The organism is Acinetobacter sp. YH12098 (genome assembly GCF_013419235.1).
In the GTDB taxonomy this organism is placed as follows: domain Bacteria; phylum Pseudomonadota; class Gammaproteobacteria; order Pseudomonadales; family Moraxellaceae; genus Acinetobacter; species Acinetobacter amyesii.
The window spans coordinates 1-49042 of sequence record NZ_VPAO01000035.1 but is presented as its reverse complement, the minus strand read 5'-3'; the positions used below and the strand labels follow the sequence as shown (position 1 = coordinate 49042).

The 49042-nt window shown below is 41.2% G+C and carries 49 protein-coding genes; 29 read left to right on the top strand and 20 right to left on the bottom strand.

Annotated elements, in window-relative coordinates; genetic code table 11:
- Positions 1 to 272 precede the first annotated feature (272 nt).
- Entirely contained in the window at positions 273 to 947 is a 675-nt protein-coding gene (locus FTU38_RS12215) for a phosphatase PAP2 family protein (protein WP_180010212.1), read from the top strand.
- Between the two features lie 151 nt (positions 948 to 1098).
- On the opposite strand, the gene FTU38_RS12210 is transcribed toward FTU38_RS12215, so the two are convergent.
- The 3 genes from FTU38_RS12210 to FTU38_RS12200 all read right to left on the bottom strand — a co-directional run bounded on the left by FTU38_RS12210 (position 1099) and on the right by FTU38_RS12200 (position 4706).
- Positions 1099 to 2721: an alkaline phosphatase gene (locus FTU38_RS12210; protein WP_180111324.1), complete on the bottom strand. Its 1623-nt coding sequence runs from the start codon at positions 2719 to 2721 to the stop codon at positions 1099 to 1101.
- Between the two features lie 49 nt (positions 2722 to 2770).
- Positions 2771 to 3991, bottom strand: a complete 1221-nt coding sequence (locus tag FTU38_RS12205; RefSeq protein WP_180010211.1) for an OprD family outer membrane porin — start codon at positions 3989 to 3991, stop codon at positions 2771 to 2773.
- Positions 3992 to 4334: 343 nt separating this feature from the next.
- Positions 4335 to 4706 (bottom strand): GNAT family N-acetyltransferase, encoded by a 372-nt coding sequence (locus FTU38_RS12200; protein ID WP_180010210.1) that lies wholly within the window; start codon positions 4704 to 4706, stop codon positions 4335 to 4337.
- A 741-nt stretch (positions 4707 to 5447) separates the two neighbouring features.
- Between FTU38_RS12200 and FTU38_RS12195 the strand changes: the two genes are divergently transcribed.
- Complete coding sequence (locus tag FTU38_RS12195) at positions 5448 to 6974, top strand: fumarate hydratase (RefSeq protein ID WP_078189659.1); 1527 nt, start codon at positions 5448 to 5450, stop codon at positions 6972 to 6974.
- A gap of 128 nt (positions 6975 to 7102) precedes the next feature.
- On the opposite strand, the gene FTU38_RS12190 is transcribed toward FTU38_RS12195, so the two are convergent.
- From FTU38_RS12190 to tig, 4 genes are all read right to left on the bottom strand, one after another.
- Positions 7103 to 7816: a DUF2846 domain-containing protein gene (locus FTU38_RS12190; RefSeq protein ID WP_180111322.1), complete on the bottom strand. Its 714-nt coding sequence runs from the start codon at positions 7814 to 7816 to the stop codon at positions 7103 to 7105.
- Positions 7817 to 7979: 163 nt separating this feature from the next.
- A complete protein-coding gene (clpX, locus tag FTU38_RS12185; protein ID WP_078189661.1) occupies positions 7980 to 9290 on the bottom strand; it encodes an ATP-dependent protease ATP-binding subunit ClpX in 1311 nt (436 codons plus the stop codon).
- Positions 9291 to 9319: 29 nt separating this feature from the next.
- Entirely contained in the window at positions 9320 to 9925 is a 606-nt protein-coding gene (gene clpP / locus FTU38_RS12180) for an ATP-dependent Clp endopeptidase proteolytic subunit ClpP (RefSeq protein WP_078192707.1), read from the bottom strand.
- A 194-nt stretch (positions 9926 to 10119) separates the two neighbouring features.
- Positions 10120 to 11451, bottom strand: coding sequence for a trigger factor (gene tig, locus FTU38_RS12175; protein ID WP_078192708.1), 1332 nt, complete (start codon positions 11449 to 11451; stop codon positions 10120 to 10122).
- A 273-nt stretch (positions 11452 to 11724) separates the two neighbouring features.
- Between tig and FTU38_RS12170 the strand changes: the two genes are divergently transcribed.
- From FTU38_RS12170 to rdgB, 9 genes are all read left to right on the top strand, one after another.
- A complete protein-coding gene (locus tag FTU38_RS12170) occupies positions 11725 to 13932 on the top strand; it encodes a TonB-dependent receptor domain-containing protein (RefSeq protein WP_180010207.1) in 2208 nt (735 codons plus the stop codon).
- Between the two features lie 301 nt (positions 13933 to 14233).
- Positions 14234 to 16552, top strand: a complete 2319-nt coding sequence (locus FTU38_RS12165; protein ID WP_180010206.1) for a TonB-dependent siderophore receptor — start codon at positions 14234 to 14236, stop codon at positions 16550 to 16552.
- A gap of 111 nt (positions 16553 to 16663) precedes the next feature.
- On the top strand, positions 16664 to 17347 hold the full coding sequence (locus FTU38_RS12160) for a Fe2+-dependent dioxygenase (RefSeq protein ID WP_078192711.1): 684 nt from the start codon (positions 16664 to 16666) through the stop codon (positions 17345 to 17347).
- A 33-nt stretch (positions 17348 to 17380) separates the two neighbouring features.
- Positions 17381 to 18487, top strand: coding sequence for an alpha-hydroxy acid oxidase (locus tag FTU38_RS12155; RefSeq protein ID WP_180111326.1), 1107 nt, complete (start codon positions 17381 to 17383; stop codon positions 18485 to 18487).
- A gap of 250 nt (positions 18488 to 18737) precedes the next feature.
- On the top strand, positions 18738 to 20435 hold the full coding sequence (gene leuA, locus FTU38_RS12150; RefSeq protein WP_180111320.1) for a 2-isopropylmalate synthase: 1698 nt from the start codon (positions 18738 to 18740) through the stop codon (positions 20433 to 20435).
- A 104-nt stretch (positions 20436 to 20539) separates the two neighbouring features.
- Positions 20540 to 21700 carry a homoserine O-acetyltransferase gene (locus FTU38_RS12145; protein ID WP_168377871.1) on the top strand — a complete coding sequence of 387 codons (1161 nt, stop codon included), beginning with the start codon at positions 20540 to 20542 and terminating at the stop codon, positions 21698 to 21700.
- Entirely contained in the window at positions 21700 to 22293 is a 594-nt protein-coding gene (gene metW, locus FTU38_RS12140; RefSeq protein WP_067763682.1) for a methionine biosynthesis protein MetW, read from the top strand. Before FTU38_RS12145 ends, metW begins: the two co-directional genes overlap by 1 nt.
- On the top strand, positions 22290 to 22880 hold the full coding sequence (locus FTU38_RS12135) for a tetratricopeptide repeat protein (RefSeq protein ID WP_078189669.1): 591 nt from the start codon (positions 22290 to 22292) through the stop codon (positions 22878 to 22880). The genes metW and FTU38_RS12135 overlap by 4 nt, the downstream gene beginning before the upstream one ends.
- 103 nt (positions 22881 to 22983) lie before the next feature.
- Entirely contained in the window at positions 22984 to 23607 is a 624-nt protein-coding gene (gene rdgB / locus FTU38_RS12130) for an RdgB/HAM1 family non-canonical purine NTP pyrophosphatase (RefSeq protein ID WP_180055642.1), read from the top strand.
- 395 nt (positions 23608 to 24002) lie between these two features.
- Here the strand turns inward: rdgB and FTU38_RS12125 are convergent, their stop codons facing one another.
- Positions 24003 to 24884 carry a permease gene (locus FTU38_RS12125; protein ID WP_180111318.1) on the bottom strand — a complete coding sequence of 294 codons (882 nt, stop codon included), beginning with the start codon at positions 24882 to 24884 and terminating at the stop codon, positions 24003 to 24005.
- A gap of 141 nt (positions 24885 to 25025) precedes the next feature.
- Here FTU38_RS12125 and tatA point away from each other — a divergent pair, with 141 nt between their 5' ends.
- The 4 genes from tatA (at position 25026) to FTU38_RS12105 (ending at position 28940) form a co-directional block, all read left to right on the top strand.
- Positions 25026 to 25247, top strand: coding sequence for a Sec-independent protein translocase subunit TatA (tatA, locus tag FTU38_RS12120; protein ID WP_078189673.1), 222 nt, complete (start codon positions 25026 to 25028; stop codon positions 25245 to 25247).
- Between the two features lie 12 nt (positions 25248 to 25259).
- On the top strand, positions 25260 to 25736 hold the full coding sequence (gene tatB, locus FTU38_RS12115) for a Sec-independent protein translocase protein TatB (RefSeq protein ID WP_180040547.1): 477 nt from the start codon (positions 25260 to 25262) through the stop codon (positions 25734 to 25736).
- Positions 25733 to 26503: a twin-arginine translocase subunit TatC gene (gene tatC / locus FTU38_RS12110; RefSeq protein WP_180111316.1), complete on the top strand. Its 771-nt coding sequence runs from the start codon at positions 25733 to 25735 to the stop codon at positions 26501 to 26503. The genes tatB and tatC overlap by 4 nt, the downstream gene beginning before the upstream one ends.
- 220 nt (positions 26504 to 26723) lie before the next feature.
- Positions 26724 to 28940, top strand: a complete 2217-nt coding sequence (locus tag FTU38_RS12105) for a PhoX family phosphatase (protein WP_180111314.1) — start codon at positions 26724 to 26726, stop codon at positions 28938 to 28940.
- A 40-nt stretch (positions 28941 to 28980) separates the two neighbouring features.
- Here FTU38_RS12105 and FTU38_RS12100 read toward each other — a convergent pair whose 3' ends face one another.
- Positions 28981 to 29760: an NRDE family protein gene (locus FTU38_RS12100; RefSeq protein WP_180050508.1), complete on the bottom strand. Its 780-nt coding sequence runs from the start codon at positions 29758 to 29760 to the stop codon at positions 28981 to 28983.
- A 93-nt stretch (positions 29761 to 29853) separates the two neighbouring features.
- On the opposite strand from FTU38_RS12100, the gene lgt reads away from it, so the two are divergent.
- From lgt to FTU38_RS12085, 3 genes are all read left to right on the top strand, one after another.
- On the top strand, positions 29854 to 30666 hold the full coding sequence (lgt, locus tag FTU38_RS12095; protein WP_078189677.1) for a prolipoprotein diacylglyceryl transferase: 813 nt from the start codon (positions 29854 to 29856) through the stop codon (positions 30664 to 30666).
- Between the two features lie 156 nt (positions 30667 to 30822).
- Positions 30823 to 31215: a hypothetical protein gene (locus FTU38_RS12090; RefSeq protein WP_180004560.1), complete on the top strand. Its 393-nt coding sequence runs from the start codon at positions 30823 to 30825 to the stop codon at positions 31213 to 31215.
- On the top strand, positions 31216 to 31584 hold the full coding sequence (locus FTU38_RS12085) for a hypothetical protein (RefSeq protein ID WP_180010198.1): 369 nt from the start codon (positions 31216 to 31218) through the stop codon (positions 31582 to 31584).
- Positions 31585 to 31605: 21 nt separating this feature from the next.
- On the opposite strand, the gene FTU38_RS12080 is transcribed toward FTU38_RS12085, so the two are convergent.
- Positions 31606 to 32118, bottom strand: coding sequence for a peptidoglycan amidohydrolase family protein (locus tag FTU38_RS12080; RefSeq protein WP_168377881.1), 513 nt, complete (start codon positions 32116 to 32118; stop codon positions 31606 to 31608).
- Positions 32119 to 32679: 561 nt separating this feature from the next.
- Between FTU38_RS12080 and thyA the strand changes: the two genes are divergently transcribed.
- The 5 genes from thyA to msrA all read left to right on the top strand — a co-directional run bounded on the left by thyA (position 32680) and on the right by msrA (position 36460).
- On the top strand, positions 32680 to 33522 hold the full coding sequence (gene thyA / locus FTU38_RS12075) for a thymidylate synthase (protein ID WP_078189681.1): 843 nt from the start codon (positions 32680 to 32682) through the stop codon (positions 33520 to 33522).
- 100 nt (positions 33523 to 33622) lie between these two features.
- A complete protein-coding gene (locus tag FTU38_RS12070; RefSeq protein WP_180010197.1) occupies positions 33623 to 34135 on the top strand; it encodes a dihydrofolate reductase in 513 nt (170 codons plus the stop codon).
- Between the two features lie 27 nt (positions 34136 to 34162).
- Positions 34163 to 35233 carry a DUF4105 domain-containing protein gene (locus tag FTU38_RS12065; RefSeq protein ID WP_180111312.1) on the top strand — a complete coding sequence of 357 codons (1071 nt, stop codon included), beginning with the start codon at positions 34163 to 34165 and terminating at the stop codon, positions 35231 to 35233.
- Positions 35234 to 35317: 84 nt separating this feature from the next.
- Positions 35318 to 35776 (top strand): META domain-containing protein, encoded by a 459-nt coding sequence (locus tag FTU38_RS12060; protein WP_180111310.1) that lies wholly within the window; start codon positions 35318 to 35320, stop codon positions 35774 to 35776.
- A 159-nt stretch (positions 35777 to 35935) separates the two neighbouring features.
- On the top strand, positions 35936 to 36460 hold the full coding sequence (msrA, locus tag FTU38_RS12055) for a peptide-methionine (S)-S-oxide reductase MsrA (RefSeq protein WP_078192723.1): 525 nt from the start codon (positions 35936 to 35938) through the stop codon (positions 36458 to 36460).
- 87 nt (positions 36461 to 36547) lie between these two features.
- On the opposite strand, the gene FTU38_RS12050 is transcribed toward msrA, so the two are convergent.
- The 5 genes from FTU38_RS12050 to FTU38_RS12030 all read right to left on the bottom strand — a co-directional run bounded on the left by FTU38_RS12050 (position 36548) and on the right by FTU38_RS12030 (position 40228).
- On the bottom strand, positions 36548 to 36952 hold the full coding sequence (locus tag FTU38_RS12050; protein WP_078192724.1) for a biopolymer transporter ExbD: 405 nt from the start codon (positions 36950 to 36952) through the stop codon (positions 36548 to 36550).
- Entirely contained in the window at positions 36952 to 37575 is a 624-nt protein-coding gene (locus FTU38_RS12045; protein WP_078192725.1) for a MotA/TolQ/ExbB proton channel family protein, read from the bottom strand. The genes FTU38_RS12050 and FTU38_RS12045 overlap by 1 nt, the downstream gene beginning before the upstream one ends.
- Positions 37576 to 37605: 30 nt before the next feature.
- Positions 37606 to 38370 (bottom strand): TonB family protein, encoded by a 765-nt coding sequence (locus FTU38_RS12040; protein ID WP_078189688.1) that lies wholly within the window; start codon positions 38368 to 38370, stop codon positions 37606 to 37608.
- A gap of 210 nt (positions 38371 to 38580) precedes the next feature.
- Positions 38581 to 39447 carry a formyltetrahydrofolate deformylase gene (gene purU / locus FTU38_RS12035; protein ID WP_078192727.1) on the bottom strand — a complete coding sequence of 289 codons (867 nt, stop codon included), beginning with the start codon at positions 39445 to 39447 and terminating at the stop codon, positions 38581 to 38583.
- A gap of 79 nt (positions 39448 to 39526) precedes the next feature.
- Entirely contained in the window at positions 39527 to 40228 is a 702-nt protein-coding gene (locus FTU38_RS12030; RefSeq protein ID WP_180055631.1) for a TetR/AcrR family transcriptional regulator, read from the bottom strand.
- Between the two features lie 116 nt (positions 40229 to 40344).
- Between FTU38_RS12030 and FTU38_RS12025 the strand changes: the two genes are divergently transcribed.
- The 5 genes from FTU38_RS12025 (at position 40345) to FTU38_RS12005 (ending at position 44662) form a co-directional block, all read left to right on the top strand.
- The gene (locus FTU38_RS12025) at positions 40345 to 41793 is read left to right on the top strand and encodes a coniferyl aldehyde dehydrogenase (RefSeq protein ID WP_180007171.1); all 1449 of its coding nucleotides are present in this window, start codon (positions 40345 to 40347) and stop codon (positions 41791 to 41793) included.
- 162 nt (positions 41794 to 41955) lie between these two features.
- On the top strand, positions 41956 to 42192 hold the full coding sequence (gene rpmB, locus FTU38_RS12020; RefSeq protein ID WP_000048256.1) for a 50S ribosomal protein L28: 237 nt from the start codon (positions 41956 to 41958) through the stop codon (positions 42190 to 42192).
- Positions 42193 to 42204: 12 nt separating this feature from the next.
- Positions 42205 to 42360 (top strand): 50S ribosomal protein L33, encoded by a 156-nt coding sequence (gene rpmG / locus FTU38_RS12015; protein WP_001205031.1) that lies wholly within the window; start codon positions 42205 to 42207, stop codon positions 42358 to 42360.
- Between the two features lie 142 nt (positions 42361 to 42502).
- Positions 42503 to 44221 (top strand): cation:proton antiporter, encoded by a 1719-nt coding sequence (locus tag FTU38_RS12010; RefSeq protein ID WP_180048845.1) that lies wholly within the window; start codon positions 42503 to 42505, stop codon positions 44219 to 44221.
- Positions 44222 to 44419: 198 nt separating this feature from the next.
- Positions 44420 to 44662, top strand: a complete 243-nt coding sequence (locus FTU38_RS12005; RefSeq protein ID WP_078192731.1) for a hypothetical protein — start codon at positions 44420 to 44422, stop codon at positions 44660 to 44662.
- 74 nt (positions 44663 to 44736) lie between these two features.
- Here FTU38_RS12005 and FTU38_RS12000 read toward each other — a convergent pair whose 3' ends face one another.
- From FTU38_RS12000 to FTU38_RS11980, 5 genes are all read right to left on the bottom strand, one after another.
- Positions 44737 to 45015: a hypothetical protein gene (locus tag FTU38_RS12000; RefSeq protein WP_078192732.1), complete on the bottom strand. Its 279-nt coding sequence runs from the start codon at positions 45013 to 45015 to the stop codon at positions 44737 to 44739.
- Positions 45016 to 45120: 105 nt separating this feature from the next.
- Positions 45121 to 45624, bottom strand: coding sequence for a DUF6586 family protein (locus FTU38_RS11995; protein ID WP_180010190.1), 504 nt, complete (start codon positions 45622 to 45624; stop codon positions 45121 to 45123).
- Positions 45625 to 45699: 75 nt separating this feature from the next.
- Positions 45700 to 46068 (bottom strand): ASCH domain-containing protein, encoded by a 369-nt coding sequence (locus FTU38_RS11990; RefSeq protein ID WP_180111308.1) that lies wholly within the window; start codon positions 46066 to 46068, stop codon positions 45700 to 45702.
- Between the two features lie 42 nt (positions 46069 to 46110).
- A complete protein-coding gene (locus FTU38_RS11985; RefSeq protein WP_078189697.1) occupies positions 46111 to 46362 on the bottom strand; it encodes an RNA-binding protein in 252 nt (83 codons plus the stop codon).
- A gap of 86 nt (positions 46363 to 46448) precedes the next feature.
- Positions 46449 to 48437 carry an ATP-dependent helicase gene (locus FTU38_RS11980; protein ID WP_168377891.1) on the bottom strand — a complete coding sequence of 663 codons (1989 nt, stop codon included), beginning with the start codon at positions 48435 to 48437 and terminating at the stop codon, positions 46449 to 46451.
- Between the two features lie 97 nt (positions 48438 to 48534).
- Between FTU38_RS11980 and FTU38_RS11975 the strand changes: the two genes are divergently transcribed.
- Positions 48535 to 48918 (top strand): hypothetical protein, encoded by a 384-nt coding sequence (locus FTU38_RS11975; RefSeq protein ID WP_180111306.1) that lies wholly within the window; start codon positions 48535 to 48537, stop codon positions 48916 to 48918.
- Positions 48919 to 49042 lie beyond the last annotated feature (124 nt).

Here is a 49042-nt window from a genome sequence, read left to right as displayed (position 1 = left end):
AAGTAACTTGGACCAGTGTTGATCATTTAGCATTGTTCGAGGCATAGCGAGTGTAAAATTGGGTTTGGCGATTTAATTTTACTATCTCGCTATTTTTTTAATCAACAAATGTCAACAGACCCTAATTCTTGTCATCTTAGAGTCAATATTATTGCTTATGGTATGAGCGCTTTTTTAATTATTCATAACTTAGCTATATCATGACAAACTTAAAATTTTATACTCCATGCGCCATCTCTACATTAATATGGGTTTGCTTAAGCGCACACTCCATGGCCGCAGATTCATATCTAACACCTGACTCAGCTCCAAATAGTCTTGAAATATTATCTACTCCTCCACAAGCCTATAGTGCAGATTTTATTCGTGATCAAAGTATTTTTAAACAATCTCAATATTTGAAAAATACAGCTCGCTGGCAGCAAGCACAAATTGATGCGGATGTTTCAAATGCACACTTAGGGCGACCTTTTTCACATGCATTTGGTGTAGAAATTAATGAGAAAAATACACCTATTTTATTTGAAATTTTAAGAAAGATTAAACTTGATAGTAGATACTCTACTCAAACTGCAAAAAAGAAATATAGCCGTGAACGTCCATATGGCTATTTTAATGTCAGCACTTGTACTCCTGAAGAAGAAGATGAAAAAAATCAATATGTTTCCTATCCTTCTGGACATACAACTATCGGTTGGACATATGCATTAGTCTTAGCAGAGTTACGTCCTGAGCGTCAAAGTCAAATTCTTAAACGTGGTATTGAATTTGGTCAAAGCCGAGTCGTGTGCAATATGCATTGGCAAAGTGATGTCGATGCTGGCCGTATTATGGGAGCAGCGCAATTTTCACGCTTGCAGGCAGATCCACAATTCCAAGCCGATATGATTAAAGCCAAAACTGAAATTAACCATCTTATTTCTGCCACACACAAAAAATCTGATTAAAAAAATCAGCATCTTGTCTCATTGCATAGATAGTAGATTAAATGCAGGGCAGTGGTTTTTAATAGATGTGCATGTCCAATATAAAAATAAAGCGCTTAGAACCATCTAAGCGCTTTATTTAATTTAGCAGAAGTATTTTGATACCGTTTTATTAAGATTCAATCTGCTTCAGTTCTGGCTTGCCGTAAGCCACTTCAAAACTTGCTACGGTCGTCATTTTTCCACCTGGTTTTTCAACAAAGTCTAGAACCTTTAAGTCTGTACGCATATAGTCTTTAAAAAAGTCTAAAGTCTGATAACCGCGTTGATCATTGATAAATTTGATGTGTGGATTTAACTTCAGCACATCTTCCTGCCCTGGACGGATTGGTTGACCATTGCCGGTAGAGGTTATCGATGTAGTTAAAAATTCGGTTGCAATCGATGGACTCTTAAAATCATTCAAATCACTTGGAATATTCGCTGCAAAATATTGATGCAAATCTCCTGACAAAATTACTGTATTACCATGAGGTGCATTTTTTTTGATAGATTCAATCAAGCGCTCGCGTGCGTATGGATAGCCATTCCACGTATCTTTCCCAAAATAAGCTTTGCCTGATTTGTTATAACGTACCCAAGGCATAACCTGAATTTGCTGTGCCAAGACATTCCAACGCTTATCATGGCGCATTTGCTTCGCCAACCATTGCTCTTGTGCTTTACCAAGAACCTGCTCATTTCGGCTATTCTCAGTACGGCAGTAATCTATTTTATCAAACTCATCTTCTAACTGAGCTTTGGTGCATAAAATTGGAGAACGGTATTGTCGTGTATCTAAAATATTCATCCGTAGCATTTTGCCATAATCTAAAGTACGGTAAGCAAGGATATCTGGACCGTTCGGCTTCTGTTTTAAGCGTACAGGCATATATTCGTACCACGCTTGAAACGCTGCTGCGCGGCGCAGCAAAAATATGTCTTTCTTCTCGCCTTTTTCTTCAATATCTGCAGCCCAGTTGTTATCTACTTCATGATCATCAAACGTCATCGCAAAAGGTGCAGATGCATGTGCAGCTTGTAAATCGGGATCCGCACGGTACTGTGCATAACGAATACGATATTGCAGTAAAGTTTGAATTTCCGGACCAATATGTTGACGTGCAGGAATTGAAATTCTTAAATCTCCAATTGCACGCCCCCCACCTTTACCCTCTGGTCCTTCATAAATATAGTCACCATAGTGGAAAACTAAATCTATCTCTTTTTCTTTGCTCAAGTAGTCATAGGCCGTGTAATAACCCGTTTCATAATGCTGACAGCCCACTACAGCGACTCGAACTCGTTCTGGCATTTGGTGCGCGGCAGGTGCTGATTTTGCTGTACCTACAGAACTTTCATAACCAGCCAATCTAAATCGATAATAATAGCGTGTCATCGGTGCTAAACCACTTATCTCTACATGTACTGTGTGATGTAAGTCAGGATGTGCCTGCGCCTTCCCAGTTTGCACAATTTTCTTAAATTCAATATCTGTAGCAATATCCCAATCCACTTCAACAGCTTCCTTCGGCATCCCACCATCTACAGAAAGTGGATATGGTGCAACACGCGTCCAAATCACAAAGCCATCTGGCCAAGGTTCACCTGAAGCAACGCCTAATTGAAACGGGCTAATCGGAAATTTGGCATTTGCCCACGTGCTTACTGGACTCAGTCCAGAAAATAACGCTAAAGACCCGACTCCCATCAAACCCTTTAAGAATTGACGACGATTCGAATTAATATGATTCATTTTTATTTCTCTATAAACTTATTAATAAATTAATCTGATCAGTTTTGGATTAGAAAATTGGCAGGGTGTAGGTTAAGTAGATACGGCTTTGTTCCTGCTTTGTTCCTGTACTTTTTTTGAATTTTCCGTACTGAGCGGTAAAACCTAAATTTTTGAATTTGCCTTCCGGCACTTTATAACGCAAGGTATAGTCAATTTCGGACTCAGTTGCACAACCACATTTACCAAAGTCACGTCCTTGGACTTTGATGAATGATAAATTCAGCCCTTTCAAGTATTGATCATTAAAGTCATATCGATAGCCATACCATGTGGACTTTTCACCAGCATTGGTAAAGTTCTGCAACAAACGGTTGGTTGGTAAGTAAATGAAAGTCCCATCTGCACCATTATCTAAACTGCCCTGATTCATATGCAGAAAATCGCCATCATCACCAATTTTTTGCGCGCCAAATTGCAGCTGATGATTTTTAAATTTGTATTTGAAATCCACACTGGCTGTCTGGTTATCTACTTTAGCTCCATAGCCTTTTTCACCACGCTCATTAGCTCCAGTCGCTTGAGTATCAAATAAACGTAAGTCCGTATTAAAACTCTGGTTTTCACTGAATGGAAATTTGTGTTTCACGCCGATAAATTGCTGTACATAAAAATCATCCAGCTCACCGGCATAGTACTGTAGCGTTAAATTTTTATTGGGCTTCCAGTCCGCACCGCCAAACATAAACCCATCACTGGTTTCGGTTGCGCCTTTAATAGAAAGCTTTGAAGCATCTCGTGATGCACGTGGAATTGCTTTAGTGACGTAACCACCCGTTAAAGTCAATCCCTTTACATCTTTAGAAGTGACTTGACCACCTAAATAGGCAGATTCGAGCAAGCGAGCAAAGCTTCGACTTAAAATGGGTAAATTAGGGCGTAACTCCCCGACTTTTACATCAGTTTTCTGATAGCGCGCTTTTAAAGTGGGATATGCACGTGTCCAATAATTTGTTGGACTACCATCACCTTCTAAAGGAAACATCAACGAATTTTTGGCTTTATCTTTACTGCCGTCTAAACGTATACCTGCTGCCGCAGTAGCATCTAAACCAAAACCGACTTGACCTTCGGTAAAGCCAGATTGATAACTCAATTCAATACCTTGTCCCCAAACTGTCGAATCTTTATCGTTAGGCTCTTGATCTTGATCAAAATAATAATTTTTAAAATCTATTTCTGCTTTACTATCTTTAATAAATTCTGCTTGTGCTGCCTGCATTGTCAGCATGGGGGTGAAAACCATACAGCAGATGAGTGCTTTGTAATTCAACGTCTAACCTCTTTGGTCCTTGAGAAATACTGCAATAACCTAAAGACTCTGTATGACAATACACTTGCAATCCCATGACAATTACATGAAAAATAAAACAAATGTTTAATATAAATATTTGATAATATAAAAATTAGAGTTATTTTTTTTAAGCACTTATATACGAAAAAAGTTGACCATTAAAAGAACTGCAAGCACTCCATTTTTTGACTGCTAAGCTCTAAGCCTGATTTTAAAGAAGATTGCTCAAGAACTTTTATAAAACCTTGTTTAGAATAAAATTGAGTAGCTCGTAAATTAGTTAATTCAACACGAAGTACAATTTTTGTATAACCTTGGTTTGCTGCATATTTTGTAGACTAGATATTAAAAGATCAGCAACACTGTTTCCCCGATAATTCTCATACAACCACATTGCAACTACAGTAAATTCATGCTGTTTATCAATAGTACCTCCAACCATGCCTACAGCTCTCATTCCGTCAAATGCCAATAGAAACTGGCATGGTCTTTTTTGCGCAACTCTATCACGCCATTCAGAATCACTATGAGTTTTGGTTTTTTCAAAAGTTGCTGTAAATGCATCGGGACTGTCTTGTAATGCTTCTAGCCGTAAATTTTTCAGTATCTCCCAATCTGATTCAACAGTTGAAGGTACAGTAATAGAGCTCATTTTTATTTTATCTCTCAAGTAATTACTTCAAAATTTAGCGTTGATAATTAAAGTTTAGTAAAAAATTGAAAGCTCTAGCGATCAACGATGATTATCACTCTGAGGCAAACTAATGCCAAGACTAAAAATTAGCTATTACTCATGATTAGATTTGAAGATTTGAAGATTTGAAGATTTGAAGATTTGAAGATTTGAAGATTTGAAGATTTGAAGATTTGAAGATTTGAAGATTTGAAGATTTGAAGATTTGAAGATTTGAAGATTTGAAGATTTGAAGAAGAATATTATTTTTATAAAATTTTAAGCAAAAAAAAAGAAGATAAAGCTTTAGGCTTGATCTTCTTGTTGACCATAGAACCAAGTTGCTGCGATAAACAGAGAAAAACCAATAACTGACAACACTGGAGTAACCATATATTTCACACTCTAACTTTGATGACGTCATTATGTAAAAGTTTTATGACAGTTATATGACAAATATGAAATATTTAAAAATAATAAATATTATTAATTTTCAATAATTTAAAAAACAAAAACATATCTCCCCCTCTAGTTTTGTGACAAATATTTCATGAAATATGACAGTGAAAACGTCATTTTCAGGCCATTTATGACAGCGAAACATGGCACTGTTTAAGCCCATTAAACTTTCGGCCAAAGATTAAGCGAAATACCCACACAACTGTGTTTTTGTCTTATAATTTAGCCCGCTAGCTATCAGCCCGCTCAAGAGATATTTGTATGACAACTATTATCAAGCAAGATGACTTGATCACATCGGTAAAAGATGCGCTTCAGTTCATTTCTTACTATCACCCACAGGACTTCATCCAAGCGATGAGCCGTGCGTATGACCGTGAAGAAAACAAAGCCGCAAAAGACGCGATTGCACAAATTTTAATTAACTCTCGTATGTGTGCAGAAGGCCATCGTCCTATCTGTCAAGATACGGGTATTGTGAACGTATTTCTTGAAGTGGGCTTAGACGTTAAATTTGATTTAACCATGAGCCTAGACGATGCAATCAACGAAGGTGTACGTCAAGGTTATCTTGAAAACTCAAACATTCTTCGTGCATCAGTATTAGCTGATCCTGCTTTTGGTCGTAAAAATACCAAAGATAACACCCCTGCTGTAATTCACTACAAACTCGTTCCGGGTAATAAAGTTGATATTACTGTTGCTGCTAAAGGTGGTGGTTCAGAAAATAAATCTAAGCTTGCAATGCTTAACCCTTCTGACTCTATCGTAGATTGGGTACTTAAAACTGTTCCAACAATGGGTGCAGGTTGGTGTCCTCCTGGTATGCTCGGTATCGGTATTGGTGGTACTGCTGAAAAAGCCATGATGCTTGCAAAAGAAGCATTGATGGAAGAAATCAACATGGACGAATTACTTCGTCGTGGCCCACAAAACCAAATCGAAGAACTTCGTATCGAAATCTTCGAAAAAGTAAATGCTTTAGGTATTGGTGCTCAAGGTCTTGGCGGTTTAACCACTGTTCTTGATATCAAAATCAAAGACTACCCATGTCACGCTGCGGGTAAACCAGTAGGTATGATTCCAAACTGTGCTGCAACTCGTCATGCGCATTTCCAATTAGACGGTTCAGGTGTAGCGCATATTCAAGCGCCTAGCCTTGAAGACTACCCTGCAGTGACTTGGGATTCATCAACGTCTAAACGTGTTGACTTAGATAACATCACTCAAGAAGAAATGAACTCTTGGCAACCAGGTGACACACTACTTCTTAACGGTACAATCTATACAGGTCGTGACGCTGCGCACAAACGTATGGTTGACATGTTAAACAAAGGTGAAGAACTTCCAGTTGACCTAAAAGGTAAATTTATTTACTACGTTGGCCCTGTTGATCCAGTCGGTGACGAAGTCGTTGGTCCTGCTGGCCCAACAACTGCAACACGTATGGATAAGTTCACACGTCAAGTGCTTGAAGCAACTGGCATGTTCGGTATGATTGGTAAAGCGGATCGTGGCCCTGCTGCTGTTGAAGCAATCAAAGACAACAAAGCAACTTACCTAATGGCTGTTGGTGGTGCTGCTTACTTAGTATCAAAAGCGATTCGTGAAGCTGAAGTGGTTGCTTTCGCTGACTTAGGTATGGAAGCGATCTACAAATTTGTTGTAAAAGACATGCCGGTATCTGTAGCTGTTGACGTGAATGGTACTTCTGTACACGCAACTGCACCAAAAATCTGGCAAGCAAAAATTGGTAAAATCCCAGTAGTTGATGCTGCTGCGAACTAATTTCGCCACATTCAAGATCTAAAAAAGCACCCCATCGGGTGCTTTTTTAATGTCAATATTTAGGCTGTTTGCCGAATGACATTCTCTATTTAATATTTTCCTACACTAAAAAACACGAGCTAATTACATTACCAAGTTAATGGATTCCACAGTTTAAAAGGCTTGGTCAACTGTACATCTTCCGCAGGATCATAATGAGGTGCCTTCAACTTCTGCGCACTTTTCCGCACTTTTCCAGTGTTTTGATCTTCTGCCACAAAGTTAAAACTGTTGGATTTCAACTCTGTAAATGCGATTTCATTTCGACCAATTTTTTCAGGCATGAGCAGCAATGGCCCTGAAACCGTTCTTTTACTGGATAAATTCTCTTCATCATATTTGATGAAATAGGATTGACCTGCTTCAACATCAAAGTCTAAATATTTAGGCTTTTGAAAATGATTCACCCCCAAAGGGCGACTGGACGATAAGCGGTAATTCCCTGCCGGTAACTCCACCCAGTAATAATGATTATTCAATAAACTTGGAATACGCTCACTGTTCAGAAATAAGCTGCTGGCCACAATTTCTTGACGATTCCATTTACTGTCTGGACGATATAAATACACAATCGCTGCTTGATCATGCTGAGCTTTCACTTCTTGAAAATGTCGGCCTTGTTTCTGATTGACCCAACCACCAATGGTAAACATACCCAATCGATATTGCTCAATATGACCCGGTGTACTTTCAGGATCCACAGGCTTTAATGTCGAAGCCAATGACGTTTGCTCAACGGCTGATTTTCCATGACAACCCAGCAGCGCTACACTGCTTAAAAGTAGAATTGCAACTCCACGCATGATTATCCCTCACTGCGTCTTTTTTTATTTTTACACTTTTGTTTTCAGTTTTTTACATTCAGGCATCCACGCCATCCTGCTGAGATTAACATTCTGCTTTTATTTTTGGAAATAAAAAACGTGTGCAAATCTTGGATTTACACACGTTTCAGACGAATAGCGCTTAAGCAGATTTAGAGTTTACAACTTTTAAATCTGACTTCGGTGCAGCTTCTTCAGTTTTCTTTGGTTGACGTTCTGATTTAAATTCAGGTTCCGCTTCACCATTAATCACCGCTTCATTGACGACAACCGTACCCACATCTGAACGACTTGGTAAGTCATACATCGTTTCAAGCAATGAATTTTCTAAAATCGAACGTAGACCACGTGCACCCGTATTACGGTCAAGGGCTTTTTTAGCCACGGCACGCAATGCTGAGTCTTCAAATACGAGGTCAACATTTTCCATTTCAAATAAATATTGGTATTGACGTGTCAATGCATTTTTTGGTTCAGTCAGAATCTGCATCAATGCTTCTTCGTCGAGTTCTTCCAAGGTTGCAATGACTGGCAAACGACCAATAAATTCAGGAATCAGACCGAATTTAACCAAATCTGTCGCTTCAACTTGGCGGAATAAGTCAGATAATTTTTTAGTTTCATCTTTCTTACGCACTTCAGCCGTAAAGCCAATACCACCTTTTTCCTGACGCTGCTGTACGATTTTCTCTAGACCAGAGAATGCGCCACCACAGATAAACAGAATATTTGAAGTATCAATTTGAATAAATTCTTGCTGCGGATGCTTACGACCACCTTGAGGCGGAATCGACGCAACCGTACCTTCGATCATTTTCAATAACGCTTGCTGAACACCCTCACCCGATACATCACGAGTAATCGATGGGTTTTCAGACTTGCGGGTAATTTTGTCGATTTCATCGATATAGATAATGCCTTTTTGTGCTTTTTCTACATCGTAATCGGCTTTTTGAAGGAGTTTTTGAACAATGTTCTCAACGTCTTCACCCACATAACCGGCTTCAGTTAAAGTCGTTGCATCTGCCATCGCAAATGGCACATCTAAAAGACGCGCAAGTGTCTGAGCAAGCAGCGTTTTACCTGAACCTGTTGGTCCAACCAACATAATGTTACTTTTCGAAATCTCTACTCCGTCTTCTGGTTTTTTACCACTGGTGCCAACTTTTAGGCGTTTATAGTGGTTGTATACCGCAACAGAGAGGGTCTTTTTCGCAACATCTTGCCCAATCACATATTGGTCAAGCGCAGCACGGATTTCATGCGGTTTTGGTAAAGGACGAGTTGCCCAGTCATTTGATTCAACTTGCTGACTGGTCTGAACTAGGTCAAGACATACGTCCACACACTCATTACAGATGTACGCGTCCTCACCTGCAATCAGTTTCCCGACTTCAGACTGCGTTTTACCGCAAAATGAACAATGCTTTTGTCCTTGAGGATGTTCGGACATATTCACTCCAATAATTAATTCTTTAAAACTTATGGGCGTTTAGATAAAACTTCGTCCACAAGACCGTATTCTTTCGCAGCTTGCGCTGTCATAAAGTTGTCACGGTCAGTATCTCGAGCAACAGTTTCGTAGTCTTGACCACTATGCTCTGCCATTAAACGATTTAAACGTTCTTTGATGAATAGAATTTCACGTGCATGAATTTCAATGTCAGATGCCTGACCACGGAAACCACCGAGTGGTTGGTGAATCATGACACGGGCATTTTCAAGACAGTAACGTTTGCCTTTAGCACCGGCGTTAAGCAGGAATGCACCCATCGATGCTGCTTGCCCCATGCAGTAAGTCACAACATCAGGTTTAATAAATTGCATGGTATCGTAAATCGCCATACCCGCAGTAACCGAACCGCCTGGTGAGTTGATATATAAATGAATATCTTTATCTGGGTTTTCTGCTTCTAAGAACAACATTTGGGCAACAATCAAATTTGCCATGTTGTCTTCAACTTCACCGGTTAAAAAAATCACACGTTCACGCAAAAGGCGTGAATAAATATCAAAAGAACGCTCGCCACGAGATGACTGTTCTACCACCATTGGTACTAGTGCGTTTTCAATTGTTGGAACATACATACGTTATTTATTCCTAAATTTTTCTGACTCAACCCATAATTCACAATATGAGGGATATTTGTCGAAATTGCAAAAGATTCCCAATTAAATAACAGATATTTTTTTCATAAGCATTGTGAAATCAGGACAACTTATTTGGGGGCAAATTTCGATAAAAAAAGGCGCTTAATGCGCCTTTTTTTGAAAGCTAGAAATTAGCCTTGTTGACGAGCTTGTTGCTCTTTCAATAAGTCTTCATAGCTCACAGTTGTATCAGTTACTTTAGCAGAAGCTAAGATGTGATCTACAACTTGGTCTTCTAGAATAACAGCTTCGATTTGAGCACGTTGCTGTTTATCGTTGTTGAAGTATTCAATTACTTCTTTAGGATCTTCGTAAGAAGAAGCCATGTCTTCGATGTAAGCATCAACACGTGCAGCATCAACTTCAATTTTAGCATCAGCTAATACTTTGCTGACTAATACGCCAAGTTTAACTGATTTTTCAGCTTGCTCTTTGAATAGGTCATCTGGAAGCATGCTTGAATCAAACGCTTTAGCGCCTTGAGCACCAAACTGTTGAGTGAATTGTTGGATCATTTGTTGACGTTGACGGTCAATTTCTTGAGCAACCATTGCTTCTGGAAGTTCTACTTCGTTTGCAGCTACAAGCGCATCAAAAGTTGCACCTTTCACTTGGTTACGAAGACCGTTTTTCACTTCACGTTCCATGTTTTTACGCACGTCAGCTTTCAGCTTTTCAACGCCTTCTTCTTCAGTTAGACCGAAGATTTTTAAGAATTCAGCATCAACTTCTGGAAGTTTTTGTTTTTCAACAAGCTTAACAGTGATTTTGAATTGAGCAGCTTTACCAGCAAGGTTTTCAGCTTGGTAGTCTTCAGGGAAAGTTACATCGATAACTTTCTCTTCGCCTTTCTTCATACCAACGATACCGTCTTCGAAGCCAGGGATCATACGACCAGAACCAAGAACGAGTTTAAAGTCTTCAGCAGCGCCGCCTTCAAACTTCTCGCCATCAACAGTACCTTCAAAGTCGAAAGTTACTTGCATGTCTTTTTTAGCCATGCCTTTAGTTTCAACCCATGAAGCGCGTTGTTTTTGAAGATTTTCAATCATCTTCTCAACGTCTTTGTCGTCAACTGAAGTTGTTTTACGTTCAACTTCTAGACCTTCGAACTTAACTTCAACTTCTGGATAAACTTCTACAGTTGCTTCATAAACTAAAGCATCATCTTTCATTTCAGTTTTTTCAATGTTTGGCATACCAACAGCATTGATTTTTTCTTGTTGGATCGCTTCGAATACTGTGTCACGAATGATGTCGTTTACAACTTCTTGATAGATACCAGCACCGTATTCACGACGAACAACGTTTACAGGTACTTTACCTGGACGGAAGCCGTTGATCTTCACAGTTTTGGCAGTGCGTTTCAAGCGAGCTTCAAACTGCTCGTTAATACGGCTCGTCGGTACAGATACATTTAAACGACGGGCAACGCCCGAAACCGCTTCAGAAGTTACTTGCATGGCTTCCTCGATAATTTGTTAGTTAAAACAGTTTTAAAAAAAAGTGCCACATTATATGACAACAATTAAAGATATACAAAAATGGATTATAACACTATAAATTCAGGCATGGATGCCCTTCTTATTTTTAGAATTTTTCAGCTTTTTTCGAAGAAATATTGATTATTTTTTAATTAATTGTTGAAAATGAGAAACTTTCTCACTATTATTCTTAATGATATTTTTTTTAATTTATTTTCATATATTTATCTCGTCCATATTTGGAATTCTTTTATGAGTAAATTTAATCTCAACCCTCTTTCCGCTGCTTTATTTGGGGCAATTGTAACTACTACGAGTTTCGCACATGCTGAAACGACTGAATCTCAAGCTCAACAGATGGAGACCATTGTTGTTTCTGCGGCTGGTTATGAACAAAAAGTAACAGATGCTCCGGCATCAATTACGGTATTAACTAAAGAAGATTTCAAAACAAAACGCATTACATCTCTTGCTGATGCGTTAAGTGATGTAGAGGGTGTTGATATTAGCCCTACAGCGGGAAAAACGGGTGGATTAGATATTAGTATCCGCGGTTTACCCTCTGAATATACGCTAGTTTTGATTGATGGTCGTCGTCAAAATAGTACTGGTGACATTACTCCAAATGGTTTTGGAGAAACGAAGAATAATTTTATCCCTCCACTTTCTGCAATTGAGCGTATTGAAATCATTCATGGCCCTGCCTCTACGCTTTATGGTTCAGATGCGATGGGTGGTGTCGTTAATATTATTACTAAAAAAGTATCACATGAATGGACAGGTTCAATTAGTTTAGAAGGCTCTATTCTTCCAAAAAGTTCAGACTTCGGTAATCAACGCAGTGTCGACCTTTACGCTACAGGACCAATCGTACAAGATCTGCTAGGTTTGCAAATTCGTGCCAAGCATTGGGAGCGTGATGAATCAAATGTTACACGTGACATTGACCAATCTGCTCTAGGTACCGGAAATAATCCATCTGAAGGCAAACTTGATACATTGGGTGCTCGCTTAACTTTAACCCCAACAGAGAATCATGATTTATCTCTCGATGTAGAATCACACCGTCAATCGTATAAAAACCCTAAAAACTCTACCGGCTTCCAATTGGGTACAGTCGGTCCAGCGGGTGGTTATGATGACGAAATGGAGTTTAATCGAGACAAGTATGTTGTTGCCCATCAATGGCGTACAAATATTGGTGATTTAGACAGTAGTTTGACTCGAAATGAAAGTGAAACTGTCGGCCGCCTTATCCCATCTCGTATGCAAAACGGTGATTTAACCACAAAAACTCCACGAACAATTGAGAGTGAAGATACGATTTTTGATACAAAATTATCGGTCAATGCAATTGAGAACCATCGTTTAACGCTTGGGGGACAATGGTGGGATGCCAGTGTTTCAGATGGATTACGTGCTGCAAAACCTGAAGTAAGTTTTACACAGATTGGTTTATTTGCTGAAGATACCTGGAATGTGTTACCAAACTTAGCACTGACACTTGGTTTACGTTATGACGACCACGACACATTTGGTGATTTCATTACCCCACGTGCTTATGCAGTATGGAATGTTAATGATACATGGACGGTTAAAGGTGGATATTCGGAAGGCTATAAAGCTCCTCGTCTAGAACAATTAACAAATGGGGTTGTTAATGTTGGCCGCCAAGGCGCTCTGCCTATTTTTGGTAATCAAAATCTAAAACCTGAAACAAGTGATAATTTTGAACTTGGCGTATATTTCACACCGAACAATAATTTAAATATTAACTTAACTGGCTTTTTAAGCACGGTTCAAGACAAAATTGTGAGCGGTGCAATTACAGATACATCTGTAAATACGGGTGGAAAACCAGGAGAGTGTTTAGTCAACCAAGCCTGTGCTGACTATTTGACTGGCCTCGGAACACCTTGGCAGTGGCTGAACCAATCAAGTGATCGTGCATTTACAGTTACTCGTCCAGACAATGTCGATGAAGTCGAAATTTATGGTACAGAGTTAGGTATTAACTGGGGCTTTGCCGAAGATTGGAAATTAAACTTTAATTACACTTGGACAGAAACAGAAGTAACTAAAGGCAAAGACAAAGGTAAAAAGTTACAAGACACGCCTGAACATATGTTCAATGCTACTTTAAAGTGGAATGTGGCAGACAATGCAGACTTATGGCTTCGTGGTGAATATCGTACTGAGCGCTCTCGTTTCAAAACCACAAATTTAACGGGTGATGATTTGACCGTTTATAATGCCCTAGGTGACTACGAAGCTTATGGCTTAGTGCATTTAGGTACAAATTATGCAGTTAATGATAAATGGGATGTTGGCGTAGCTCTTTATAATATCTTTGACAAAGACTTTAATAAGTATGAAGTTATAAATGGTAGTGCATATAATATTTACAGCAACACCCAAGAAGGTCGCCGTGTGCAATTAAGTACAACCTTTAAATTCTAAATAACACTTTATAAAAAAAACCTGCTTCGGCAGGTTTTTTTACATCAACAATTTACGATTTATTCTTATTTAATTCACAATCATGTCTATATTTATAATCTCAATTAAACAAATAAAAATAACTTATTTTTTCAATATTCAATAAAAACATTAGCTTAATTTTAGTTTGTTATATCATTACATTAAATACTACTATCACATTTTAATTATTCATCGTGATTTACAATCGTATAAAGATGAAAGAACAAATAAGAATCATTATTATTCGCATACAAATTCATTATTCCAAATCAGGTTTGAAATGGCCTTCATCAAAACACGTAAGAAAATTGTTTCTTCAGCAATTGCTTCGTCACTTTCTGTTATTGCTGTAAATGCAATCGCACAAGATCAAGTCACTCAACTTCCAACCATTAGCCAAGAAGTTGCTGCTGAAAAAGCACCGAGCTTTAAAGTTGATATATCAGCAAGTTCAAAATTTGTTGCCCCGCTCCTTGATACACCAAAATCAGTTTCAGTTATTTCGAAACAACTGATCGAAGATACTCAAGTCACAACTTTAAGTGATGCTTTACGTACGGTACCAGGCATTACTTTAGGTGCTGGTGAAGGTGGTAACCCAAATGGTGACCGTCCATTTATCCGTGGCTATAACACTGAAAGCTCGATGTATGTCGATGGTGTGCGCAACTCAACTTCACAAAACCGTGAAATGTTTGCGGTTGAACAGGTTGAAGTGACCAAAGGTTCTGCTTCTGCCATGGGTGGTGCAGGTACAACTGGCGGCAGTATCAACATGATTTCTAAGGTTGCGAAAAAAGGTGACTTTTTAGAAGGTTCAGTTGGTGCAGGTACAGACAATTATCAACGTATCACACTAGACAGTAACAAAGACTTTGGTAATGGCGTTGCTGCACGTGTTGCGGTCATGGGGCATAAAAATGAAAAAGCGGGTCAAGCAGATGGTGCTGAATATGCACGTGCCGGAATCGCGCCAAGCATTACTTTTGGTTTAGATACCCCTACTCGCGCGACTTTAGGTTATTACTACTTAAAATCTGACGATACACCTGACTCTGGTGTGCCATACAGCAATCCAACTGGATATTCGCAATATTCAGGAAAACCGATTGATGTCAAACAAGGCATCTACTACGGCTGGAAAGATCGTGATTTCCAAAAACAGGAAAACCAAGTCGGTACGATTAAGTTAGAACATGACCTCACTGACAATCTAACGATTAGTAATACTACTGTTTATAACAAGTCTAAAAATGATTACCTGTGGACAAACCCAGATGACTCGAAAGGCAACATCTACGATAAAACTACTGGTACATTGACAGGTAATGTTTGGGCGCGTGTAAACTCACGTATCGCCGATACTGAAACCTTTACCGACCAGTTGGCTTTGACAGGGAAATTTAATACCGGTTCTCTGTTACATAGCTTTAACTTAGGCGCTGAATACTCAGATCAAGAAACGGATCGCACCCAATATATTATTAATGGAGACAACGCAACAGGTAGTGCAAGCCAAACGTGTCCGTCTACAGCTCCTGCAGGCTGGTGTACGTCTGTTCAAAACCCGAATCGTGGGCCATGGACAGGCAGTATTAGCACGGATGGCGCAGATTTATACAATATTAAATCAAAATCGACCTCAGTTTATTTTCTCGATAATATCGAATTCAACCCTCAATGGTTACTTGACTTAGGTGTACGTTGGGATAAATTTGAAACTGACTCGACCATGACTTATGGTGCTCGTAATAGTGCTGTATTAGGCAACCCAACAGCAAATCCACCGGTACTACCAACGGCTCAAGTTGGTGATAAGCTTAAACTAAACAGTGATTCAGACTTCTTCAACTATCAAGCTGGTTTAACATTTAAACCTGTTGAAAATGGCTCTATTTATGCGAGCTATGCAACTTCAGCAAACCCAGTTGGTGTAGATGCTGGTGATGGTTCAGAAGGTATTGGTGCACCAGGCCGTAATACGACTGAAGAACAAGCTCGTGCAATGAACAACCTAAAACCGGAAGAAATAAAAACTTACGAGTTAGGAACTAAGTGGGATGTCCTTAATAATCGTTTAAATCTAACTGCCGCAATTTTCCGTACAGAAAAAGAAAATACTCGTGCAACAGATACAGATGGCTTTACTCGTAATATCGGTGAAACTCGTGTAGACGGTATTGAACTTGGCGCTAATGGTAATATTACTGATAAATGGGCTATTGCTGCTGGTTATACCTATTTAGATAGCGAAATAGTCGATGATGGTACGGCGACTAATGATGGCAATCAAGTTCAAAACGTGGCGAAAAATAGCGCGACACTTTGGACAACTTACCAAGTCCTTCCACAGTTCACAATCGGTGGTGGCGCTACCTACATGGATAAAGTATTTGGTAATGCTACCAATACGAAATGGGTTCCAAGCTACGTACGCTACGATGCTATGGCGCGTTATACCGTTAACAAAAATGTGGATTTACAGTTGAATGTAAATAACCTTTCTGACAAACGTTATTTCACTAAAGCCTACGCATCTCACTATGCCACTGAAGCAGAAGGTCGCAACGCAGTTCTGTCTGTAAACTTCAAATACTAAGAAAAAATAAATACCATAAATAATTTATGGTATTGACTCAAATAGCCTCGCTTCGAGGCTATTTTTGTATATGATCAAAACATTAATATTACAGTTCCAAAGGGTTAGGCCGTGATTCACCATATCCCAAATGTATTGAGTAAAGAACAGGTCAACTACTTCCGCACAGAAATGCAAAAAGTAGAATGGATTAATGGTCAAAAAACTACGGGCTCACTGTCTAAAAATGTAAAAAACAACCAACAGCTAGATATAGACCATCCATTAACACAGCATTTAGGTGACATTATTCTGCATGAATTGTCACAACACGCGCTTTTTACATCAGCGGCTCTCCCCCTCAATATTTTGCCGCCCTATTTTAACCGCTATGAAAATGGTGAAACGTTTGGTTTCCATGTCGACAATGCCATTCGCTGGATGCCCGACAGCAATCAAAAAATTCGTACCGATTTGTCCTGCACGATTTTTCTAAGTGAACCCGAAGAATATGAAGGCGGTGAACTTGTGGTAGAAGACACCTATGGCTACCACGAAGTGAAATTGCCTGCCGGAGATTTGATTTTGTATCCATCTACCAGTGTGCATGAAGTTACTCCTGTGACTGCAGGCTGTCGTATTGCATCATTTTTTTGGTTGCAAAGTATGATCCGTGAAGATGCTGAGCGTCACATGTTATTTAATCTCGATCAAAGCATTCAAAATTTGCGTATGCAATTGGGTGATGCACATAGTGAAGTCGTCAAGTTGACTAGTCTGTATCACAACCTTATCCGCAAATGGGCCGAAATTTAAAGCTCAAGGTCAATAGACATGGACAAACTGACAATGACTGATCACAACATTTTAGCGCCACTCACTCAGATTCCAGCTCATTTGCAAACCATTGCAGATTATGAAGTCGAGGCTGAAAAACACCTTTCCAACATGGTGTGGCAGTACTTGCAAGGCGGCTCGATGGATGAACACAGTGTCCGTGGCAATTTGTCTCAGTTTGAACAGATACAACTGCTACCACGTATGCTGAAAGATCTAACCCAAGGTCATACCCAAATCGAAATCTTAGGGCAACGTTTCCCGCATCCTATTTTTGTAGCACCCATTGGTCACCAACAACAATTTCATCCTGATGCTGAAGCTGCAACAGCCCTCGCCGCCGAAGTCCTTGGCAGCAATATGATCCTCAGCACGTTTACCAATACAGATATGCGTGAGTTAAAGCAGGACAATCCTTACAAATGGTTCCAATTATATTGGCAAGGAGAACGCGAAAAGTCATTATCACTGGTCAAGATGGCAGAAGAACATGCTTACACAGCGATTGTAGTCACCATTGATTCCCCGCATACAGGGATTCGTGACCGTGAACGTCGAGTGTTTTTTCATTTGCCTGAAGGCATGCAGCATCCACATACCCCTGCACATATCCCATTGCCTGAGCTCAATGATGGCGACCATCCCGTATTTAACGGTCTGATGAAAATCGCACCGACATGGGCGGATATCCTTTGGCTGAGTCAAAAAACCTCATTACCAATTATTTTAAAGGGCATTGTTAGTCCACATGATGCTGAACTTGCCCTGCAACACGGTGTACAAGGCATTATTGTGTCGAATCATGGTGGGCGCGTACTGGACGGTTGCATTTCCCCTCTCACCGCCTTAGAACTGATTAAAAAAGTTGTGCCTCTGGATTTCCCAGTTTTATATGATGGTGGTATTCGTCGTGGTTCAGATGTGTTTAAAGCGATAGCCTTGGGTGCATCTGCCGTATTAGTCGGCCGTCCCTGCATTTATGGTTTAGCTACAGCGGGCGCTTTAGGCGTTGCACATGTACTCAAAATACTGAAAGAAGAATTTGAGATTACGATGGCATTGATGGGAACAGCCACCGTCGATGAGATTAATAAAGATTATATTTTTCAAAAAAGCTAATTTTATAGAAAAATATTTTCCAGTAATGGCATCTTGACGCAAAAATAGGAAATTATTTCCGGAATATATGGACTAATATTTAGTTATACATTTACGAGCTTACGGTAAAGCTAAGTCATGTGAATCTTTACAGATTTATTTCGACTTTCGACTAAAGACTCCGAAATTAAACTTGTAAATTGCTAGAATAGACACAATCTATATAAGTAGTACCTTGCCGTTTATCCACGGTGCTATAAGGAGTTTTCACATGATGTTGGCAGATCCAAGCAAAAAATACCGTCGCATGTACCAACGTGTAGACTTACCAGACCGTCAATGGCCAAATAACGAAATCAATAAAGCGCCGATCTGGATGAGTACCGACCTTCGTGACGGTAACCAAGCGATCTTCGAGCCAATGAACATTGAACAAAAGTTCAAAATGTTCCAAATGCTTGTGAAAATTGGTTTCAAACACATTGAAATCGGCTTCCCTTCTGCATCACAAATCGACTTTGATTTCACTCGTTTGTTGATCGAAGGCGGTCATATTCCTGATGATGTGTACATCGAAGTTTTGGTTCAAGCACGTGATCATTTGATTCAACGTACATTTGAATCATTACAAGGTGCTAAACGTGCCATCGTGCATATCTACAACTCAAATTCTCCAACCTTCCGCAATAAAGTGTTGAATGTTGATGTTGCTGGTGCAAAACAATTAGCGATTAATGCTGCAACGAAAGTCAAAGAATACGCTGCAAAACAGCCTGAAACTGAATTTGTATTCCAATACAGTCCAGAGTGTTTTACTGCAACAGAATTAGAAGTGGCTAAAGATGCCTGTGATGCGGTAACTGAAATTTGGGAAGCATCTCCAGAGAACAAAGTGATTTTAAACTTGCCTGCAACGGTTGAAGTTTCAGGTCCAAATGTCTATGCCGACCAAGTGGAATGGATGCACCGTAATATTCAGCGCCGTGACGGTGTGATCATTTCTGTACACTGTCATAACGACCGCGGCTGCGGTATTGCCGCTTCTGAGTTGGCGATTATGGCTGGTGCTGACCGCGTCGAAGGCTGTGTGTTTGGCAACGGTGAACGTACAGGTAACGTCGACGTTGCAGCCATTGCATTGAATATGTATACCCAAGGTGTCGCGCCAAACTTAGATTTCTCAAACATTAACGAAATCATTTCAATCATTGAAGAATGCACAGGCTTGCCGGTACACCCGCGTCATCCGTATGCCGGTGATTTGGTCTTCACCGCGTTCTCTGGTTCGCACCAAGATGCCATTAAAAAAGGTTTCGAGTTCCAAAAGAACGAAGAAATGTGGGATATGCCTTATTTGCCAATCGACCCGAAAGACTTGGGCCGCGACTATGATGCGGTGATCCGTGTCAACTCACAGTCTGGTAAAGGCGGTATTGCGTACTTGTTAGAATCAAATTACAACGTGGTGTTGCCTCGCCGTATTCAAATTGAGTTCTCGCAAATCGTACAGCAAAAAACAGATGAAGACGGTACCGAGATTTCTGCGCAAGCGATCTGGTCATTGTTTAAAGACACCTATGTGGCGGCCAAAGATACGCATTATGCGGCGAAAAACTACCGCTTACATGATGAAAATGGCAAACAAGTCATTGAGCTTGATGTCGAAGTGAACGGTGAGATCCAGCAATTACGCGGTGAAGGCAACGGCCCAATCTCTGCCATCTTAAATGCCTTGCAGTTACCGATTGATGTCTTGAACTATGAAGAACGTAGCATCAGTTCAGGCGCACATGCTAAAGCCTTGGCTTTAATTGAGCTTCAAGTGAAAGGTACAGGTAAGTCTGCATTCGGCGCAGGTGTGCATGACAACATCGTGACCGCATCTATCGAGGCGATTATTGCCAGCACTAACCGTTTAATTGAACAAGGTGTTTTGAGTACTGAACAAGTGATTGCTGCTGCAGTCTAATTCAATGCTATAAATATCAAATAGCAATAAAATGACTTTAGAAGGATACCCTCAAGTGGTATCCTTTTATTATTCATACTAAAGATTTAAGGCGAATTATTCCTGTGTCTTTTCCAGCTGACTCAGTGGGCTTAGTTACCCCACAAAAGTTTATTTTTGAAGAGCCGTTAGAGCTCGAATGCGATCGCATACTCCCACGTTTTGAGCTCATGGTTGAAACTTATGGCGAACTGAATGCAGACAAATCCAATGCAATTTTGATTTGTCATGCACTGTCAGGCCATCACCATGCTGCAGGTTATCATCATGAAGATGACCGTAAGCCGGGTTGGTGGGATGCATGTATTGGACCAGGCAAAGCTATTGATACGTCAAAATTCTTTGTCGTAGCACTAAATAATATTGGCGGCTGTAGCGGTTCTACTGGACCGACCTCTCCAAATCCTGAAAATGACAATCGCCCTTATGGTCCTGATTTCCCATTAGTGACTGTCCGTGACTGGGTCAAAACCCAAGCCATGTTATCTGATCGTTTAGAGATTCAGCAGTGGTATGCGGTGATTGGCGGCTCTTTAGGGGGCATGCAAGCTCTACAATGGTCTGTGGACTATCCAGATCGTTTACAAAAGTGCGTGATTATTGCCAGTACACCAAAACTGTCTGCGCAAAACATTGCCTTTAACGAAGTGGCGCGTCAGTCGATTTTGTCTGACCCTGATTTCCATGATGGTCGCTATTTAGAAAATGACAGTTATCCTAAGCGTGGTTTGATCTTGGCCCGTATGGTGGGTCATATCACTTACCTCTCTGAAGAAGCCATGAAACAAAAATTTGGCCGTGACTTAAAGTCAGGTAAATTTATGTATGGCTTTGACGTCGAATTCCAAGTCGAAAGTTATTTGCGTTATCAAGGTGAGCAATTTAGCCGTAACTTTGATGCCAATACCTATTTGATCATGACCAAGGCTTTAGATTATTTCGATCCATCACGTGAATATGAGCAATCATTAAAAACCGCGATGTCTAAAACCAAGTGTCAATTTTTAGTTGTTTCGTTTACAACGGACTGGCGTTTTACCCCTGCTCGTTCGCAAGAAATTGTAGATGCATTAATTAGTAATCATAAGCCTGTGAGCTATGTGGATATTGATGCTGAACAAGGTCATGACTCTTTCTTGTTCCCGATTCCGTTATATGTGAAAAGCTTACGTGCATTCCTAGGCGGTGTAAAACACCTGCAAGAAACACCGAAGGAGACCAACTAATGCGTATTGATCATCAACTGGCTGAACGTTGGATTAAACCAGATTCAAGCGTACTCGATTTAGGGTGTGGTGACGGTGAACTGCTTGCACATATGAGCAAAAAGCACAATATTCGTGCATATGGCTTAGAAATTGATCAAGAAAAGATTGCAATTGCGGTCAGTCGCGGGTTAAATATCATCCAACAGGACTTGAACTTAGGTTTAAGTCGCTTTGCCGACCAGTCTTTTGACTATGTGGTTATGGCACAAGCCTTGCAAGCTGTAGATGCACCAGACGTTCTTTTAAGAGACATGGTGCGTGTGGGGAAACAGGCCATTATCACCTTTCCAAACTTTGCACATTGGAAGACTCGTTCTTTCCTTGCATTAAAAGGAATGATGCCTGTTTCAGACGCGTTACCCTATATGTGGTATAACACGCCCAATATTCATTTATGTACTTTCCGTGATTTTGAAGCGCTGTGTGCTGAAAATAACATCCGGATTATTAACCGACTTGCCGTGAATGGGGATCAACAAGATAGTTTACTGAGTAAACGTCTCCCAAATCTATTTGGTGAAGTCGCAATTTATCGAGTGAGCGCTCTATGAAAAAATTATTATTAAGCACGACGCTACTGATTGGACTTTTTAGCATACAAGCCCATGCGGATTATGTTGCTCCATCATCTTCAGTTTCTAGCCAAGCTGCACAATATTCAATTATGGATATTCACAGCTTAAGTAAAGCTGCTAAAGCAGGTCAGCCTGGTGCTCAGTTTTACTTAGGCACTAAATATCAACAAGGTAAAGACGTTGCAAAAGATGAACGTCAAGCTTTTGCATGGTACAAAGCTGCTGCCGATCAAGGTTTATCTGCAGCTCAGCTCAATGTGGGTCGTATGCTCGCTGATGGCATTGGGACTAAAAAAGATGAAGCGCTTGCTCGTCAATATTTCGAAAAAGCAGCCAGCCGTGGTGATAACCGCGCAAGCTTTAACTTAGCCATGATGGAAGAGCAAAAGAAAAACTACATGGGTGCATACCAATGGTATGAGCTTTCTACCCGTGATGGCATGCTCGACAACAAAGTGATTAGCTTGTCTGAAGGCAAAAAAACCGCTTTAGCAGCGAACTTAAGCCAAGACCAAATCCGTCAAGCACGTGACCGTGCGGACAAATGGATTCAAGCACAATAAGTTTTTGAATCTTAAAAAGCACCTTCGGGTGCTTTTTTATTGCCTGTCAGCCACAGCATCTTGTTAAAATAGCCTCAAATCTTGTTTTATGGTGAATATTCACATGGCTTCAACTGATTGGTTATCTCAAGGCACTTTGGTGCTTGCAAGTAATAACAAAGGCAAAATTGCAGAATTTGAAAAAATGTTTGCCGAGCTTAATCTTCCTGTTGAAGTGATTCCACAAGGTCAGTTGAACATTGAAGATGCCATCGAAGACGGTCTAAGCTTTGTTGAAAATGCCATTATCAAAGCGCGTCACGCATCGAAAATTTCAGGCAAGCCAGCCATTGCAGATGATTCTGGCATTTGCGTTCCTGTACTCGGTGGCGCACCAGGGATTTACTCTGCGCGCTATGCAGGTGAACATGGCAATGATGCCGCTAACAATGCCAAGTTGCTTGCTGACCTCAAACCACTCCGTAAAGAGGGTGAAGCCATCGAAGGGATGTTTGTATGTGTCTTGGCTTTGGTCCAACATGCAGAAGACCCACTCCCACAAATTTTCCAAGGGGTTTGGCGCGGTGAAGTGATGGAAGCAGCACGTGGTGAAAATGGCTTTGGCTATGACCCACTGTTTTGGCTGCCAGAACTGAATGTTTCTAGTGCTGAATTATCAAAAGAAGAAAAAAATAAAATCAGCCATCGTGGTCAGGCGATGAAATTATTTAAAGCAAGTTTGAAATAATTTAAATTGGAGTTAATCTTAATGCCAAAGATTAACTCCAATCCCTGAATAAAAATAGAATAATTATGGCACTTCAACCGATACAGATCATATGCAACGCATGTCATCACACCTCAACTGAAATCCCAACACGCTCTTTTCTTGGTTTTCAAAAAATAAGCTGCCCTCATTGCCATGTGCAACTAACCTACCCGCTCACCTCAGGCTTTCGTGCCACCTACGCTATTTTTGCAGTGTTGATCGTACTGTCGATCATGCTTAATCTGTCGCAAGGTCAGGTTGGATTTCCAGGCCTGATAGGTATCGCAATGATATACGCCCTCGTGCGTGATTGGCAGATTCGAAAACAGCCCAAGTAGTCGCCCTTTGCGGGCATCTATAATTCACTTTTCATTTTAAAGCGAAAAAAGATGCAAAATTAACCCATAAAAACTGACGACGATACAGCTCATAATCGTGCCTGAAGCAATATAACGTGCCGAAGTGCCTGTTCCTTGATAATGCGTTTCTAAAGCCACAATATTCGCTGCAGGGGGTAAGCAGAACAGCATAAACATCACCCCAATATATTTCTCGATCTGGGGAATCGGAAGAAAGGCATAACTCAAACTACAGATCACCGCGCCAACGGTAAGTTTCATCGCATAAATACGACTACTGTTCATCAGATCACGCCATTGTACCTTGGTTTGACGCAGCCACATGCCTAAGACACACATCCCTGTGAAACTCATTCCAATTTTTGCAGCTTGATAGAGCCAATCTAAGATCTGATGTTCTTCTAAATGCTGCAGTCCAACTATTCGACAGACACCTGCAATCATCAAGGCAAATACAGGCGGTGACATCGCCACTTTTTGCATCACGCTCGACCATGGGAGTTGGGCTGAACTGACGGCTGTCACGGCCCACATATTGCCAAAGATAGAGCCACCGACATACAGAGCCACCATCGCTGCACTAATTTCAGGGCCAAAAAGTGCTAATGCAAAAGGAAAACCCAGCCAAGCCAAGTTCAAATAACTGACACACAAGGCACGTAAACTATCTTTTAACAGCCAGCGAAATAAATAAAACATCAGCACGGCAACACTAAAGCTAAAGAGCATGAGTGCTAAACTGCCTGCTTGATAGAACACCATGTTGTAGATGATCACGGCTGGAATAAAACAGCGTGCAAGTAAGCTAGAGAAAATCGATTTGAGCGATGATGTTCCTGATAATGATGCCAATCCGAGGCCACTTAAAAAACCCAATATCGGAAGAAGAAACGCCACTACACCACCCTCACTGCTCAATCTATGCATAGTAACACTGAACATAAGCTTCGCGGCTGTCTTTAAACTGCAACATCTTGGTCACTTCACTGTCATCTACAACTGCTGAAATGTTGTGCAGACCAACAAGAGGATAACAAGATGGCTGGACTATCGATTTGGCATGTACTGATTTTTGCAATTGTGGTGATTTTACTCTTTGGTACATCAAAACTAAAAAACTTGGGCAAAGATGTCGGCGGCGCGGTCAAAGATTTCAAAAAGTCGATGCGTGATGAAGACGCAGCAAACACACAGCTTAATGAGCCTCGCACGCTAGAGCATGAAGCTCAAAATAAAACCAATTCCTCAGTTCAAAGCTAAGGAGTTGTCATAATGCTTAATATTGGTATTAGCGAATTACTGGTGTTCAGCATTATTGCGCTGATCGTACTCGGCCCGGAAAAACTGCCTGAAGGTATCCGCTTTGCAGGCAAATGGTACGGGAAAGTTAAACGACTGATCAGTAACGTGCAAACAGATATTGACCGTGAACTTCGCATGTCCGAACTTCGTGAAGAAATGCAAAAAGAAATGCAACGTATTCAACAGCTCGAAGCGCGTATGCAGGCTCAGATGAATGAATTGCAACAAACGCAACACCCCATAGAACAGACTGCGCAAAAACAACAAGAAGCAGTCCTACCTGACAATAAAAATTTATCCCCACGTTATCAGTACATCGAACGTGGTCAGAGCACGATATTTGCCGTGGTTACACCCCAAATGAAAATAAAGCACGAAATTAAAACAGATCAAGCTCCTGTATTAAGTTCGACCGATGCATTAGCAGAATATCAGGTGGCCGTATGACAGATCTTTCACTGAATAATTCACAGAACACTGTGCCTGATTTGGAAGAAATGCCGATCACCAAACATTTGGTGATTTTGCGTCGGCATTTGATCAAAATTACAGGGCTTATTTTGATTCTGTTCTTTTGTTTATTGCCCTTTGCCAATCAAAGCTATCAATTGATGTCAGAGCCTCTGCGTGCGCAGTTGCCGATGACCTCATCCATGATCGCAACGGATGTGACCGCCACCTTTATGGCGCCGTTTAAGCTGAATTTCTTTGTCGCGCTAATGCTCGCGATGCCCTTCGTGATTTATCAACTTTGGGCCTTCATCAAACCTGCACTGTATGAAAAAGAGCGGCATTTGGCGATGCCCTTATTATTCGGCAGTATCGTCCTCTTCTATGCCGGAATTGCCTTTGCCTATTGGGTTGCCCTACCATCCATCCTGCATTTTTTTATGAGTGTTTCCCCTGAAACAGTCGCCCCAATGACGGACATCAATAGTTATTTAAGTTTCTGCTTAAAGCTTTTTTTGGTGTTTGGACTGACCTTTGAGATTCCGATCATCACATTAATTTTGATTTTAATCGGGGTGGTATCTACTCAAACCTTGGTGGAGAAGCGTCGTTTTATTATCGTCGGCTGTTTTTTTGTCGCCATGTTTGCCACGCCACCCGATGCGCTTTCGATGATCATGCTGGCCATTCCCATGTGGATGCTGTTTGAGCTGGGTTTGTTCTTTGGCAAGCTGATTGAAAAACGACGTGCAACTACAACTTAAATAGACTGATGTTTAGACAATTTTGGTGAGTTTTACACCTAAGAGGCTGAGATAGCCTCTTTTTTTATGCGCCCATTTAATGTTTTGCAATTTTCACGCAGCGAAATCTAAACGCCTATTTCATCAGTTTGCAACATTAGCTTCAAAGCATTGTCATATTTTATCGATAGTTTTATGTGATCAACTTTTACCCAGCACACCTTTGCCAGGATTTAAATTCATGACAAACATGCCATATAACGAAGATCAAGAACTTGATAACAATACTTCGGATAACCTTCATTTTCGTGACATTTTAGAACAACGCATCAGCCGTCGTAGCTTGATTACCAAGACTGCGAGTGGTGCAGTCGCACTTGCATTGGCATCTTCATTAACGGGGTGTAATGATGACAATGACTCAGATTCAAATAGCAATACCAAACCACCAGTTACCGATCCAAATCAAAAACCGACCAAATTCAATTTCACACCAGTGAAAAAGAATTTAGACGATATCGTGACCGTTCCTGAAGGCTATCAAGCGCATGTGCTATATGCGATGGGTGACTCGATTAACCCTGCATACCCAGCGTGGGATGATAACAATGTTCCTTCTGGCCCGAGCTTCCAATTCCGCTCTGGTGACTGCCATGACGGTATGAGCTTCTTTGGTTTAAATACCACCTCTGGACGTTATGATGCCAAGCAGTCTGACCAAGGTTTGTTGGTGATGAACCATGAATACATCAATCCGACCTTCTTGCACCCGCAAGGCCCAACCAAAGTAGAAGGTCGTCGCCCTGAAGATGAAGTCATCCGTGAAGTCAATGCACACGGTGTTTCTATCATTCAAATTGAAAAAGACAGTAAGACTCAAGCTGTCAAACTGGTACAAAACTCACCTTTCAACCGTCGTATCACAGCATCGACCGTAATGGACTTTAAAGGCCCTGTTGCAGGCTCAAGCTTAGTTTGCACGAAATTTTCAACCAATAGCCAGCAAACCCGTGGTACACACAACAACTGTGGTAATGGTTATACCCCTTGGGGCACTTACCTGACGACAGAAGAAAACTTCATTGGTTACTTCGCTCGTGCGAAAGCAGATGATGCCAAACGTAGTCCTGCTGAAATTGTGGCACTCAACCGTTATGGCCTAAAAGCGGGTGCAAACTCACGCTATGGTTGGGAAACGGCGATTGGAAGTAATGAGTCACAAGATTTATATGACCGTTGGTCAGCGAATGTTACCGGTACTCAGGCAGCAGAAGATTATCGTAATGGTCCAAACACCTTTGGTTGGATTGTCGAAATCGACCCATTTGACCGCCGTGAAAACCCCGTAAAACGTACAGCACTGGGTCGCTTTGCACATGAAGACTGCCGTGCAAGTCGCTTACGTGAAGATGACAACCTTGCGTTTTACATGGGCGATGACTCGCGCGGTGAATACATCTATAAATTTGTATCCGACCAAAAATGGAATAAAAAAGATGTCAACGGTGGCTATGCCGCGGGCGACAAATACATGAACAACGGTAAGTTATACGTTGCCAAATTTAACAATGATGGCAAAGGTCAATGGATTGAATTGAGCTATAACGTCAATGGTTTAAACCAAAGCAACAGCGTGTATCCTTTTAGCTCACAAGCAGATGTGCTGACCTTCGCACGTCTTGCCGCAGATGCTGTCGGTGCTACCAAAATGGACCGTCCTGAATGGGTCGCTGTGCATCCAGACAATGGTGAAGTCTATGTGACCCTCACCAATAACTCGAACCGTGGTACGACGCATGCACTAGATGCTGCCAACCCACGTAACTACACCGACCCTGAAGGTGGTAAAGGCAACGTCAACGGTCATATTATCCGTTTCCGTGAAGATGGTGATACAACCACAGCACTCAGCTTTACTTGGGATATCTACCTGTTTGGTGCTGAAGCAAAAATGGCGAGCAACATTAATTTATCTGGTTTAAATGACAACAATGACTTGTCATCACCCGATGGGATGTGGTTCGACCCACGTGGTGTGTTATGGATTCAAACCGATGACGGTGCTTATACCGATACCACCAACTGTATGATGCTTGCTGCGCTTCCGGGTCAAGTCGGTGACGGTACGAAAGCCACGACCTCATCGGGTCAAGAAACCATTGTGGGGGCAAAACTGAATGACGAAAACTTACGTCGCTTCCTGACTGGACCAAAAGAGTGTGAAATCACAGGTGTGACGATGACACCTGACTACAAAGCGATTTTTATCAATGTGCAACATCCCGGTGAAGATTCAGCATCCTATTCTGAACCGACCAGCCACTGGCCTGCATCACAAACCAATGCAGCAGCGACTTCACGTCCACGTTCTGCAACCGTTGTCATCACCCGTAAAGATGGTGGTGTGATTGCTGGCGAAGCGGTAGAACAAGCTCAGCCAACACAAAAAACCGCATAAAACACCTTTAAAAAATAAGCCGACGAATCGTCGGCTTATTTTATACCTTTAAATGCACTTCTATCTGGGTGATCTGTCCTTGTTGCTCACCGTGTTGCTGTTTTTCTTGCCAATGCCACTGTGAATCCCGCATACACAATAAATTTGAACAGCGGGTGCCATACACCGGACTTTGAATAAAGGTTGAAGACAGCAAATGTTCCATTTCCGCCTGAATCCCAGTATTGGGTAACAATGCTGGAATGATTTTACGTTCATCTTCCAAAATATCCCACGCAGCGGCGTCTATGTCCGCCTGTGGTTGCTGGCTTTGTAGCATCGGTAAAAATTCTTGCGTGAAGCGTTTGCGTAAATGTCGGGTCTTTTCCCAATGTTCAGTCATTAAACCATTGGATGTGACATACACACCTTTGGCTAAGACTTGTGGTGCTTCACCGCGATTACTCATATAAACGGCTTGAGTGGCATCGCCAACGAATAAATTAAAGCCGGCATAATTACATTGGATTTGTTCAAGTGCATGCGCAAAACGAATGGGCGTTTGCTCAGATTCTAAAAATTGCTGAATCAAAGCGCCACGTGAAGTGGGATATGTGGTCTGATCACGACCATCACGAAAATTGGTCACAATCGCCCAACGCCCTTGAGCGGTTATCCCCATCCATGTTCCACCAGACTGTAAGTCTTGCCCTGCAATAATCGGACTATCTACCCATTGCTTTAGACCTGCCGTCGGTCGATGATAAAACTCATCACGATTCGAAATCAGGCAGAGTGGCATGTCATCCAAGACCTGCCAAGCAAAAGCCACAATGCACATATTCAACTCTCAATATCTTTACACATTGAATGTACAACATTTTTCAGCACATTCAGCTAAAATCTGTGCAAAACATAATGACAAGGAACAGCGATGCTGACATATCCAAATATCGACCCTGTGGCGATATCACTGGGGCCACTACAAGTTCACTGGTATGGTCTGATGTATTTATTGGCCTTTTTATTTGCATGGGGCTTGGCAACCTACCGTGCAAAACAACGTGACGGCTGGAACGCAGAAATGGTCTCTGACCTGATTTTCTACGGTGCATTGGGTGTCGTGATTGGTGGACGCTTTGGCTACGTCTTCTTTTATGGTTTCGATCAATTCCTTGCCAACCCACTGTGGCTATTCCAAGTTTGGACAGGTGGCATGAGCTTCCATGGCGGTTTCCTTGGGGTCATGATTGCCATGTTACTGTGGTGCAAGAAATATAAAATGACCTGGTTCCAGACCCTCGACTTTATTGCACCCTGCGTTCCGACAGGCTTGATGTTTGGTCGTATTGGTAACTTTATTGGTGGCGAACTGTATGGTCGTGCAGTGACCGATCCTAATTTTGCTTTCGGCATGATCTTCCCGACCGATCCACTTCAGTTGGTGCGCCATCCGTCGCAACTCTATCAAGCCCTCTGTGAAGGTTTAATTCTGTTTATCGTGCTGTGGTGGTTTAGTTCAAAACCTCGTCCACGTTATGCCGTTTCAGCCTTGTTCCTCATCGGATATGGAATCGCACGCTTCACCGTTGAATTCTTCCGTGAGCCGGACAATGGTCAACTGTTCATCGGATGGATGAGTAAAGGTCAGTTCCTGACAGTTCCGATGATTCTGATTGGACTATGGATGATGTGGTATGCCTACCAGAAAAAAATCTATGACTGGGGTCCACAAAAAAATCATTAATATTTTATAATTGTCTTTAAGCAAGCGAGGTCTAAGCCTCGCTTTTTTATGCGCTGAAATTTATCCCTTCATACGTATTTACTGCACATGAAGTGACTGAATTAGACAACTGATCTGTGCTAAAGTTTATTCAGCTTATTTTTAAACTATCGATCCATGCTTGAATTTTGGTTTAACCCCAGCGTTTCTGTACTTAAAAAAATCTTGTTTTTTATTGCGATGGTCGTACTGACCAGTGTTCTGTATTGGATGGAACCCCTAACACTTCAAGCCATTCTAATGTTCATGGGTACAGGCGTCATTTTCCTGATTTGTCGTTATTGCAAGATTCATTTTGCAGCAAAAAACCCAACAGGTTTGCTCTATCGTTTATTGACCTGGATACCGATTGCACTGCTGTTAGCATTGGTTTTTATCAACATGAATAAGGGTGAAATTTTGATTCCGGGTGCTCAAGGCATTGGCTTTATGGCTTTGGCGATCTGCCTGCTCTCCCCGATTTCTCTACTGAATAAAAACGAGAAAACTTCACCCCAAGGTAAAGTTTAAATGCTGACGTTTTGGTACTCTGAGCGCTGTAACCGACAAATCAAGCTCTTCATTTGTATCAGTACCTGTGTGCTTATTTTTCTATGCGCTGAACAAAAACAACTTGATCCCCGCTTTGCGGGCATAAGTTTAGCGATTGGTTTGATGATTGATCTGCTTTATAAGCTCAGACAAGACAAACTAAAAACACTGTCTCCGTCATTAAAATGGGGTTTGGCTAGTTTGCCAATTTTATGTTTAGTGTGCTTAATTTATTTTCTACCCAATGAGCAACGCTGGATTTTAGCGCTGCAATGTATGGGCTTTGCGGCAATTGGATTATTTATCGTCTCGATCTACAGTCAGCGTGCAAAAAGGTTTGAAGACTAACCTTTTTGCAGCCATGGGCTGTTAATCCGCTAAGCGGTAATAGCTGTATTTCACATTTGGAGTTCGATAGACCGCATAACCCGCTTGACGATAATCAGACACCCAATCCTTACCTGAATATGCTGCGATATGACCATAACGGCTACTTTGATTGCGGTCGATAATATAAATATCGCCTTTCTTTGGTCGATCAAACGCTAAATTAATTTTTTGATAACCAATTTTTTGTAATGTGCTGCCCCAATCTGCTGCGGCAACGGGGTGACCGTTAAAACGTGCCCCTGCGGACTCAAGTGCTAAACGAACACTGCGGGCACATTTCTGAGTACTTCTTTGGCGGGTAATGCCTTGTAAAAATCCAGTCAAACGATCGATATCGATACGCTGACCATTGCGGGATACCACATTTTTAGTCGCTGCTTTTTGAGTGGTATTGGACTTGCCCGTATTTTTACTCGCCTGAGAACGAATTATGATATTTGCCTGAACTGGAGCATGCACTTCACTCAAGTTTACATTGTGATCATAAGCCATTCTTTAACCCACACTCCCGCCTGTATTTAGGCATTCAAAAATTTTAACGAGGGTGATAGTACCGCGTAAATTATGTTTTTTCATGTAAAAAATGTAAGATTTCTTAAACAAATCTTCACATTTAAATACGATCGTCTATTTTTAATTCAATTGGATTTATTTTTGATATCAAACTCTTAATCAAAAATAGCAGCCCAAAACCACCTCTTTAAAATGAGAAAAATCACGTGTATTTTTTTAATCAAACTTATCTGTATTTTTTTCAACGCTGCGAATGTAACATCGCTCAATATATAAACAATAGAGCTTAAGTTTTCTAAGCTCATGCTTGATTTAACAGACATATTGTCTCGTTAACACTTGATGTAATTGTTATAAATAGGCGTCTTCAGCCCAGACAACTCAGCGCTTGTTGCCTGCAAAATTTGGTCATCACCCAATAAACACCGTATGTTTTGGATTTTTTAAACCTGACTATATTCAAGCGCCCATCACAGTTCCTTCCACACGCAAAACAAGCTAATATGTGCCACAAGAAATTTAGCAAATTATGAGAGAGACATGCGCCAGTATTTAGACCTTTTACAACACATTCTCGACAACGGCGGCGACAAGGGCGACCGTACGGGTACGGGAACACGTTCTGTATTTGGTCATCAAATGCGCTTCGATCTTTCTCAAGGTTTCCCTTTACTCACCACCAAGAAAGTTCATTTCCGCTCTATCGTGATTGAACTGTTGTGGTTCCTTAAAGGCGATACCAATGTTCAATATTTGCAAGACAACAAAGTCTCGATTTGGGATGAATGGTCTACAGCAGAACAAACTGCGCGTTTTGGTCGTCCTGCTGGCGAATTAGGTCCTGTTTACGGTCATCAATGGCGTAATTTCGGTGCAACCAAAAAAGCCGATGGCCTATATGAACAAGATGGTTTTGACCAAATTAAATGGTTGGTCAATGAAATCAAAACCAATCCTAACTCTCGTCGTCTAATCGTGTCGGGTTGGAACCCAAATGAGGCAGGTAATGTTGCATTGCCACCATGCCATACCTTGTTCCAATTTTTTGTCCAAAACGGAAAATTATCCTGCCAATTATATCAACGTAGTGCTGACGTTTTTTTGGGTGTGCCGTTTAACATTGCCAGCTATGCCCTGTTAACACATATGATTGCGCAAGTTTGTGGTCTAGGTGTAGGCGACTTCGTTTGGACCGGTGGGGATACACATTTATATGCCAACCATTTCGAACAAGCGCAGTTGCAATTGACACGTGAACCAATGGGTCTGTGCCAATTAAAACTCAATCCTGAAATTACCGATCTTTTCGATTTTAAATTTGAAGATATTGAAATCGTAGGTTATGAATCACATCCTGCGATTAAAGCCCCTGTTGCGGTTTAATTTTTAGAAATCCCAAGTGAAAAGCAAAATCCCGCTTTACCTCAAGCGGGATTTTGCATTCTAATAGACGGCAAATATTTCGGCTATTTGAGTTCAAACTATGGCATTTCAAAATTTAGAAATCGTGCACGTTGTCGCTATGGATCAGCAGCGCTGCATTGGTAAAGGGAATGATTTGCCGTGGCATATATCTGCCGATTTACAGCACTTTAAAGCCATCACTCAAGGCGGTGTAGTGGTCATGGGACGCAAAACCTTAGAGTCTATGGGACGTACCCTTCCGAAGCGTGTCAATTGGGTAATTACACGAGATAACACTTGGTCATTTGAAGGCACCAAAGTCGCATATAGTATCGACGAGGCATTAACGCAAGCTGTTGCTGATGTTGCAAGTTCAGAAAAACCAACGAGTTTGTTTATTATTGGTGGTGGTGAAATTTTTAAGCAAACCATCGGCATTGCAGACCGTTTAGAACTCACGCATGTTGAACTGGATGTTCAAGGTGATGCGCATTATCCTGAAATTCCTGCGGACTTTCAAAAAGTGGCGTCAGAACAACATATCGACGACAAAACTGGGATTGCTTTTGAGTTCGCAACTTACCGAAAATAAAGAAAAATCTTAAGCTAAAAGAAAAATATGCAACAGAGTGACCAACAAGCAATGTTCAAAAAAATAGGGCGAAGTATTCTTCATGCTCTATTTAGTGTGTTTGTCCTCTGTTCTTCGATTTGGCTCTGTGCCGCCTTGTGGATACAGCAACCGGCAGGCTGGTTAGGCAGCCGCATTATCATTGGAATCTGGATTGCTTTTGCCCTGAGCATTTTAGGCATCTATATTACCCAACACTTTTTTAGCCGTCGTAAAGATGTCTTAATTTATATTATGGGCTTTATTTGCGGTCTATTTTGGTATTTTGGCATGGAAGCGCGTCAAGATCGTGAATGGAATCCTGAAGTAGCTGAAATTCTACATTATGAAAAGCAAGGTAATCTCGTCACCTTACACAATGTGCGTAATTTCGACTGGCATGCCGATGGTAGCTTTACCCCGCGTTGGGAAACTCGCCAATATGACCTGAGTCAAATCAATGGCGTCAACATCATTACCTCGTATTGGATGGGGCCACAAATTGCCCATACACTGGTCACTTTTGATTTTGCTGACCGACCACCGCTGACGTTTTCGATTGAAATTCGCAAAGAGAAAAATGAAGAATTCTCTGCGATTGGTGGTTTTTTCCGTAAATATGAACTGAGCCTCATTGCATCAGATGAAAAAGATATTATCTATACCCGCAGCAATACACGCGGAGAACAGGTCTATTTCTTCCCCGTAAACATGCCAAAATCTGAAATGCAGGCGCTGTTTATTGAATATCTACATAAAGCCGATGAACTGCAGACTCAACCCAAATGGTACAACACACTCACTAGTAATTGTACAACACTGGTGTTTGACATGATTCAAGCGGTTTCCAAACATCAACTTCCAACCGATTACCGCTTATTTGCATCCGGTTATTTGCCGAATTATTTGCACGACCTCCATGCCATAGACCAAAATTGGGATATGAAAACATGGTATCAAAAAGCCCATGTTAACCCCCGCGTCTCTCAAATTAAGCAACTGAGCAGTGAACAATATTCGAAGTTAATCCGACAAGGTTTGCCGCATTCACAGTCTAATCCAAGCGCCAATCAATTGTAATTCTTAAATATTGATACAAATATGGCTAGCTTATCTGTGCGATATTTGCTTAGATAATTGAAATGCTTCCACGGGGAAATTCCGATGCTAAAACAAATATTTGTTGCTGCAACTTTGGTTTCAACTTTAGTGGTGACAGGCTGTGAAAGCATGCCTGCACAAGACAACACCATAACTGAAAATTTAAACCTATTACAAAACCGTACTTGGATTGCCACTCAGATTGGCAACACCCCAATCAAAACAGCATCCAATGCGCATAATATTCCAAGCATTCAATTCGATGCGGCTTCAAAACGTGTCTCAGGTGCAGATGGCTGTAATCGTATAATGGGCGGCTATAATGCTGGCAAAGACACCATAACGTTTGGCCCGATTGCAGCGACACAGATGGCTTGTCTCAATAACAATGGGCTAGACCGACAGTACCATGCAGCACTCGAAAAAGTAACGCATTATCAAGTGTTTGGAAAAACATTGAAATTACTAGACCGTCATGGCAATTTATTAATTCAATATGAAAGCGCTGTTCAACCGCGTTAAATCATTTTAAAAGTCTGCTTCGGCAGACTTTTTTATTCACTGTTCAGTCATGCCAGAGACATTTAATGCACATAAACTAGTGATTAGTATACAGACGTACATTGCAGTTTTTAGCTATAACCCCATATTAAACATCAGGGAACAAAATAGGATTTCACTATGCAACAAGCGGTATTTGGTGGTGGGTGCTTTTGGTGTGTAGAAGCAGTTTTTCTACAACTAAAGGGCGTGCAAACAGTCGTCAGTGGTTATGCAGGGGGAGTTACTCAGCATCCAAGCTATGAGCAAATTTGTGAGGGGAATACCCAACATGCAGAAGTCATTCAGATCAATTTTGATGACAGCCAAATCAGTTTTAGCCAATTGCTGGATGTATTTTTCGCAACCCACGATCCAACCACGCTGAACCGTCAAGGCAATGATGTCGGCACACAGTATCGCTCAGTGATTTTCTATCAGGACGAATCACAAAAGCAAATCGCTGAGCAACGTATTGAAGAATTAAAAGCTGAAGGCGTCAATATCGTGACTGAACTGAGTCCAATGCCGACCTTCTACCCTGCCGAAGAATATCATCAGAACTTCTTTGCGCGTAACCCAAACCAAGGCTACTGTAATTTTTCAATACCACCTAAACTCATGAAATTACGTAGCAAATTTCAAGACCTACTCAAATCTGAGTGATCTAATTAAACAGCATCTATTTTCAAAATAGAGACATAAAAAAAGCGACATTTCAGTCGCTTTTTTTTAGTTATCTTTGCTCAGTGCTTAGTTATCACTGGCAAAGGCGATATCGCTGAGTCCGGCTCCACTCGCACGCGACATCACTTGTGCAACTGTGTCATAACGTGATTCTTTATCGGCTTTTAATACCAATGCAGGTTTACGCTCTTGCTGACCAGCTGTATTTAGACGACTTTCTAAATCTTCGAGCGTGACAATATCACCATTCCAAGCGATATCACCCGCTGAGTTAATGCTGATGGTTACGCTTTCAGTTGGCAGATCAATCACTTCTGCAGTCGTTTGTGGCAAGGTTAATGGAATTGATGGGTTGGCAACAGTCGCAGTCACCAAGAAGATGATCATCAATACCAACATAATATCGATGAGCGGAATGAGATTCATCTCATTCATGCCAGCATCGTTGTCTTCACCCAATTGAAAAGCCATTAAGCTTGACCTCCAGCTAAACTTTGCTGTGCAGTTTTCACGTCTTCTTTCTTCGCTGCAGATTCTTGTTGCAACATCGTGTCAATCAATAAACCATGTGCTTGATCTTGCAATTCATTCGACAGTGTACGGTTAAAACGAACACAAATGTTATAAGCCAATACCGCAGGAATCGCCACAGCCAAACCAAGACCGGTCATGATCAAGGCTTCACCAACTGGTGTTGCCACTTGCGCTAAACCCGCTTGACCGCTTTTACCCACTGCTACAAGGGCATGAAAAATACCCCATACTGTACCGAACAAACCTACGAACGGTGCAATTGAAGCAATCGTACCCAATACAGATACGCCTTTTTCAGCATTAGCTTTTTCTACCGAAATTTGACGTAGTAATGCTTGTTCAGCCACAGCCTTACGTTGTTCAAAAGCCAAAGGAGCAAATTTCGCTTTCAGTTTGCTTAGTGCATCTGCAAGGTGGTTATACGCCACTTGTTTGAGCTGACGTGTGCCCATAATACGAAGAACGAAGATCGTCCAAGTCGCAATCGACATTGCAAGTAACACGAAATACAGTGTTTTGCTGACTGCATCTGCATGTTGCCAATAAACTGAAAAGTTCATATTCGAACTCCTAATGGGTTAGCCGGAATCTTAATTAAGTTTAAAGTTAAATGGTTGATCAACTCGCGTCGGAGTTGCCACACCATTATCAATATATTTGGATAAACGCGCACGCTTCACTGCTGCAGTCACTTTACGGTTCACAGCAGCGCCACAAGTCGAGTTTTTAATGGTTGCTGATTCGATTTTACCTTCAGCACTTGCTGCAATCGCAACTTCAACTGTACACGACGCTTTTAATTCACCATCTTCAAATTGAACATTCGGTTTCTTAATCCAACTGACACCATTACCGATGCTGACTGTTTTAGGTGTCGGTGGCGCAGGTGGTGCTGGAGGCGCAGGTGGTGGTGCAACAGGTGCCGGAGGTGTTGGTTCAACACGAACGACTTTCGTTTCAGACACCACAGTTGAAACAACGGGTGTTGGTGGTACGTTCTTGACCGCTTCAACAGTTGGTTTCGGCGCATCTTTCTTTTTCACCTGTTCCACTTTTTCCACTTTCTTCGGTGGTGGTGGTAACGGCTTATCTACAATTTTAACTTCTTTTGGCTTTGGTGGCTCTTTCTTCGGTTCTGGTTTTGGCTTGGGAGGTTCAGGTTTTTTCTCTTCAACAATCTTCACAAAACGAACTTTAATCGGATCTTTTTCAATCGGTTTAAGTTCTGGTGCTTTCATATTGCTGACCGCCCACAATACTCCCATATGCCCTACCACAACAGCGAGAAGCGCAGTAATGATTTTCTTTTTCATCGGGTTAGGTGATTGCATCATTGGAGCGGGAGATTGACTCATTAAACTCAGTTACCTTGAAGAAGCGATTGCATTTATTTTGTCAAAAATACAATCATGCTCATCGGTTAGCACAATTAAAGTACGGCAATAATAAATGAGAAGTGTTTTCATTTGCAACTATTAATTCGTCAGTTTTAATGACTTTTTTTAATCATAATATAAAAAAGGCATACCTAAAGTATGCCCTTTTATTCAAAAATTTATCTCGTTTTATTGAAATACAACAGTTTTATTACCATCGACAATAATACGATCTTCAAGATGCCATTTGACTGCACGTGCGAGTACATTACGCTCTACGTCCTGACCTAACTCGCGCAATTGTTCAACGGTAAAGTCGTGACTTACACGCTCTACGTCTTGCTCAATAATCGGCCCTTGGTCAAGATCAGCAGTTACATAGTGCGCTGTTGCACCAATCAGTTTCACGCCTTTTTCATGCGCTTGCTTATATGGGTTCGCACCAACAAAGGCTGGGAGGAATGAATGGTGAATGTTGATCACTTTCATTTCCCATTTTTGAACAAATTCTTCGTCTAAAATTTGCATATAACGAGCAAGAACGAGTAAATCATTGCCTTGCATCAACTGATCAATTTGCTCATAAGCTTCACGTTTGTTTTCTTTATTCACAGGAACAACTTCAAACGGAATACCGAAATTTTCTACAGATTCACGTAAAGCATCGTGGTTAGACACGACTTTGGTGATTTCACATGGCAAACCACCACGTGCATGACGCCACAACAGTTCAAGCAATGCATGGTCAACTTTAGACACCAAGATACCGACTTTCTTCACATCACTGACTAAAGCTAAACGCCAGTGCATGTTGTAACGCTCAGCAACATTGCTCGCAAATGTTTGAGTTAGACTTTCTTTACGGCTTTGTAAATTGTCCAATTCAAACTCAACACGCATGAAGTATCGCCCCCCTTGAGCTTCAGTCGCGTATTGATCAAGTGCGGTAATATTTGCTCCCTGATGATACAAAAAGCTCGATACAGCTTGCACAATCCCTGGTTTATCTTCACAGGTAATGAGTAAGCGTGCTGTGTTAGCGGTCGACATATTCATGTTGGTTTATATCACTAATCAGTTAAATTGAAAAAAGAGCCGAGTATTCTAACGCTTTTTAAAGCCAGACTAAATAGTCTTATTCAGTAACCTGATGCTTTGCGTTTGAAAGACTTGCAAATAAGTCCGACGGCCCTAAAGTATCGAGCAGTCGCTCATAGGTTTCACGGCTTTCACCACGTAGATATGCACCTTCTAAGAACACCATTTGTCGCAGTGCTTGCCACACCCACTTTTCTTCCAAAGTGTTGGAGTCGGTAATATGGCCCGACATATAAAGGAAGTTGGTCCAGTTGGTCAGCACGATCCACAAGTTAATGGTTAAGGCCTCAATTTCAGAATCGGTCATCTGCATTAAGCCTGCATCGACAAAGGCACGATAAATTTTCTGCCCTTGTTGCATAACTTGACCGGCAAAACGTGGATACATTTTGCGGAAATCTTCATTATTTTCGACCAAGTGATAAACATCACGATGTAAAAAGCGATAAGCCCATAATTGGCTACTTAACACTTGGAAATAGCGAATTTTATCATTGGCATCAAGCTGACGATCATCAGGAAGCGCTAACATTTCTAGCGTTTCATGCTGATATTGCTCCATTAATTCCTTAATAATTTCACTTTTATTTCGGAAATGGTAATACAAGTTACCTGGGCTCATTCCCAGTTCAGCAGCAATATGATTGGTTGTCACTGAACGCTCGCTACGCTCATTAAACAACTGCAAACTCAGCTGCAAAATACGTTCTTTCGTTTTTAAGGTTTTGGTGTGAGACATCCTAAAACAACCATTTATTTCAAAGCATTAGAACACTAACACATAAAGTAACTTGACTATTTAGAGTATTTGCTCTAAAAATTAATTAATCGCTAATTTGGATATGGTCGTGCGACATGAATAGTCAGACAAAAACAACTTCAATGACACCACATTCTTTTGATCACCAGCATCTCAACAATATGTTGGAACAGCAGAAACAAGCGTATTTACGTTACCCATTGCCTACAGCGAAGGAACGTATTGACCGTTTGGCTCGGCTTAAGCGTATCTTAGTTAAGTATCAAGATCAATTTGCTGATGCAATTAATCAAGACTATGGTAACCGTTCTATCGGTGAAACCAAGATTGGTGAGTTACTCACATGTCTTGAGCACATCAAATATTATAGCAAGCATTTGACAGACTGGATGAAACCATCCAAACGCCATGTCGGAATTATTCACCAACCTGCAAAAGCATGGGTGCAATATCAACCGCTTGGTGTCGTCGGCATTATTACGCCATGGAACTACCCACTGCTTCTTTCTATAGGCCCACTGATTTGTGCTTTGGCTGCGGGCAACCATGCCATGATCAAAATTTCGAGTGCCTCTGCGGCATTCGGTGATGTGCTAGAAAAAGCTCTCGCAGAAGCATTTCCTCAAGAATTGGTCGCAGTCGTCAACGGTGGTGGCCCAATTTCAGATGCGTTTAGTCACCTTGCCTTCGACAAAATGATTTTTACTGGCTCGACCAATGTCGGTAAAACCGTCATGGCGGCAGCGTCTGAAAACTTAGTTCCGGTGATTTTAGAATTAGGCGGAAAGTCACCTGTATTGGTTCATCCGTCTATTGACCTTGCAGATGTCGCACAGCGTCTTGCGGTTGGTAAACTTTGGAATGCAGGTCAAACTTGTGTTGCACCTGACTATGTGTTCTTACCTCGTGGTAAAACAGCTGAATTTTTAGATCACTATAAAGTGTGCGTTGAAGCCATGTACCCAAGTATTGCCCAAAATCAGGACTACACCTCGATTATTAATGACAAGCAGTACAACCGCCTACAAGGTTATTTAGAAGATGCGCGTGATCAAGGCGCACAAATCATCAGTTTTAACCCACAAAATGAAGATGTGGACGCTGTACGTAAAATTGCACCGACTGTTTTAACGGGTGTCACTCCAGACATGCAAATTATGCAGCATGAAATTTTCGGTCCGATCCTTCCGATCATGGAATATGATCAAATTGACGAGGTTATTGCTTTTATTAATAGCCGTCCTCGTCCACTTGCTTTATACTATTTCGACTTTGATCAGGCACGTGCCGACTATGTCGCAACACGTACCCATTCAGGACATTTCGGACAAAACACGGTATTAACCCATGTTGCTCAAGATGACCTGCCGTTTGGCGGTGTGGGGGCTTCGGGTATGGGGAAATATCATGGTCCAGAAGGTTTCTTCAGTTTGTCGCATGAACGCTCGGTGATGTCGAATCCAAAACTCTATAGTTTGAAATTCATTCTTCCACCGTTCAATAAGCCGATCCACAAACTGATTTCGAAGACACTTCTTCGATAAACGATCAAGGCATGAACGATCACACTAGGTGATCGTTCGTTTTATGCAAAATCGCTTGTCTTTTAAGCGCATTTTTGATATAAAACGCCCCTTGAATGAATTCAATGTTTTTTTTGACTGGCCATACAGATTTGCTGTTGGCTAAATCAATGGAGTTACACCATGTCTAAGGTTTGCCAAGTTACCGGCAAGCGTCCAGTCGTTGGTAACAACGTCTCACACGCCAACAACAAAACTAAACGCCGGTTCGAGCCGAACCTGCATCACCACCGTTTTTGGTTAGAAAGCGAAAAACGTTTCGTACGTCTTCGTCTAACTACTAAAGGTATGCGTATTATCGACAAATTGGGCATCGAAAAGGTTGTTGCTGACCTACGTGCTCAAGGTCAAAAGATCTAAGGAGCTACGAACATGCGTGATAAAATTCGCCTAGTTTCTTCTGCTGGTACAGGTTATTTCTACACTACCACTAAGAACAAACGTACTATGCCGGAAAAAATGGAAATCAAAAAATTTGATCCAAAAATCCGTCAACACGTAATCTTCAAAGAAGCTAAAATCAAATAATTTTAGTTTTTTGAAAAAAACGACCTACTTAGGTCGTTTTTTTTTGCATTTTTTTTATTCGAATTGCTAAACTTTCAAAATGCTTTTTGGCACTTTTTGTGCTTGTCTTTTTTACCCTTAACTTAGGCTTAAGGAGTTTTTAGTGCCTCATGATGTAGAACTCATAATATTACTTGCTGTTGGCTTTGGTTTTGCCTTAATTTTTGGCTATATTGCTGCACGCCTGCGACTTCCTCCCCTTATCGGCTATCTGATTGCCGGTATTATTATTAGCCCAAACACACCTGGGGTAGTTGGCGATATCCATCTCGCTAACCAATTGGCCGAACTCGGTGTCATGTTCCTGATGTTTGGCGTGGGTATGCACTTTTCACTCAATGATTTGATGCAAGTCCGTCGTATTGCCCTCCCGGGTGCCATTTTACAAATTGCAGTGGCGACCTTACTCGGTATGGGAATTTCCATGCTTTGGGGCTGGAGCATGGGCTCAGCCTTAGTGTTTGGCTTAAGTTTGTCGTGTGCAAGTACTGTCGTTCTACTCAAAGCCTTAGGTGATCGCGGCTTACTCAACTCCGTCAATGGTAAAATTGCCGTGGGTTGGCTCTTGGTTGAAGACTTGGTGATGGTTCTGGTCCTGGTCCTTCTACCTGCGACTGCCGTACTGCTTGGCGGTCAACCGCTCACATCAGGCAGTGCCGATGAAAATATTTGGCTGACCTTAGGTCTAACTTTACTCAAAGTTGCTGGCTTTATTGCCTTCATGCTGATCATTGGTAAACGCTTAGTGCCAATGATTATGCAAGTGGTTGCGCGCTTAGGCTCACGTGAATTATTCACGCTCACCGTGGTTGCAGCAGCCGTATCTATTGCCTTTGGTGCCTACAAGGTATTTGGTGTATCCATGGCACTGGGCGCATTTTTTGCCGGTATGGTGGTCAAAGAGTCTGACTTTAGTCACCGTGCAGAAGAAGAAACTCTTCCGCTTCGTGAAATTTTTTCGATTCTGTTTTTCGTCTCCGTCGGCATGCTGTTTGATCCACGGATCTTGATTGAACAACCACTTCATGTCTTAGCAGTAGTCGGCATTATCATGATTGGTAAGACCATCGCTGCAATGGCGTTGGTGTTGTTCTTCCGCTACCCCATCAATACCGCATTAACCGTTGGGGCAAGCTTGGCGCAAATTGGTGAGTTCTCATTTATTTTGGCGACCTTGGGTGTATCTCTAAACCTCCTTTCTATGGAAGGACAAAATCTGATACTGGCAGGTGCTTTAATCTCGATTACGCTGAATTCATTTGTATTTTCTGCCATCGAGCCTATGCAGCGACTCATCCGTGAGCGCTCGAATTTGGCTCGTTTACTGGAACGTAGTAGTGACCCATTGGCCATGTTGCCGGATGAGGTCTCACAGGATTATCTACGTGATCAGGTGGTGCTGATTGGTCATGGTGAAGTCGGTCGTCGTATTACCCGCGAATTAATGAATGAAAACATTAAAGTGGTTATTGCTGAAGAAAACCGTGAAATCGTGGAAAACTTACGGGAAAAAGGCATCGCTGCGGTATCTGGTGTGGCAACAGAACCCGGCGTTTTAATTCAAGCCCATATTCAACACGCACGCCTTTTGGTCATTTCACCTATGGATATTTTAGATATTCATAAAATTGTCGACATTGCAAAAATGCTGAATCCATCCATCCAAGTATTGGTGTGTGCGGAAAGCAAAGAAGAAGCTGAAGTCATTCGTCGCGACAATGTCGGTGAGGTTTATTATGCCAAAGAGGAAATGGCGAAAAATATGAGCAATCATATTTTAAATCAAATCCAAATTGCCCATCACCAAACACCGACACACTAAGATGTCAAATTAAGTGCTTAAAGGTGATACCAAAAAGGCGATGCATTTAAGCATCGCCTTTTTTTAATGGATATAATTCATTAATTTTAAAATTACAAATAATTGAATTTAAAAAACATATTGATAAAATAAGCATCAAACGAAGCATCATTTTTAAAAACTTCAAACGAGAAACGAGAAACGAGAAACGAGAAAAACATGTACATCCTCTATTTAGGCCTTGCCATTATTTTGATTGGCGGTCTGGGCTTTCTCATCGCTGCATTTAAAACCAGTATTTTATGGGGACTGGGCTGTCTATTGTTTTATCCCATTTCCATCGTCTTTCTGATTCTGTATTGGCAAGATGCCAAAAATCCTTTTTTCTTACAGCTCATCGGGGTCTTTATTGTATTTTTAGGTTCGATACTGATCTCACCTACTGAACTGGGCACAGTCTAAGTGCCATTTTGGGTATAAAAAAACGCACCGAAAGGTGCGTTTTCATCATGATCTAAAAATCAGTGCCTATATGATTAGCTCATATATTTAGGCTTTTCATCGACCACTTCGGCATGCCATTCATCCACTTGTTTTTCTAACAAACCAAACAATGCAGCCTGAATCATTTGCTGAGCGATCACACTCATTTGATCGCCCAAAATATTGCGTAATTCTTCATTGAATTGGATAGTCACCAAAGGCTCTTTTTCTGAGCCTGCATTACGCAATGCCAACTCACCACCTTCCAATTGAACCAGCTCTAAAATTGCTTCCTGGTTCCCAAAGAGTTCTTTCAACTGTTCTATAGACATATATCCCTCCATGCGCAACATGGTGATAAAGGCATCTGCACTTTGTATTACTTAGATAATCTTATATCGGGTTAAATAAATTTATTTCAAGTAGCAATAGTCCGATTAGAACTCCACCATCTCGTTACGAAATCCATCAATTAATTGAGTTAGATCACGATGCCATTCACGCAAAATAGCGGTATCTGGCAACCATGCTTGCGGTGTTTGGGTAACTTTAATAATTAAATTTGAAGACGTTTCATCTTCTGGCTCTGGTGCAGACGGTTCAGGTGCATATTGACACATACGATGTGCGCGTTTCAGCTCTGCAATAAAGCCCTGCTTTGCCAATTGCTGCATAACAGTCACTTCAGGTGATACCTGACCTTTTTCAGCCATCAGCGTTTCAATCGACTTTAACGTGGGCGCAGGATCATTTAAACGATAGTAACGCACCAACTCTTGTAAAAACGCAAGTACTGCACCATGCAAATGAAAAACTGCTGCTTCGCGATAAGCCTGAGCTTGTTGAACATGATCGGTCTGCTCAGCTTGCTGACATGCAAGACGGCTAAAATATAACTTTTGATTGGTACGATCAGCATGAAAGCGAGCAACACGAGACATGAACAATTCCCTAAATTTTGGCGTTTTTCTACATGAATAAGCTTAAACGGATTTTTAGGAAATTCACAATAAATATTATGGATGATCGATTTTAATTAAATAAATGTCACGCTTGGCGGGAACAGGCATATCCCAATCAATCATCCTGATATTTTCTAGACGCCAAGCCCAATATCCTGCTGCCCAATATGTCGCCTGCGCTTGCTCTATCTCATTTTCAGTCCATGCATGAACGTCATACACATCGACATCGACCATCGCCACCGCACGTCCAAAATCTTCTTCTCCGCTTTCATGTAAGTAGCGTTGATTTTCCACGATCACTAAATCTTTTAAAGGCAAATGTTCGGGCTGCCATGAGCGGACTTCAAGCGTTTTAAGCCCACACGCAATGTTCGAACCAGATGGCGCAACAATAGACAAAGCCGAGTAGCGTTTTTTCATAGATCACCGATAAAAAAAGGAGCGTTACGCTCCTTTTTAAATTTATGCTTTAGGCTTATCTTCAGCCGCTTTTACGCGAATACCCGCACCTTTGACTTTCAAAGTATTCAGGCCTTTAATCGCTTTTACAGCTTCACGACCATTTGGCATTTCGACAAAACCAAACCCTTTCGATTTACCTGTGCTTGCATCCATAACAACAACAGCAGACTCTACTGCGCCAAATGGTTTAAACAGTTCAACCAATTCTGCTTCAGTAACTGAACGCTCTAAGTTACGTACTAAAATTTTCATTCAATCTTCCAAATAGACAGCATCATCAAAAAGCATTTGTCTATTTTGCTTTTTAACTTGCATGTAAATCACGTCAAAAATCTATTTTAATCGAGATCGATACCAAAATCTAAATTAATCGATTTTCTTTCGATTAAGGCACTTTTTACGGTTTGCTGACGGGTTTTATAGTGTGTTTCCAAACTACATAAATTTCGAGTTAAATCATTCATAAAGTAACTTTCTACTTTACGGCCTTGCTCATCGACAGTTTCACGTGCCCAGTGGTTCAAGTTTTGCTTGGTCAAAATCAATTCATTTTGCGCACGTGTCAGCGCCACATATAACACGCGACGTTCTTCTTCCACTTCATCGAAATTACCTTGGGCACGTGCATGTGGATATTGCCCTGGTGTGACATTCGCCACATAACAGACTTTTTGCTCCGTTCCTTTTGCCGAATGAATGGTAATTAAAGTCACGACATCACTGTCAGATTGGCGTTCAATTTCAGAAATGGAAACTGGATCAAGGACATATTCTTCTAAGAATTCACTCAACTGCGTATGTTTGGATGCCAATTGTTTCACCAGATCAAAATCACCGACACGGCGGTTCCAATCTTTTTTATAGTTTTCTTCCAGCTGCTCAGAAATCGCTTGAACAGCCAAGCTTACACATTCTTTGACCTGATCTTTCAACACCGACATTTGCTTCATCATCAGAATCGCTTGGTCAGGTACTTTGCCAAACTTTTCCAACTTGGTTGCAATGGCTTGCATTTCTGGCTCAAGTAAAATCTGCTGCGATAACTTACTCGCACCGACATCACCCACACCATTCCACAAGGTTAAAAAGCGCATCCACGCGATATCATCTAAAGGATTGGCCACTACACGCAGCACACTGAGCAAGTCTTTTACATGGGCTGTTTCAAGTAATTTCATGCCGCCGATAAAGCGATACGGCACGTTTGCGGCAATACAGGCTGCTTCAATGTGACGCGCAGCAAAGCTTGAACGCACAAGCACCATATGATCCGACCATTTGCTGCCTTCAAGGTAATGACGCTCTTTGATGTCGATGGCAATCCATTTGGCTTCATCAAACTCATTCGGGAAAATATGCATTTTCGGCTTAATCCCTTCACCACGATAGGCATCTAAGCGTTTGTCATATTTAATTTCGCTTTCATCCAACAACCAATTCGACAGGTCTAAAATTTCTTGGGTTGAACGATAATTTTTTTCAAGTTTAAAAATCTGTGCGTCGGGTACCCGCTCTTTGAAATGATGAATATTTTCAAAGTCTGCACCTCGGAAGCCATAGATTGACTGTGCATCATCGCCGACACAGAACAAACTGACACGTTCCTTTAGTGGCTCAAGTAACGCCCATTGCAGCGGATTGGTATCCTGCATTTCATCAACCAACATGTGGCGACAAATTGAAGCGACATAATCGACCAGTCCATCTGATTCCGCCAAGGCTTTCGCCACAATCGCCAAGATATCGTCATAATCTAAAAAACTACGCGCACGTTTACGGGCTTCGTATTCTTTCATGATATCCGCGATTTGATCTTTTAAAGCAAAGTACTCAGGCATTTGCTTTTCCATAGCAATGCTGAGTTTTTGACGGGTATTACGGGCAAAGGAATACAGATCACAGAGTTCTTTTGGCTTGGGTAAGTGATTGGGGTTTTTCTTATCATCACGGCCACGAATCAGGCGGAACATCATGAGTTGATCATCACGATCAATAATCGAAAACTGTTCTAGACCAAAGGCTTTTGGAATGCGGCGCAATAGGTACATACAAAAAGTATGAAAGGTTGATGCGCGTAACCCTTTGGCTTGCTCACCCAGAGCCAGCTCCACACGAGCGACAATTTCACTGGCTGCACGGCGAGTAAAAGTCAAAATTTGAATTTGATTGGCAGGCACGCCTTGATCAATTAAATAAGCTGCACGCGCCACGATGGTTTTGGTTTTACCACAACCTGCTCCTGCCAAAACCAAGCTATGCTGTGCTTCTGTTGTTGCGGCTTGTTTTTGTTGAGGATTTAATTCATCAATCAGGTTGGCTAAACTCATATGTACTCATCATTTCATGGATAGGTATAGTTTAGCAGATTGAAAAAAAATACATGCTAATGTAGGATCAAAATTAAAACTAGAAAAAGATAAGTTTATGAAAAATTTTAAGCTAATTAACCATGTCCTTCAGCCAATTTTATTACTCATAATATTTACAAATCATCCATCTTATGCAAAAAAATTGACTCAAACTGAATTTGATCACTTAATAAGTAAAAATAATCAGAAAGGAATTCAACTCCATGATGATCTAGCTGTAGCTCTAATTTCTGGCAATCATAAGCTTATATCCGATAATTTATGTGCAACTTATAAAATGAGTAAAGCACAATATGAAATTGCTTCAGAGAATTCTGAATTATTAAAAGCGAAACGGGCAAAAGAAAATGCAATAGAAAATATAAAAAACATTGAAAATATAATTCCAAAAAATCAAAAACCAATGGAAAAATATTGCAAAGATTTTCAACAAAATTAATAGATCTCTTTCATAAATCAAAAAACGATCTTCTTTTTGGTTAATATTTGCACTCCGGATTTCTTAGCATTCGTGCATAATCTGCGGATGAAATACATCGATTCAAACAAGCTTTCTGATCCTC

Excerpts from the sequence above, each read along its gene's own strand:
- FTU38_RS12215 (WP_180010212.1), top strand. The coding sequence starts at position 273 with ATGGCCGCAGATTCATATCTAACACCTGACTCAGCTCCAAATAGTCTT.
- FTU38_RS12210 (WP_180111324.1), bottom strand. The coding sequence starts at position 2,721 with ATGAATCATATTAATTCGAATCGTCGTCAATTCTTAAAGGGTTTGATG.
- FTU38_RS12205 (WP_180010211.1), bottom strand. The coding sequence starts at position 3,991 with ATGCTGACAATGCAGGCAGCACAAGCAGAATTTATTAAAGATAGTAAA.
- FTU38_RS12200 (WP_180010210.1), bottom strand. The coding sequence starts at position 4,706 with ATGAGCTCTATTACTGTACCTTCAACTGTTGAATCAGATTGGGAGATA.
- FTU38_RS12195 (WP_078189659.1), top strand. The coding sequence starts at position 5,448 with ATGACAACTATTATCAAGCAAGATGACTTGATCACATCGGTAAAAGAT.
- FTU38_RS12190 (WP_180111322.1), bottom strand. The coding sequence starts at position 7,816 with ATGCGTGGAGTTGCAATTCTACTTTTAAGCAGTGTAGCGCTGCTGGGT.
- clpX (WP_078189661.1), bottom strand. The coding sequence starts at position 9,290 with ATGTCCGAACATCCTCAAGGACAAAAGCATTGTTCATTTTGCGGTAAA.
- clpP (WP_078192707.1), bottom strand. The coding sequence starts at position 9,925 with ATGTATGTTCCAACAATTGAAAACGCACTAGTACCAATGGTGGTAGAA.
- tig (WP_078192708.1), bottom strand. The coding sequence starts at position 11,451 with ATGCAAGTAACTTCTGAAGCGGTTTCGGGCGTTGCCCGTCGTTTAAAT.
- FTU38_RS12170 (WP_180010207.1), top strand. The coding sequence starts at position 11,725 with ATGAGTAAATTTAATCTCAACCCTCTTTCCGCTGCTTTATTTGGGGCA.
- FTU38_RS12165 (WP_180010206.1), top strand. The coding sequence starts at position 14,234 with ATGGCCTTCATCAAAACACGTAAGAAAATTGTTTCTTCAGCAATTGCT.
- FTU38_RS12155 (WP_180111326.1), top strand. The coding sequence starts at position 17,381 with ATGACTGATCACAACATTTTAGCGCCACTCACTCAGATTCCAGCTCAT.
- leuA (WP_180111320.1), top strand. The coding sequence starts at position 18,738 with ATGATGTTGGCAGATCCAAGCAAAAAATACCGTCGCATGTACCAACGT.
- metW (WP_067763682.1), top strand. The coding sequence starts at position 21,700 with ATGCGTATTGATCATCAACTGGCTGAACGTTGGATTAAACCAGATTCA.
- FTU38_RS12135 (WP_078189669.1), top strand. The coding sequence starts at position 22,290 with ATGAAAAAATTATTATTAAGCACGACGCTACTGATTGGACTTTTTAGC.
- rdgB (WP_180055642.1), top strand. The coding sequence starts at position 22,984 with ATGGCTTCAACTGATTGGTTATCTCAAGGCACTTTGGTGCTTGCAAGT.
- tatA (WP_078189673.1), top strand. The coding sequence starts at position 25,026 with ATGGCTGGACTATCGATTTGGCATGTACTGATTTTTGCAATTGTGGTG.
- tatB (WP_180040547.1), top strand. The coding sequence starts at position 25,260 with ATGCTTAATATTGGTATTAGCGAATTACTGGTGTTCAGCATTATTGCG.
- tatC (WP_180111316.1), top strand. The coding sequence starts at position 25,733 with ATGACAGATCTTTCACTGAATAATTCACAGAACACTGTGCCTGATTTG.
- FTU38_RS12105 (WP_180111314.1), top strand. The coding sequence starts at position 26,724 with ATGACAAACATGCCATATAACGAAGATCAAGAACTTGATAACAATACT.
- FTU38_RS12100 (WP_180050508.1), bottom strand. The coding sequence starts at position 29,760 with ATGTGCATTGTGGCTTTTGCTTGGCAGGTCTTGGATGACATGCCACTC.
- lgt (WP_078189677.1), top strand. The coding sequence starts at position 29,854 with ATGCTGACATATCCAAATATCGACCCTGTGGCGATATCACTGGGGCCA.
- FTU38_RS12090 (WP_180004560.1), top strand. The coding sequence starts at position 30,823 with ATGCTTGAATTTTGGTTTAACCCCAGCGTTTCTGTACTTAAAAAAATC.
- FTU38_RS12085 (WP_180010198.1), top strand. The coding sequence starts at position 31,216 with ATGCTGACGTTTTGGTACTCTGAGCGCTGTAACCGACAAATCAAGCTC.
- FTU38_RS12080 (WP_168377881.1), bottom strand. The coding sequence starts at position 32,118 with ATGGCTTATGATCACAATGTAAACTTGAGTGAAGTGCATGCTCCAGTT.
- thyA (WP_078189681.1), top strand. The coding sequence starts at position 32,680 with ATGCGCCAGTATTTAGACCTTTTACAACACATTCTCGACAACGGCGGC.
- FTU38_RS12070 (WP_180010197.1), top strand. The coding sequence starts at position 33,623 with ATGGCATTTCAAAATTTAGAAATCGTGCACGTTGTCGCTATGGATCAG.
- FTU38_RS12065 (WP_180111312.1), top strand. The coding sequence starts at position 34,163 with ATGCAACAGAGTGACCAACAAGCAATGTTCAAAAAAATAGGGCGAAGT.
- FTU38_RS12060 (WP_180111310.1), top strand. The coding sequence starts at position 35,318 with ATGCTAAAACAAATATTTGTTGCTGCAACTTTGGTTTCAACTTTAGTG.
- msrA (WP_078192723.1), top strand. The coding sequence starts at position 35,936 with ATGCAACAAGCGGTATTTGGTGGTGGGTGCTTTTGGTGTGTAGAAGCA.
- FTU38_RS12050 (WP_078192724.1), bottom strand. The coding sequence starts at position 36,952 with ATGGCTTTTCAATTGGGTGAAGACAACGATGCTGGCATGAATGAGATG.
- FTU38_RS12045 (WP_078192725.1), bottom strand. The coding sequence starts at position 37,575 with ATGAACTTTTCAGTTTATTGGCAACATGCAGATGCAGTCAGCAAAACA.
- FTU38_RS12040 (WP_078189688.1), bottom strand. The coding sequence starts at position 38,370 with ATGAGTCAATCTCCCGCTCCAATGATGCAATCACCTAACCCGATGAAA.
- purU (WP_078192727.1), bottom strand. The coding sequence starts at position 39,447 with ATGAATATGTCGACCGCTAACACAGCACGCTTACTCATTACCTGTGAA.
- FTU38_RS12030 (WP_180055631.1), bottom strand. The coding sequence starts at position 40,228 with ATGTCTCACACCAAAACCTTAAAAACGAAAGAACGTATTTTGCAGCTG.
- FTU38_RS12025 (WP_180007171.1), top strand. The coding sequence starts at position 40,345 with ATGAATAGTCAGACAAAAACAACTTCAATGACACCACATTCTTTTGAT.
- rpmB (WP_000048256.1), top strand. The coding sequence starts at position 41,956 with ATGTCTAAGGTTTGCCAAGTTACCGGCAAGCGTCCAGTCGTTGGTAAC.
- rpmG (WP_001205031.1), top strand. The coding sequence starts at position 42,205 with ATGCGTGATAAAATTCGCCTAGTTTCTTCTGCTGGTACAGGTTATTTC.
- FTU38_RS12005 (WP_078192731.1), top strand. The coding sequence starts at position 44,420 with ATGTACATCCTCTATTTAGGCCTTGCCATTATTTTGATTGGCGGTCTG.
- FTU38_RS12000 (WP_078192732.1), bottom strand. The coding sequence starts at position 45,015 with ATGTCTATAGAACAGTTGAAAGAACTCTTTGGGAACCAGGAAGCAATT.
- FTU38_RS11995 (WP_180010190.1), bottom strand. The coding sequence starts at position 45,624 with ATGTCTCGTGTTGCTCGCTTTCATGCTGATCGTACCAATCAAAAGTTA.
- FTU38_RS11990 (WP_180111308.1), bottom strand. The coding sequence starts at position 46,068 with ATGAAAAAACGCTACTCGGCTTTGTCTATTGTTGCGCCATCTGGTTCG.
- FTU38_RS11985 (WP_078189697.1), bottom strand. The coding sequence starts at position 46,362 with ATGAAAATTTTAGTACGTAACTTAGAGCGTTCAGTTACTGAAGCAGAA.
- FTU38_RS11980 (WP_168377891.1), bottom strand. The coding sequence starts at position 48,437 with ATGAGTTTAGCCAACCTGATTGATGAATTAAATCCTCAACAAAAACAA.
- FTU38_RS11975 (WP_180111306.1), top strand. The coding sequence starts at position 48,535 with ATGAAAAATTTTAAGCTAATTAACCATGTCCTTCAGCCAATTTTATTA.